This is a genomic window from Flavobacterium sp. (assembly GCF_027484945.1).
In the GTDB taxonomy this organism is placed as follows: Bacteria; Bacteroidota; Bacteroidia; order Flavobacteriales; family Flavobacteriaceae; genus Flavobacterium.
The window spans coordinates 1-57,204 of sequence record NZ_JAIXRZ010000020.1; the positions used below are offsets into that span (position 1 = coordinate 1).

Below are 57,204 nucleotides of genomic sequence, written 5' to 3' on the forward strand. Positions count from 1 at the left end.
AAGGCCGTACGTGATGCTGGAATGGTTCCTTGCGTAATCTACGGAGGAGAACAACCAGTACACTTTCAAGCAGAAAGCAAAGCTTTCAAAAGTTTAGTTTACACTCCAGATGCGCACACAGTTGCGATTGATTTAGGAGGTAAAGTATATAATGCTATTTTACAAGATATCCAATTCCACCCGGTATCTGATGCTATTCTACACATCGATTTCTACGAATTAAATGCCGATAAAGAAATCGTTATGGAAGTTCCTGTTAAAATCACGGGTACTTCACCTGGTGTACTTTTGGGTGGTGTATTAAACCTAAACTTACGTCGTTTAAAAGTAAAAGCATTACCAAAAAATCTTCCTGATTATGTTTATGCAGATATTTCTGAATTGCAAATGGGGAACAAGTTGTATGTTACTAAATTAGGTAGCGACAATTACAAATTAATGCACCCAGACAATACGGTTGTATGTCAAGTGAAGATTTCACGTGCTGCTATGAAAGCCGCTCAAGAAGCAGCAAAAGCAGAAAAGGCAGCAGCAAAAGGAAAGAAAAAATAATCTTTTCAAAATATACAATGAAAGCATCGGACATCTCCGATGCTTTTTTTTTGAACCTACGAAAAATTTTAAAGTATTTTTGCAACTATGAATTGGTTGAAGAATTTTTTCCGAACACCTTCAAAACTAGAAAATACAGATCCTATGAAAAAGTTTCTGATTGTTGGCCTTGGCAATATCGGGGCAGAATATAGCAATACCCGGCATAACATTGGATTTAAAATTGTCGATTTTTTTGCCAAAAAAGAAGGTATTCCCTTTCAAACTGCAAAGTTAGGCGATCTGGCAGTTTGTAAAATTAAAGGGCGTAGCGTTTTTCTGCTCAAACCAAACACCTACATGAACTTAAGTGGCAAAGCCGTAAAGTATTGGCTGGAAAAAGAAAATATTCCAAAAGAAAATCTATTGATTATTACTGATGATTTAAACCTGTCTTTTGGCACGCTTCGAATCAAAGCAAAAGGGAGTGACGGTGGGCATAATGGTTTGAAAAATATTCAATTATTACTCAACACTACCGAATATGCTCGTTTTCGATTTGGAATTAGTGACCAATTCAAAAAAGGGCAGCAAGTAGACTATGTTTTGGGAGAATGGGATGAGGAAGAAAAAACTAAATTACCCGAACGCTATGAAATTAGTGCTGCGGTTATACATTCATTTATCCTTGCCGGATTACCTAACACTATGAACGATTTTAACGGCAAATAAGAATTATAAATTGGCTCCAATAAAAAAAGCTCCCAAATTTGGGAGCTTTTTAGGTTATAGCGTGAAAAATTATTTAATCACAATTTTTCTTACTTCTTTTTTAGAACCGTCTTTTACAGTCACCAAATATACTCCGGCTTCAACCGTACCTAAATTTAACGTTTCGTCAAACATTCCATTATTCGTATACGCTCTATTGTATACTTCTCTTCCGCGGATATCATGAACTAAAACATTAATATCGTTTGATGCAGGGTTAAATTTAACGTTGAAAACACCATTATTTGGATTAGGATAAACCATAAAACCATCCAAGGTATAGGTTTCATTATTTAATTGTACAACAGACGTACAAACTTCAATTGCCCAATTGTTTATTGTTCCTGTGTCGTCATTATAGAAATCCGCTGCCGCTAAAGTCCATGTACCGTTTGCAGGTAAATTATTGAACGCTGATAACGGACTAGAAGGTGCAAAAGTACCTGTCATATTAGCCACACAAGAAAATGCTGGTGAACCATCACTAACCGTGATATTAAAATTATCGTTTCCTGCACAAGCTCTGTTCCATACATTTACAAATGTAGTGGTGTTAGGATGCGCCAATTGTAAAACTAAATCTTGAGGATAGGTATGGGTTACATTCATCGTTACATTAACATCGGAAATATTTCCTGTTGCTGGAACTGAAATAGTACTTGTAACCGCAGCACCTTGGGTATTAGCACCCAAGCCATCTGGAATAACTACAGGAGTAGTATTTGTATAGGTATTACATGTTGTAGTAACCGTATATCCAACCGAAAAATTATTGCTGTTCACATTAAAGAAAATATTATTACTTGCTTTAACCATCAAACGACAATTTACCGCTGGTGTTAATGGCATCACTACATCAACCGAACCATCGTTAGGCGTTGCAGCAAGCAATGTACTCCAGGTAACTCCATTATCTGTAGTTAGTAAAATATCTACATTAGCGCCTCCCGTAATCGTATTTGTACTGTTAACAGCCCAAGTAACGGTTTGTGTAGACCCTAAATTATAAGAGATCCCAGATGTATTTTGAGAAGTTACGGTTAATGGTCCTTTCGTTGCATCAACAGTAATTGTTGCATTAGCAGTACCTGTTTGTCCTACTTCAGAATTTGCAACATAAGGAGCATTATCACGAACGGTTAAACGGAAATTTAATGCGCGTGAAACTGAACTTAAAGCTTCAACATTAATTCCAGCATTTCCAGCAGTAGTCTGTCCTCCTGCAAAAACAGTAGCCATAGTTGGACAATAACGAATTGGAGAAGTGGATGGCGTATAGGAAATCCAGTTTGGACCTCCTGCTTTAGCTACTGCAGCTACACTATTTGCAGCTGTAAATGTACCCGCTGTGTCAACATTTACTTGTTCCCAACTATACGTTAACGTGTCTCCATCTGCATCATTACCTGTACCTATCAACATAAAAGGTGTACTTCTAGGAATCGTAAAATTTCCACCCGCTGTAGCAGTAGGCGTAGCATTCACTCCAGCTAACGGAGTAGAAACAGGACATGTTTTCGTGTTCAAATTATTTTGAATTTGTGAAATCGATAACACGTGATACGAATCAATCGAATTATTAGCCGCGTTGAATCCAGTAATCCCAGCATAACCCATAATAGTTAATCCTGAACCTACCTCAACATTATAACCTGAACCTTCATTGGCGTGCGTAAACGTGTGGTTTGCACCTAATTGGTGACCTACTTCGTGAACCACATAATCGATATCAAATGTATCTCCTTCTGGAACACCGTCACTTGGAGAGGTATATGCACTTCCTTTATTTTTATCGGTTGTACTTGCCGTATCATTGGTACAAACACATCCGATACATCCTGCATTACCACCACCACCAGAAGCACCAAATAAGTGACCAATATCATAAGCAGCATTATTAGCCGCTAATGCAGTTCCAGCACCTGTTAATCGCGTACTTAAAGTATTTTGAAGCTCTGTATTCCATGCACCAGCAGATCCAGCTGCCGCTGCAGAATAAGGATCGGTAGCCGCATTGTAGAAAATTACATTTGTTGATTCAGCCACAATGTTTAAGTGTAACCCTAAATCTTTTTCATAACATCCATTAGCACGGGTCATTGTTTCATTAAATGCAGCCAAAACTAAGTTTACTTGTGCTGCACTTGTCGCACCAAAATAATTAGAATATTCTGCTGTACACGATTGAGCTAAACGCATTGTTTTCAACACGCCATTACTTGCCATTGCAGCATTTCCTGAATTACGGTTGGAAGGAGAAGTCATTCCTCCAAACTCATCATTCACATCACATTTCCAAGATGGAGCGGGACCATTATTATTTTTACTATACACTACATAGATTAAGCCATCCGCAGAAAAAGGCTCCATAAATTCACTAGAAGCACCTGCTCTAAAGACTACAGTCTTAATACCACGTGAACTAATGCTTAATTTCATATAAGATGATGGATCTGTCTTACTCTTACCAGAAAATGCACGAATTTCTGGAAATTGCGCTTGCAAGTCTGCTTCAAAATTAGACGCTTCATTAACAACAAATTCTTCCAATTTACCTTGTGCATTAGGTAACGTGATCACACAAGTAGCGCCTGGCTGATCTACTACAGAAAACAATTGTGTTTTAATTTGGTTGAAGTTTAAAGTATACAAATCATACTGTGTAGGAAATGTACTTCTAAACGTTCCTTTGGCTCTTTCAATATCTGCACGCTTTTCAGTCAAAGCCCAATATCTATTGGATTGTGCATTTGCGGTGGCCAAACTCAAGAAAATTACAGAAAATAGTAAACTTTTTTTCATTTTAGTTAGATTGGTTATAATAGCTAACAAATATAGGTATTTTTTTGAAGAATCAGCAATAAACGAGTGTAATCATACCAAATTTTGTTTTAAAACATAAAAATGCCCTACCTTTGCAGCCACATATTTTGCATTGAAAACCTATTTCAACATATCGGAATTCTCGAGTATTAAAGGAACTGTTGTTACGTTAGGCACCTTTGACGGTGTTCATTTAGGGCATCAGAAAATACTTTCTAAAGTTACCGAAGCTTCAAAATCACTAGACCTAGAAAGCTTGGTACTCACGTTTCATCCACATCCAAGAACGGTGCTACAAGACGGAACAGACCTCAAACTTCTGAATACTATTGAAGAAAAAATTGAATTATTAGAAAGTTGTGCTATTGAGCACTTAATTATTCATCCGTTTGACAAAGCGTTTTCTCGTCTAACTGCCGAAGAATTTGTAAGCAACGTCTTAGTGAAGCAATTCAATATAAAAAAAATCATCATTGGTTATGATCACCGGTTTGGACGAAACCGCACCGCTACTATTGTCGATTTAATTGAATTTGGAGAAAAGTTTGGATTTGATGTTGAACAAATTTCTGCAGAAGAAATCAATGAAATTACAATCAGTTCAACCAAAATTAGAAATGCGCTTCAAAATGGAGCGATACAAATTGCCAATCAGTATTTAGGGTATCCCTATTGCATAACCGGAACGGTAAAAAAAGGGCAACAATTGGGGCGAACTATAGGCTTTCCAACAGCCAACATAAACCCTACATCTCTTGATAAATTAATTCCTTGCAACGGGGTCTATATTGCACAAGCTACGCTACAAAATAAAACCTACGAAGGTGTTATGAATATTGGTATGCGTCCAACAGTAGATGGACAATCGCAACATGTTGAAATTCATTTATTTGATTTTAACGCCTCCATTTACGATGAAAAAATTACTATTGAATTATTGGAATACATTCGCCCAGAACAAAAATTTGAACATCTAGACGCACTTAAATCCCAGATAACCGCAGATAAAGAAACGGCTATTCGTTACTTTCAATAGCTGGGGAAGCAGTATTGCAAAACCAACGGAAATCGTTACCTTTGAAACACTTAAAAATCGTTCACACCATGAGTGAAATTAGACATAATTGGACTAAAGAAGAAATTATTGCGCTTTACAACAAACCTTTAATGGACTTATTGTATGAAGCCGCATCAGTTCACCGTATACACCACGATCCTAATGTAGTTCAGGTGTCAACTTTATTGTCAATCAAAACGGGGGGATGCCCTGAAGATTGTGGTTACTGCCCTCAAGCAGCACGTTACCACACCGATATTGAAGGAAATGACTTGATGTCGGTTAATCAAGTAAAAGCACAAGCATTACGCGCCAAATCATCTGGATCATCGCGCGTTTGCATGGGAGCTGCGTGGCGCAATGTTAAGGATGGTCCCGAGTTTGATCAAGTTTTAGAGATGGTTCGTACCATTAATAAATTAGACATGGAAGTATGTTGTACGTTGGGAATGTTAACCGAAAACCAAGCGCAACGACTAGCTGAAGCAGGATTGTATGCTTACAACCACAATCTAGACACCTCTGAAGAGTATTATAAAGAAGTGATTTCAACCCGTGGATTTGAAGACCGTATTCAAACTATTGAAAATGTTCGAAAAACCAATGTTACGGTTTGTAGCGGAGGTATAATTGGAATGGGAGAAAGCGTTGAAGATCGAGCAGGAATGCTAGTTGCTTTAGCCACATTAAATCCTCAACCGGAATCGGTGCCCATTAATGCATTGGTCGCTGTAGAAGGAACCCCTATGGAAAATGAAAAGCCGGTTGAAATTTGGGAAATGATTCGCATGGTAGCGACTACTCGTATTGTGATGCCCGAAACCCAAGTGCGCTTGTCTGCAGGACGAACTGAAATGTCTCGTGAAGGTCAAGCCATGTGTTTCTTTGCTGGCGCAAACTCCATTTTTGCAGGCGACAAATTATTGACTACCCCAAATCCCGATGTTAATGAAGACATGAAAATGTTTGAAATACTCGGATTGCAGCCGCAAAAACCATTTATCAAGGTAATGCAACCCAAAACCGTAGAAGCAGAAGATTCTCAATTCCAACCTCTAGGAGAAAAACCAAAATGGTCACGTCCTGGTCACGCGATTGAACGCAATGTAAAGGCTTCAATTAAAGGAAAATAAACTAAATAAAGTACTTAAAAAGTCCCTAATAATCGGGACTTTTTTAATGATATAATAACTTATAAAAGTACTTTTCGGGTAACAATAATCCCTGAAGCTAATTTAACTTTAACAAATACGGTTTGGCTATTTATTGCTAAAGGGGGAGTCGATAAAACAAGTGAAGTATTATTACCTTGAATAGTACAAATTGTTCGGCCTAACACATCCAAAACTTGTATTTCTGTAATTTCTTCTTGTGCTGACTGCACCATAATTACTTGGTTATTCACCGATGCAATAACGCTTTCTGTTAAAATATAGCCAGCATTCAAAAGACTACCACCTGGAAGTGCAAAGTGTAACACAAAGCGATCATTGTAGGTTCCTTTATTTAAGACTACAGAAAAAGGACTCGCTTTTAAATCATGGAAATTACCTGTGGCTTTATCTTCTAAATAAATCGGTTGGGCTCCAGAAAACAATCCATCGGTTTTATAAATCGCGAAATCAAAAGTGCCGTTTACATTGCAATTAACACCCAGTGGAATGCTATCATTACCAGTAAAAGGAAGTCCTTTTCCTTGGATTGTAAAGGGTTCGTCTTGTAATAATGAATATATACTTAAATCGCCTGTTAATTTAAAAATACAATCGTATAATGAATCACGGCCATCGGTAGCGTTTGAAGCATATCCGACTAAAGTACGGTCTTTTGATCCTGTTGTGGTGTTAACAAAATCCAACCATATTCGATGTTTTTGATTTGTTAACCAATTGGAACGAAAGAAATCGGTATTATCATAGGGCATAAAGGATGCGTCTGCTCGAAGACTATTCGCAAAAGTTACGGTGTTGGGTGTAGTGGCAGTATGCAACATATTTACCATAAACCCTTGCCCTGAGGCAATCTTGCCTGCAAATGTATCGGGCTCTGTTGAACCCAACCCATTGTACTTAATATAATCTGAAGTTGGATTATAATTATAAAGATAGTTGTTGTAAAACGGACTTGTAGAAAACGTAGGGTCTAATCCATGCTTCCAAATCCAAAGTGAACCTTCGATTACCGATTGATTTAACACTAAAAACGATTCTGCATCAATTGCAGAAGGATACGGATTACCAATTAAATTCCAATTGTCATCGTAGCGCGTAGTTAACGCATTATCTGGGTTGGTTAAATCGGCATCATAATCGACCCCATCATAATTGCCTCGACTAATTGAGGCATTTAATTGACCATTATTTGGCTTTCCGGTAAAAGTTGCCGATAAAGCAACAGGCACTGAGGCATTGTTGGAGGCCCTAGCTATGTAACCATTGCCCGAAGTCATCATTCCGGTAGCGGTAATCCAGTTGCCTAGTGTCCCATTAGTATTGGCATACGTTGGATTCCAAAAATAATGATAATCGGTTGGCAAATTGGTAACCAAATAATTCTGGGTGGGTGCACTCCAATAAATATAATCGAAATGCTTGGCCTGTGCAGTTCGTGTTAATCGAAATTTCATTCCGGTATAATCTCCATCATTCGTATCAGTATCATCCACTTGCACCAATTGACCCGAATTATTGACAATAATGTCTCCGTTGTTTGTCAATTTTTTAAAGGCAAAAACATGATCTCCAGTGCCAATAGTCAAAATTTTATTGATTTTTAATTCTAAATTTCCTGATGCGTATAAATTATTGGATACCGCAGTATTAAAATCATTATCTAAAACTATAGAATAAAATTGCTCAAAATTTGAATGGAGATTTGCATTGATTACTTGTGCTGCACTACCCACAAAATGCACGGTCCCATTTCCTTCTTCAAATGCAGCATTGGAAACACTATTAGTCCAATTGCCATACAAATACAGTTGACCATCTATTGTAGACGAATTAGCATCATCCATATCCACAACTCCAGAATTACTAATCGCTAAATTTCCATATACTTTTAAGGTATTCAAGGCATTCCCTTGTAGTTGAACTTTACGACCAGAAACTGTCAAATTGTTGCATTTTGCCAAATCAGAATAGGTGTCTGAATTGGGCGCGGTATAATCCACAACAGCATCATTTATCGCTGTATTATCTACAACCACATCGGTGAGTTCATCGGGAATAGAAAGCAAACTCCAATTATTACAGTCAAACCAATTCGTTCCAGCCGAACCCGTCCACTTATTAAAAGAATCGGATATAGCAATAGAAAATGGGGAGATTGCAGGACAAGTTCCTAAACCTATCGACCAATTCGTCGTATAATTTAAAATAGAATTAATCAAATACGGTTTGCTCCCTATGGTATAAACAGAAGAACTTGTATTATAACTAACCTCGTAAGCTCCTGTAACCGTGTTGGCTTGCATAGAGGCACAAATAAGCTGTGGATGTTTACGGGATTTTCTAAAGTTAATCCCACTAATTGCAGTTAAGTCATCTGATAAATTATACCACAAACCACCATCTTGAACCCCAGAAAGTATGGTTCCAACAAATGTTGATCCCGTTATATTATAGGAAAAATAGCCTTGTAATAAAAACATTGAATCCGGAGAACTACTAGACACATTGACACTCCCATGACTAGGGAGTAAAGCCCCATCTGCAGTTTTACCAACTATAGAAAAATTGGCATAACTTGAACCTAAATTATCAACGGCCGTAATTGTTGATCCGGTTCCAACGCTAGCGGTTGTAATACAAAAAATCGAACCTGCAGGAATTGGAATTGATCCATTATAAGTAAATTCCAAATACGGCACATTCCCGTCGGGAGTAGCAATACAACTATACCATTTGTCTGTTCTTACATTTGCAGCAGGCATTCCTCCCGTTTCATACGTTGCATTAGCCCATAAAAAACGAGTGCCAGGATTAATTTCAACCACACTCAGTAAACGGATAGCATCATCGGCTCCAGTCACCGTATTATCGTAGGCAATTAATAGCAAATCGCCTGTTTTTAAAACTGTAGGCACTATATTTTGTGGTGTACATGCAACTTCGACACCCGAACTCCATTGAGAACCTATTCGAACAAAAATTTCAAAATAATACGTCACACCATTGGTCAATCCAGTGATATTTATAGTATTTCCACTCGAATTATACAGCACTTGATTAAAAGCTGAAAAAACGGGATTTGCGGTGTAGGCACTCCCATCACCAGAAGGAGTAAAAGAAATTCCCGAAGAATTGGTTACTACAAGAAGTACTTGATCAAAACATACAGTATTAGGATTTGCCCATTGAATTAATCCAGAACCGTTACCTGCAGTGCTCGATGCATTAGATACATTGTTTAATCCTATAAGCTGCGTTAATGTTTTTGAAGTAGTAGAATAGACGGAATGGCTAGGACCATTAGAACGATACGTATATAGATCAAAAACATAGGTAATTCCTGGCGTCAAACCCGTGATAGTGGCACTAGTCCCCGTGCCGATATAGACAACCCTAGACAAAGGAGCCAAGCTTCCGTAAGTTGGCGCTAAAGAAAAATCGGTATTGAATGTTTGAGAAGTTGCCACAATAGTTCCAACTGGTTCTGGAGCTAAGCCCCCTGCCCTTGCCACGATAATATAGCCATCAAAAGGGCCACTAGCTGGGGCTGACCAAACTAGTTCTTGGGAAGAATTGGATGTACACCCTTTTGTTAAAGTTGATGGAGGTAAAGGTGCTTGTGGTGCAATAGTTTGTGAGCCACCATTGGTTGTTGTTCCGGTTTTGGCGCCTATTGAAAAAATTAAATTAGCCGTAGTAATTGCATTTAACAACAGCGTGTTTCCAACTACAGCTGTAGCTGAAATATCTGCCGTTATAAAAATATACCCTGTTGTTCCACCAACTATCGACTGTGCTGTAAAAGCAGGAAACGTTTTAACTCCTGCAGTTCCTGGACTCGTTAATGTACTTAATGTAATGTCTGCGACATCCAATAGATTATCAATTGAATAGCGCACTTTTAAATTCAATACATCCGCTGAGAGATAGGTGCCCGCTGTTACTACATTGGCAATTCCTTGCAAACTAGTGGTAACTGTCGAACTAATTTGAAACTTAAATAATACATGATCCAAAGTGGCTTGAGGAACAAATGCTGGAGTTACTTGTGTACCTAAATCGGCTATCGTATTAATTGCATTAACCACAGAAAGTACGGCAGCATTTGAGTTGACCGCCGAACAGGGAGCAGTACCTCCTAGCACACAACGAAATTGATAGCCATTCATGGCAAAAGTTGCATTTGTAACATTCATTGTCGCTGTAGTGACCGTACTATAGGGCGCCGTATTGGTTAAATTTACCCAATTCACCCCATTATCGGTGGAAACTTGCCATTGATAAGACGTAGCGTTGGTTGCCCCAACTGAAAAAGTAGTGTTTTGCGCTGCTGCTATCGATTGATTTACGGGTTGCGATGTAATCGAAACCGGAGGATTTACGACTACTGCATAAGGCCCAACAGCCGATGCAGACCAACACCCTGTACCCGAAGTAGGATCATAGGCACGTACAAAATAATTTCCAGAGGAAGTAACCAGTAGCGGTGAAGCCGCATTATTTGCTGTTGATGTTCCTGTTGCTGTGGATTGCCAATAATGTACTACCGGCGAAGTCGCCGTTCCGGAAAAAGTCAATGATGTTGATGAACAGGCAGGTGTTGTTCCTGAAATTGAACCCGAAGGTGTAGCAGGGGGCAAACATGAGGCTGAAGCAACGCCATCAATGATTACATTATCAATACTAAAAGTACCTCCACCGGCCTCAGCATTCCAACCATAAAAACGAAAGGTAATTGGGCCAGTTATTACGTTATAAGCGGTGCCTAACGTGATTAAATTACCTGAATTTGCTCCTGTTGAAGCATCTACAACTTGAAAAACATTGGTGCCAACCACAGATAAATTGGCGTTTGCGGGTGAAATACTTGCAGGTAAATTGGTGGTATAATCCAGTGATGAGCGAACCGCATACTGCCGTATTCCCGTCCCTGAACGTTGCGAGGTAAATGCAATTGAATTAATATCTATTTGATAACCCGCTTGAGGAGTAATAGTTACTTGATAATATTTTGCGGTGTTAATTGCGCCAGAGAAAACATCAGAACCATTAATAGCTCCGGTATCCCATGCGATATATGAAAAACGAGCGGCTGCATTAGGATTAGCTGATACTCCAACCGATGAAAATGAACCAAAAGTGACACCCGTTGCTGTTGGAACTGCAGTTGGATCAGTTGTTCCGGAAGTTGTAGTAACGTTGGTAAATGGGTAGGTAACATTAAATGCTTGACCCCATAGTTGACTTGATACAAAAATGGATATTATGAAAATTAACTTTCTTAATTTCATGCGATTTTTTCATTTTTTTTCAGCTTTTAAAAATACATCCAAATAACAGAAATTCAATAGCTTTGTAATACTAAATTATTAACAAATCATCACTTAAAACATTGCATGCTGCACTCAAATTCATCACTTTCTTTTAAAGAAATTGTGTCCAAAATGGAATACTATTGTTCCTATCAGGAACGCTGTCATGCCGATGTAGCACAAAAACTTAGGGAATTTTCCCTTTCCAATGATGAAAAGGAGGAATTAATCGTTTCCTTATTGCAAAATAACTACTTGAATGAGGAACGGTTTGCACTATTGTTTTCGGTTAGTAAATTTCACCAAAAAAAGTGGGGTAAATTGCGTATTAAAAATGAATTGAAAGCACGTCAAATTTCTGATTTTCTAATTCAAAAAGCGCTGAAAGAAATTAACTCCGATGAATATGACGCTACTTTTGATCTTTTGGCCGAACATCAATGGGAACAGATTCGGGAACCCAATCCATTAAAAAAGAAAAAGAAATTTTGTGATTATCTATTGCGTAAAGGGTGGGAAACCGATCGAATACTTGAAAAAGTAACCGAATTAGAACGATTATCACAATAAATTTTATAACGAAATCAGCAAGGTTACCGCATTACCACCAAAACCTACAGCATTCACCAATACATTTTTTATTGGTTTATTAAGGGTAAAGGATTCGCTAAAAGGTGTTCCGAAAAATGTTTGTTCCTGCAGCATCAAAACCGCCAATTCAATACTTAACAAACCGGAAGAGCCAAAAGTATGCCCAATTTTCCATTTGTTTGTGGTTAACAGCGGCATCGATTCACCAAATACTTTTTGAACTGCTTTATATTCGGATAAATCGCCTTTAATGGTTCCCGGAGCATGCATAACAATAGCATCCACTTCGGATAATGGCAAATCGCCTAAAGCCATTTTCATGGATTTTTGAAAACAAACCGCATCTTCCGAAATTGAAATTGTATGTTCCAAATTATCGGTAGCAAAACCAACTCCCGTTATGTAAGCAATTGCATTGGGGTTATCGCGCTCTAATGCTACTACACCCGCTCCTTCTCCCAAGACCATTGTATTGCGTATTTTATTTAAATCCATAGCTCTACAAGGAAATCCGTCGGTTTCTCGTGAATAAATTTTTATCGCATTCATTTGAGCCAACGTAAAAGCAGTCAAAGGGGCCTCACTCCCTCCAGCAATAAATTGATCTGCCATTCCCGATTCAAGCCAAGCAACGGCATTCAATACGGCATGAAGGGCAGTTGAACATGTAATCGAGTGCGAAATTTCGGGTCCTGCCGACTTTAAGTCATGGGCTACCCAACTGGACACATTCCCCAATGTGGTAGTTGGAGAGCTTAGTGTTGCGGTTGAACCTGTAGTTATAAATTCGTGATGGTACTGTTCTAATAAATGGGTTGCTCCACGCGAGGATCCAATATTGATTCCGATTGCATCCCCCGCCTGCCATCCTGCTTGCGCAACTACACGGCGACTGACATCCAAAGCCATAATTACGGTAGGATCTAAATTTTTGTATTTGGCATCGGAATGGCGCAATTGATCAAGCCGTTTTTGCTCTTCTTCAGGTAATGGAGCCACCCAATACTCCTTTTCGCCAAAACATTGCCTCTGCATAGTTAGAGCATGTGAAGTATAGGCTTTACGAATAATCTCCCTAGTTGAACCCAAAGGCGATACAGTAGCTATAGCGGTTATGGAGATACGGTGTTTCACATGAAGTTTTTGATATTGCAAAGTTAGTTTATTTCCAACGCGCGCTCAACAATAGCATACACTTTTTCCAACTGTTCGTCGGTAATAATATAGGGTGGTAAAATATATACAATATTTCCAACGGGACGCAATATCACCCCGTTTTTAATGAAAAAGTGATAGAGTCGGTTGCGGAAGTCACCATAATAACTTTCCTGCTCCTCCCGACAAATCTCCAGCGCAAAAATAACCCCTAAAACGCGCGTAGTTTGAACACGTGGATGGTTTTTTATCCTATCGGAAAAAGCCAAATGGCGTTGATGAATATGTTGAATGTTGGCTTGTATCGGTTCTGACTCCAATAATTTAAGACTCGCCAAAGCAGCTGCACAACCCGTTGGATTTGCAGTAAAGGTATGCCCATGAAACAAAGCTTTATTGACATCGGCATCTAAAAACCCATTGAATAGTTGCTGGGTAAATGTGGTAATCGCCATTGGAATAGTTCCCCCCGTTAACGCTTTTGAAAAACACATCATATCGGGTTGTTCCGTTAAATGATCACAAGCAAAGTTTTTTCCGGTCTTTCCAAAACCGGTCATCACTTCATCGGCTATAGTGAATACCCCATATGTACGGCATAACAAAATCATTTTGTCTAAAACTTCGGGAGAATACATCACCATCCCTGCGGCACCTTGACATAAGGGTTCGAAGATAAATGCAGCAAATTCACCGGTCTGTAACTGTTCTTCCAACACCTGTAAGACATGGAGTTCTTGACCTTCAACCGGAACCGGTATTCGGCATACATCAACTAGTGACCCCTGAAAGGCTTCCGTAAAAAAAGTTATCCCGCTCGATGCCATTGCACCAAAAGTATCGCCGTGAAAGGCATCGTTAAAAGCCAAAATACGGCGGCGAACTTCCTTTTTATTATAAAAAAACTGCAAAGCTGCTTTAAGCGCCACTTCGACTGCAGTCGATCCGTTATCAGAATAAAAAACTTTTTTTTGGTTAGAGGGTAATAAAGTCAGCAACTTCTCCGATAAAACTACCGCTGGTTCATTGGTAAACCCACCAAACAATACATGTTCGAGTGTAGTTAATTGCTTGTAAATCGCCTCCGCCATTACCGAATTGGAATGCCCATAAGGATTTACCCACCACGACGCAATGGCATCAATATATTCATTGCCTTCTTCGTCCCACAACAAAGCTCCCTGACCTTTTACAATGGCAGGCAGTAACCCAATCGTTTGGTGTTGTGTATACGGATGCCAATTGTATAACTGGTCTTTTTCAGATAAATTCATATATTTTAGAGAAAAGAATAAAGAGAATAGAGAAAAGACCTAAACGTATGAACTCTTTTTTCTAGCTTCTTATTTTTTTACTTATTATTCTAATTGCAATAACGTATCACGGAATTGCTCGGCGTAATCGCGCACTACATTGGCATCAAAATAGGGTTCATTATTAATTCGTCCTAAAAATGGAACGGCAGTTTTATGTAAAATTATTGATTCTGTTGAAGGATTTTCATCTCCAGAAAAAATAATTCCGGCAATATTTAAATGACGCGCTTGCAATGCTTCTACAGTTAATAAGGTATGGTTAATACTTCCCAAATAATGACGCGACACTACAATTACTTGATAATCTGCACGAATCAAGTCGATTACACAATCGGAGGTATTAATTGGTACAAATACGCCTCCAGCACCTTCAATTACCAAATGATTATCGGTTTGAGGTTCATGAATTTGTGCTAATTCAATTGAAACACCGTCTATTTGTGCTGCATAATGTGGACTCGCAGGGGTATGTAAAGCAAAGGCATTCGGGTGGAATTGGGTTTTGGTATTCGACACCCTGCGTTGTACTTTGTGTGTATCGCTATCTTCCAAATCACCGGCTTGAATTGGCTTCCAATAATCGGCTTCAAGGGCTTCTGTAACAATAGCAGCAGCAACCGTCTTTCCTACATCGGTACCTATTCCTGTAATAAATAATTTCATGGATACAATTTTTTGACAAATTTCGGGAAGTCGGCTGAATTTACCATCCTATTTTAACGAAAGCTTATTATTTAAAGAAATTCTTTGAGACTAGATAATTCGAAGGAATATTCCTATCGAAATAAAAGGCTTGTCAACTGCTCCAAAACTGCAGTTATTGCTTCCAAAGGGGTGTTGGCATGTAAGCAAAAACGAATGCGTTCTTGCCCTTCGGGAATCGTTGGCGAAAGTATGGGTTTAACCTCAAAACCTGTAGCTTGTAATGACTGTGCTAATTGGCGCACATTTTCATTTCCCGGAATAATTACGCAATGAATCGCCGATTTAGAATACACAAAAATAGGCTGGAGTCCGAGTCGCTTTATTTCTTGATTCATGTGTACAATACGCGATTGTAAAGCCGTCACTGTTTTTTTCTCTTGTTGCAAAAATTGATAACCCATATAAATGGTAGCCACCGAGTGAGGTGACAAACCGGTAGTATAAATAAAACTTCGGGCGTAATTAACTAAATACGACTGCAAGTCACGACTCCCCAAAACTGCAGCTCCATGACAACCTAATCCTTTACCAAAGGTCACAATTCGAGCAAAAATGCGTGAATGCAATTGCAAATACTGAGCAACGCCTTCTCCATAGTCGCCCATAACACCTAAGGCGTGGGCCTCATCGACAACTAAATAGGCTTGATTGCGCTCACATAACTTGACCATGGCCTCTAGAGGTGGAGTATCGCCATCCATAGAATAAACGGATTCTAGAACAACGTAAATCTCAAAGTAATTTTCTTTTTGACGTGCTAAATTCCATTTTTCCAAAAGCCGCTGTAAAGCACCGGGGTCATTATGATCGAACTTAAAGGACTTGGCCAAACTCAATTGCAAACCGTCGCGGATAGAAGCGTGGCAGTTTTCATCATACAAAATAACATCGCCTCGTTGGGGAACCGCACTAAAAAACCCAACATTAGCATCATAACCTGAGTTAAAAAGCAACGCGGATTCAGTTTGATGAAATGCTGCGATACATGCTTCGGTTTCAGTATAAAGCGGATAATTTCCTGAAATTAAGCGCGAACCCGTTGCCCCATTTTTTTTTAGGTTACGAGCGATCAATAAGTCGTGAACGGCATCAAAAAGAGAACTATTTTGTGCAAACCCAAGGTAATCATTCGAAGAAAAATCAACCTCTTGACCATAGGAAGGCAAATGGCGTAACGCTTGATTTTCTTGTCGGAAATGTAATTTTTGTTGTAATTTTTGCGGCAACTTCATAATTCAAATATACAGGTTTTATAGAGTAAGCCATTAAACAGTAATTGGGACATAAAAATAACACTTACAAATCTCCTATAAAAAAACCCGACACAGAATTGTATCGGGTTTTATATCGTATAATTGGACGGCATTAATCGGCCAAAACAATAACTTTATTATCTTTCATTTCAATCGTTCCGGAGTTGATGGCGATACTGTAGTTTTGGTCGTTAATTTTGGTAAAACGACTTTTTACAGATTCATCAAAATGAAAAGATGAAGCGGTAATTTTAACGGCACCGTCTTTTAAAATTGAAACTATTGGAGCGTGGTTATTTAAAAGTTGAAATGACCCTTCAACACCAGGAAGCGTTACTGCTGTAACTTCTCCTTTAAACAACGTAGCCTCGGGTGATACTATTTCTAAAATCATAACTTGAGTGATTAGTGATTAGTAATTAGTGAATAGTACAGTACTGTTAACTGCGACTGTGCACTGGTTACTCAATTATGCTTCTGCTAACATTTTTTGACCCGCTTCAATCACATCCTCGATAGTTCCCTTCAAGTTGAAAGCAGCTTCGGGTAAGTGATCCAACTCACCATCAATAATCATGTTAAATCCTTTGATAGTATCTTTGATATCAACCAACACCCCAGGAATACCTGTAAACTGTTCAGCAACGTGGAAAGGTTGCGACAAGAAACGTTGTACACGACGCGCGCGTGACACCGCTAATTTATCTTCTTCAGACAACTCTTCCATACCTAAGATGGCGATAATGTCTTGCAATTGTTTATATTTTTGTAGAATTTCTTTCACGCGTTGTGCACAGTTATAATGCTCATCTCCTAAAATTAACGGAGTTAAAATACGTGAAGTTGAATCTAGAGGGTCAACCGCAGGATAGATCCCTAACTCAGCAATTTTACGAGACAATACTGTGGTTGCATCCAAGTGAGCAAACGTCGTTGCTGGCGCTGGGTCTGTTAAGTCATCGGCAGGTACATAAACCGCTTGTACCGAAGTAATCGAACCTTTCTTAGTAGAAGTAATACGTTCTTGCATTACCCCCATCTCTGTTGCTAAAGTGGGCTGATAACCTACCGCAGAAGGCATACGTCCTAATAACGCAGACACCTCAGAACCCGCTTGAGTAAAACGGAAGATGTTATCTACGAAGAACAATACGTCTTTCCCTTGGTCAGAACCTGCTCCATCACGGAAATATTCAGCAATAGAAAGTCCAGACAACGCTACACGTGCGCGAGCTCCTGGTGGTTCGTTCATCTGACCGAATACGAAGGTTGCTTTTGAATCACGCATCCCAGCTTTATCTACTTTAGACAGATCCCATCCTCCATGTTCCATAGAGTGCATGAAATCGTCTCCATATTTAATAATTCCCGACTCCAACATCTCGCGCAACAAGTCGTTTCCTTCACGGGTACGCTCACCTACTCCTGCAAATACAGAAAGACCACCATGACCTTTTGCAATGTTGTTAATCAATTCTTGAATCAATACGGTTTTACCTACACCTGCACCACCGAACAATCCAATTTTACCTCCTTTTGCGTAAGGTTCAATCAAATCGATTACTTTAATTCCAGTAAACAATACTTCTGTAGCTGTTGAAAGCTCGTCAAACTTAGGAGCTGCTTTGTGAATTGGCATCCCGTTTGCGCCTTCTTTTGGTAAATCACCCAAACCATCGATAGCATCCCCTACTACATTGAAAAGACGTCCGTAGATATCTGAACCAATGGGCATTTGAATTGGAGCTCCTGTTGCTTGTACTGCAGTTCCTCTGCTCAATCCGTCGGTAGAATCCATCGAGATTGTACGTACCGAATCTTCTCCGATATGTGACTGAACTTCAAGGATTAACTTCGTACCGTCTTGTTTTACAATCTCTAATGAGTCGTAAATTCTTGGTAACTCATGCTCTTTAGTATTGAACACCACGTCAACAACCGGACCGATGATCTGTGAAACTTTTCCTACTGCGTTTGACATTACTTATGTATTTATAGAATAGCGAATTAAATTTGAAAAAAAGTCGGTTTTTTTTCGAGTGCAAAGATACATTTTCAAAATATAAAATCAATAGTAAAAAGTGATTTTTTTAAGCCTTTTTTGATTTTTTCAAATCATATTCCACAAACCACCAACAATACACTATAAAAACAAAAAAACCACCGTAAAAACGGTGGTTTAGTATAGCTTGGATTCACTAACTTATAAACTTGCAGGATATAAAATTCGGAAATCACCGAAGTTGTACCCTTTAAAGTTAGATCCATAGGTTGCATTGATTGACTTCAAAAATTCGTTAGTAATCAAACCATATCCTCTTGGGCTTGGATGAATACCATCTAAAGAGAAACCACCACCAGTAACATATATTGAGGTAACTTTAAATCCGTCCTTAGTGATTCCACCGTTGGCAACTTGATTTAAAATTGAATTCGCATCAACTAATGCCAATCCTTTAGCCGATGCAATTGAAGCAATTGAAGCATTAAAAGCAGTTGTTGCTGTTTTTACTTCGGCTGTTTCTGTTGCTGTTAGTGTTGTGTTGTCTTGCATTGGAAATGAAACACCTACGGTATTAAAAGGTGCAGGAGCACTCGCTGTTGTAGAACCAATCACAGCACGAGCAGACAATAAAATATAATCACGTGATGCTGCAGCATTGCTTGCATGGCGAGTTCTTCCGTATAAATTACCTACAAATGTTGCTGTAGTTGGACCTAAAACTGGTGTCAAAGCACTTGTTATAGGACCTGATAAATCAGCTAAAGATTCGTCAGCAATTAACAATGGATTAGCTTCAGTAGTCGATGCATTTCCATCATCAGCAACTAGGGTTTGGAATCTTGCGGGCTGACCTGTAGCTGCACAAATTTGATTAACTGCACCAAACAAGGTGTTTAACTGACCTGCGCTTGCTGCAGGCAATCCTGGAATCGGATTTGTAGGTACGGTAGTAAAGAAAGGTGCAGAAGTTACATCAGGAATATTTCCAACAACCCCTTTGGCCCCATTAGCCGTTAAGCCATTCACTAATGTATTAAATACATTACTAAACACATTAGGATCAGTGATATCATTTCCACCATATGAAGCCGGATTTAAATTACCCAGTTGGTTAACACCCGTACCTCCTGAAGTAGCATACGATAAAACATCATTATTTCCTATCCACAAAGAGAAAAAAGTTGGGTTTTGAGCAACGGCATCAGCCAATACATTTGCAGTTGAGTTACTAGCAAAACGAACATAGTAAGGATTTGCTTGACCGGATAAAACACCGGCAGCACTTCCATAACCATTGGCAACTAAGTGAAAACTTTTTGCACCTGGAATACCCATATTATTAAACGGTCCTGACAAAACATTCGTGATTTCTGTAGAAGGTGTACCCGGAACATTTACCGGACCTGTTCCATTAAAAAACAAACGCGTTCCTTGAATCTGATTACCACCTAATAACAATCCACCTACATTATCATTCATATAAGGGATTTTAAACTCGCCACCACCGACTAACGCAAACTTTTGCGCTAACAGATTCGGATAGGAACCTTTTTGTCCTTCAATAAACAAAGCGTTATCAGAAAAACCAGCAGTAAGCGAATTTCCTAAGGCCACATATTTTGTAAAATCTGCTGTTCCAGCGGTAAGTGGCTTACCGTCAACCGAGTTTGGATCGGCAACAACATCATCATCATTGTTACAGGCTGTGAATGCAAGAGCAACCAAGAATAGCCATTTATAATTCTTTATCATGAGAAAAGATGTTTGAGTTAGAAATTAAGGGTTAAGAGTTAATGAGGCGAAATACTGACTTCCGATCATCCCGGCACCTAATACTTGTTGGTATTCATTTCCTCCAATATTAGTAGCGCCTAATTTAATGATTGCCTTCAATTTTGGTAACGCGTAATTAATTTGTGCATCAATTACGGTTGCCTCATTGATATATCCATCTACAAACGTTGATTCCCAACGGTATCCTGTATTCCATCTTGCACTAAGATTGAAACCTAAGTTTCCAATTAATTTATCATTACTGATACTTGCTTTTACGCGGTGTTTAGGTGTATTGAAGCCGGCTTCAAAACCTGGATCTTTCCCTTGATCAAATTCAAACTGTGCATAATTATAGTTTGCAGATAATTCAAAGTTTTTAGGCAATCTATAGTTCAAACCTGCGCCAAACCCTAATGAACGTACCTCAACATCGGTATTTGTATATAATTGGAATACACGGGTATTTCCTGTTGCTAATGCATCTACAGATTGTGCACCGGTATCGGTTGGTCCACCCAAAATGTTTGGTGAATCTTGAGCTGTACCATACAATGGAGCAACAACATTTAAATTCCCAATAAAGTCATTATAGATATTGTAATACCCCGTTAAGTCGTAAGATAAATTCTTAATCTGACCACGGTAACCTAATTCAAAGGCTTTTACAGTTTCCGGTTTCACTAAATTGGCATTCGCTTTACGCAATAAAGCTGCAGCTGCAATTGGATCGGTACCTGCTAATGCCGCAAATTGCGATGCCGATTCAGCAGTATATGAATTATAATAAGCATTGTTACCATTAATAGTGGTTGATGTACCGCCTACAATTGCTTGACCTGAAGTTGAGGTTACCGGCAACGTTTCTGTAAAACGAATCAAGTTGTCGGGAGCAGATCCTAAAAGAACTGCACTTCCTACATTGAATCCGATGTATTGATCTTGTGTAGTTGGGTTACGGAAACCGGTTTGGAATGAACCTCGGAAGTTATGATTTTTCTGTTCACCCGCAGAATATACCATAGATAAACGTGGAGAAAAGTTTCCATCAAAGTTTTGCGATTTATCAAATCGGACTGAACCGGTAAATTTCAAACGGTCTTCCATGAATTTTTTCTGAACTTGGGTATACAAACCGTGTTCTCTGTATAAAATGTCACTTCCTTTATCGGTATAAATACGTCCTAAAGAGTTTAATTCATACATACGGAAAGAACCCCCTACTTGAATTTCAGCAAACTTAATCAAGTCTTTAAAATTATAGTTTGCATCCGAATGGTACAGTTTGGAGTCGTCAACTAATTTAGAACCTGTCAATACGTCTGAATCGGAAATCACGCGGTTGAAAGCCGCTTTAAACTCAGGAGTTCCTGGGATTAAACGTCCAGTGTCGGCAACATTACGAGCAGCAGCATGAGCTTGAGCAGGCGTAGCACCAGCCAATGTCGATTGAACATAAGCTCCCGCATACTGACCAAACCATGTAGCGTCTGATTTCCATTGACGGTTAACATTTAAACCGGTAAAAAGCATATCATAAGAATTTCCTCCATCTTCAGTGGTGAAATAGCCACGGATGAAAAAGTTTTTACCTTTAAATTCTAACTTATGCTGTTGCATAAAAAACCCATTCAAATAGTATCGGTTAGCTCCTTGATATACTGTATTTCCAAAACCGAATTTACTTTGCCAAATAATTTCGTTGTCATTAGCCCATGGCTTTAAATGCAATGAGAAATCTACTTTTGCATTTTTTACACGATTATCAGTCAAATCTACTTCGTTATAACCTGTACGGCTCACATTGTAATTTGGTAAAATTTGTTGAAAAGCAGTAAATTGTGTCGGAGTAATTACACCCGCATTCAACATTCCTGTGGCAACTCCTCGAAGATTGGTCGAAGCCTCATCCCCGTAAACATTTATACCATTATAATTGTGGAACGAACGATCCAAACCTACGTTATTTACAAGGTCTTTATCTCTGTAATCGGTAGCAAACCAATCGGTTCCTTTCATAAAAGAAAAATTCGCTTTTGCTGCAAAATGTTTTGAAAATGCATGAGCAACACGAACGCCATAATCCGCATAATCTCTAGATCCTGCCGCTTTTTGACTAGTTTGACCATATTTCACATAGGCAGAAATTCCTTGACTTGTAAACGGACTTTTACTGTTCATAAATAAAATACCGTTGAATGCGTTAGCTCCATACAAAGCCGAAGAAGCACCTGGTAGCAACTCAACACTTTGAACATCAATTTCAGAAATACCAATTAAGTTTCCTAAAACAAAGTTCAATAAAGGTGAAGAGTTATCCATTCCGTCAACTAATTGCATAAAACGGGTATTTGCAACGGTTGCAAAACCACGAGTGTTAATCGACTTAAACGACATACTACTAGTGTTCATATGCACCTCCTTCAAGTTTTCCAAACCATCATAATACGATGGAGAAGCCGATTTTTTAATGTCCTTAATCGTCATACGTTCAATCGTAACAGGCGATTCTTTGATTCGCTCTGGCGTACGTGAAGCCGAAACTACGATTTCATCCAGTCGGGTATCTTCACTTTGTAACACCACCTCAACTTTTTGTGAAGCTGAAGTAATCGCTACTTTTTGTGAAGCAAATCCAATACTGGAAATTTCTAATGAAAAGGGTGGAGTTTTAGAAACTTTCAATGTAAACTTTCCGTCAACATCAGAAATTGTTCCTGCAGACTCGCCGGCAACCTTAACGTTGGCACCGGGAACAGGTTGGTTTTTATTGTCTTTAACCGTACCTGAAATTGTTGATTGTGCCATACTCACTGCACAAAACAACAAAGTAACAAAAAGATGATAAATCTTCATTTGATAGTAATTTGTTGGTTTATGAGGGCAAAATACAACTATTTTTCAAAATATTATTTAAAGAACCTTAATTTTTCATTAACAAGGCCATTATACGAATTAAATATTTGTGTCTTTTGAGTAAATTATTCGAATCCCCTTAGCAAAAAAAATGCAAGACTTATGTCCTGCATTTTGTGTTTATTTGACAGTAGCCTATATAAAATGCACTTTGTTGCTCAGTATTATAGGGCTGATTTTATGTTAAATCATCGATTGTTTTTGCTACAAATCTTAAAGTTGAAATAGCACGAAATCCCTATCAAAATAAGACCAATTCCGCCTAATCCTGGCGAATCATCCAACTCGCCGCCAATTAAAGCCAAGGCCCCAACCACAGCAAGGATTATGGGAAATAGAAAATAAACTTTTTTCATTTACTCAAAATTAGTGATTATCTATTTCCAAAGAGAACGAATAAAGCCGTTACTCCACCGTAACTGATTTTGCCAGATTTCGAGGCTGATCCACATTACATCCGCGCATAACCGCAATATGATACGACAGCAATTGCAAAGGAATCGTGGTAATTAATGGAGATAATGCATCGGAAGTTTCGGGTATTTCGATAACGTGATCGGCCAACTCTTTTACTTGAATATCACCCTTGGTTACAATTGCAATGATCTTTCCACTTCGGGATTTAATTTCCTGAATATTACTCACTACCTTATCATAATGCCCTTGTTTGGGTGCAATTACAACGACTGGCATTTTTTCATCAATTAAAGCGATCGGCCCGTGCTTCATTTCTGCCGCTGGATAACCCTCTGCGTGGATATAAGAAATTTCTTTTAACTTCAATGCCCCTTCTAAAGCAACGGGGAAATTGTAACCGCGGCCTAGGTATAAACAATTGCTTGCATCTTTATAAATTGCAGCAATTTCTTTTGAAATGGCATTGGTTTGCAAGGCTTCGGCAACTTTTTCAGGAATCAATTCCAACTCTTGTAAGTACCGGAAGTAATCTGAATTGGATAGTGTTCCTTTTGCTTTAGCTAAACGCAACGCAATCATGGTTAAAACCGTAATTTGTGTGGTAAATGCTTTAGTTGATGCTACTCCAATTTCCGGACCGGCATGGGTATAAGCACCTCCGTTAGTTTCTCTCGAAATAGACGAACCAACCACATTACATACTCCAAATACAAAAGCTCCTTTTTGTTTAGCCAATTTAATAGCGGCCAAGGTATCTGCGGTTTCACCCGATTGTGAAATAGCAATCACCACATCTTTAGAGGTAATAATTGGATTGCGGTAACGAAACTCTGATGCGTATTCCACTTCAACCGGTATGCGTGCAAATTCCTCGATAACATACTCGGCAACCAAACCGGCATGCCAAGAGGTTCCACAAGCAATAATTAAAATTCGATCAGCATACAAGAACTTTTCGATATTGTCTTCAACCCCAGCCATTTGGATCAACCCAGTGGTCGCATGCAAGCGCCCACGGTAGGTGTCTTTTATTACATTTGGCTGTTCGTAGATTTCTTTCAACATAAAATGATCGTAGCCTCCTTTTTCAATTTGCTCCAAATTCATTTGCAATTCTTGAACATAAGGATCAACCAAAGAATCGTCTTTAATTTTTCGGATTTTCAATGGTTTATGCAATCGAACAATTGCCATTTCTTCATCCTCTAAATAAATAGCATTCGATGTGTATTCAATAAATGGAGAAGCATCAGAAGCAATAAAATATTCATTTTCACCCACTCCAATCGCTAATGGACTTCCCAAACGCGCTACAACAATTTCATCGGGTTTATTTTTATCAAATACACAAATCGCATAAGCACCTACTACTTGATTTAGTGCAACTTGAACAGCTTTGCCTAACTTCAATCCGTCTTTTTTCTGAACATCTTCAATCAAATTCACCAATACTTCAGTATCGGTATCTGATTTAAAAGTATAGCCCCGGTTGATTAGTTCTTTTTTTAAAGGTTCGTAGTTTTCTATAATACCGTTATGAATAATTGCTAAGTTCCCCGAATTGGATAAATGCGGGTGTGAATTCACATCATTGGGCACACCATGCGTCGCCCAACGGGTATGACCCATTCCGATAGTTCCGTTGGTAGAAATTTCATTGTTGGCGCGTTCTTCAAGGTCAGAAACCTTACCTTTTGTTTTTGATACTTTCAAATCAACGCCGTCATAAAGCATAACGCCCGCACTGTCATATCCTCTATATTCAAGACGCTTTAATCCCTTAATAACAATGGGATAAGCTGCTCTATGTCCAATATATCCTACGATTCCACACATAATCTATTTTTTTAGTCAGGTTTGGTATAGTAAACTTGTAATTTCATTCGCTTTGAATCCGGCACGTTTGGATTTGACCCAAAAAGAATGGTTCCTAACGGATTCACAATTGCCATAGCAGGCGAAAATTTATATTGTTTGGTTCCAATTGTAAAAGGCGTTTGCAAATAACCCCGATTCACACTATTTATATTTTCGGTAACAACCAAGCCTAGACGAACATTTGTTGAATCTTTAGTGATCAAATTTCGAAAATGATTCGTTATTCGAACCTTATAATAGTCCCCACGGCTATCCGACCCTTTAACTAAAATTCCACCATGAATAAACTTATTGTATTTAGTTTCAACAGCAGTAGAAAGATCATTGTAATAATCAATTACAGGGCGGTTATTGTCTAAATCATACAATAGTATTCGATTGGGTTCAACAGCAGTAGCCATTGCCGTTTTATCAATATAAAACACCAGATTTGCCTCATTAATTAACCATTTTTTACCATCACTTGGGTTGCGCAATTGATCCAATTCATCTGGTATTCCGTTGGGCGTATTTACGAGTGCACCACTAGAATTATATTGAATATTATCGGTCGGGTTAAACAAATCAATGACTCCCATAGATCCCTTACCTCCTTTTAACTGAATGCGCTCATCGCCAACAACCATATTGGGTGTCGTTACCGGATTTATATAATCGGTGTCAAAAAAATTGACCGTGCGTCCTGTCAAATTCAACACGATTTTTTTGCTCACTTTTTTGATTGATGGGTCATTAACACTATTGTCATAAGCCGTTTGATTGGTATAATCCTTGTAAATAATAGTAATTTTCCCACGAGCAGTATTTAACCGTGCTAATACACCTTGATTTTCAGCGCCTACTGCCGCTTCAGCTTTAAAATAAAGTCCTCTAAAATAATTTTTAAATGTATTATTATTTAAAAATACACCCGCAGGAGCATTAAAAATTTTATTTTGAAAAAAGGACTTATTCAAGTTTAAGAAAATTCCAGGCGCTATTGTTTCTTTAACCGTTCCGCTTGGCTTCTTAATTTTTATGGGTTGCGCACTAAATACAAACTGATCGTTTTGACTGTAGTCTGTTGTTGTAGGCGTATTTACATTCGTGTTGTCGTCATTCAATCGAAGTGAACTATTCACAAGCGCCCCTTCAAATTGAGCTTGTTGACTTGAATAATAGCGTTGCGCTTGTTGAAGATTGGTTGCAGGATCAAAATCTTGTATAAAATAACCCGACTCATAAACGCCTAACTTGATTTTTGGTGAAACCACGTCTTTTTTATATTGTGGTAACAATGAATCGATTCGATAAATAGGTTCCCCCGTTCCAGCCTCTACATCGGTTACAGGAGCAAAATAAGGAATATGTAAATATACTGAATCAATAAGGTCGGGAGCAAAAAATTTTGGATTGTTATTTTCTAATTGTAGCTGTGTTACAAGACTTGCTTTTGTTTTCCCAAAAACAGGACTATTATAATAGCCAAGCGAATTGATCGGCAAATCATTGGTTTGTACATCTCCAGTACTTTTATTGAAGGCAACGACATCAAAGGTTGTTTTATTCAAACCAAAGTGTTCATCACCAACAATTTCACCACCAACATTGGAAAAGTCTTTATCACATGACACGAGTGCCATCGCAAAAACAACAAAAAGTGAATACACTAATTTACGTAAATTCATAAATCCAAAATTATAACATTTCTTTGTAGAAAGCAGTATATGCTTGCGCAAACGCTTCTTTAGGGATGAAAGGTAGAAAAGGTTTCCCTGATGATTCTATAATTTTTGTTAAACCTTCATCCAAATTTTCTGAACCAACAATAACCGCATCAGAATGAGCTACCGCCACTTTCATCCAATTTTCATAATTTGGATCAGCCAAAGGGCTAACCGCATCGTGTGGGATACTATCAAACTTTACTTTATCAAGAGCTTTTACGTCGAGCAAACCTTCAAAACCAGTATTGTAGACCGATGTTACAATTTTGGTTTCCGAAAATAATGCTTCATGCTTGTAATAATGCTTCATATACACCGGCAACATGGACGCCAACCACCCATGAACATGAATAATATCGGGAACCCAATTTAATTTTTTTACCGTTTCAATAACTCCTTTTGCAAAGAATATCGCGCGCTCATCATTATCTGGATACAACACCCCTTCTTCATCTGTAAAAGTCGCTTTGCGCTTAAAGTATTCCTCATTATCAATAAAGTAAACTTGAATGCGCTCTTTTGGAATAGACGCTACTTTTATAATTAGAGGCATATCTACATCATTGACAACCATATTCATTCCCGATAAACGAATCACTTCATGCAATTGATGTCTGCGTTCATTAATATTGCCATAGCGCGGCATAAAAATACGTATCTGACCCCCTTGATCATTAATCATTTTGGGCACATCATACGACATTAATGAAACTTCATTTTCAGCCAAATAAGGTACCACTTCAGATGATACATATAATATCCTCTTGTCTTCCATAGGGTTGATAATTATTGGTTTTGGTTTTACTGTTGTTTAAAAAACATGCAAAACTACAAAATTTTATGGAGATTTTAACTAAACATAGTAAGTTTGTACCCTACACTTTAATTGATTTTAATGTTGGTTTTTGATAAAAAAGCAGCCCTTAGGGCACATTTAGACACATTACACGCGCCAAATCAAACAATAGGATTTGTACCAACGATGGGCGCTTTACACGACGGACACCTCTCATTGTTGCAAAATGCAATTCAAAACAATACGATTACAGTGGTTAGCATCTTTGTCAATCCAACGCAATTCAACAATTCTGAAGATTTACTTAAATACCCCAGAACTTTAGCGTCTGACCTAAAAAAAATTCAATCTTTATCCAACTCGATTCTTGTTTACACTCCCACTGTAGACGATGTTTATGATGGAATCCCTGAATCATCTGCTTTCTCATTTGATGGTTTGGAGCATCAAATGGAAGGTAAATTTCGCCCAGGACATTTTGACGGTGTAGGGACTGTGGTAAAAAAATTATTCGAAATCATTCAACCTCAAACCGCTTACTTTGGCGAGAAAGATTTTCAACAATTACAGATCATTAAAAAACTGGTTGAAAAAGAAAAGTTACCGATCACCATCGTTGGCTGTCCCATTTACCGAGAAACGAATGGACTCGCGATGAGTTCGCGAAATGAACGCTTAGACCCAATTACACGAGAAAAAGCAGGTTTTATCTACGCGTCACTTCAAAAAATCAAAACCCTTTTTCATAGCCACAGCATCCCCGAACTGAAAGCAATTATTGAAGCTGATTTTCAGAAGCAATCGTTGTTCCAACTTGAATATTTTGAGATTGCAGAAGAAACAACTTTAGAAAGTGCTGAATCAAAAAAAGCAGATCACACCTACCGCGCTTTTATTGCTGTTATCGTAAACAATGTCCGACTTATTGACACAATTTCATTAAATTAATTATACCTTTGCACCATGCAAATTCAAGTAGTTAAATCTAAAATACACCGTGTAAAAGTTACGGGAGCCGATTTGAATTACATCGGCAGCATCACTATTGACGAAGCTTTAATGGACGCTTCCAATTTAATTGAAGGCGAAAAAGTAGCGATTGTCAATATTAACAATGGCGAACGTTTTGAAACCTATGTGATTAAAGGAAGTCGTAATTCTGGTGAAATCACACTAAATGGACCTGCAGCCCGTAAAGTACACGCTGGCGACATCATCATTATTATTTCCTATGCTTTAATGCCTTTTGAAGAGGCTAAATCATTTAAACCTTGGTTGGTTTTCCCCGATGAAAATACCAATTTATTGAAATAATTGCGTTTGAAAAAATCGGTTAAAAATTTACTGCTCTTATTTATACCGTTGCTTATTGGGTGTGGTATTATTTTTTACCAATTTTCTTCACTAACTGAAAATGAACTCAACAACATTGAAAAAAGTTTATTACACGCCAACTATTTTTATATTTTTCTTTCGTTACTTGTTGCTTTATTAAGTCATTGGTCTCGTGCCTTTCGCTGTAAATTTGCCCTTGAACATTTGGGCTATACCACAAAAATAAGCACCAATTTTCTTGCGGTTTGTGTTTCCTATTTAGTAAATTTAACGATCCCCCGCTCTGGTGAATTTACCCGTGCAGCATTACTTAAAAAATACGAAAACGTACCCTTTGACAAAGCCTTTGGAACCATTGTAGCTGAACGAATAGTCGATCTTGCGCTGTTTTTACTCTTTGTGATATTGGGAGTTTTGTTACAATTTGATAAATTACATCAATTTTTAATCGATCAACAGGTATCGCTAAAAACCATTGCTTTTGCAAGCATCGGGATAGTACTTTGTGGAATCTTATTTCTTTTAATTTGGATTTATGCCGAATGGTCGATTATTCGAAAATTAAAACATAAATTGTCCGGCTTAACCGAAGGGATACTGAGTGTATGGCATATGGAGAAAAAATGGCGCTATATTTTTCATTCCATGCTCATTTGGTTATGTTATCTAGTCATGTTTTACATTCCTATTTTTGCTTTACCCGAGACTGAAAAAATTGGATTTGACATTGTGATTATGGGCTTTATTTTTGGGAGTTTGGCCATCGGTTTTACCAATGGAGGTATTGGTGCCTTCCCTTTTTCGATTGCATTGATTTTTGGACAATACGGAATCCCTGAAGAAACAAGCGTAGCATTTGGATGGTTGGCGTGGACTTCACAAACCTTGCTAACCCTTTTTCTTGGGTTGATTGGCTATCTACTTTTGCCGCTACAAAGTAGAAAATAATTGGTATATTGGTGGTCGTTAAATACAAAAAAAACAACCCGATTACGAATATGAAAAAAACACTTCTGATTTTAGCACTTGCCCTAAGTCTAAACGGATTGAGTCAAACTACTAAAGATAGTATATTCTCGAGCAAACTAAATACCTACCGCCATTTATCAGTCGCTTTACCCCCTTCGTATGAGCAAGATAAAAAACGTACCTATCCTTTACTTTTAGTGCTTGACGGCGACTACTTGTTTGACCCGTTTTTGGGCACGTTAAAATACGGTTACTATTGGGATGATTTGCCTGAGGTTATTCTTGTGGGACTAAACCACAGCAACGATAGAGAACGGGATGAAGAATGCCAAGCCGATGAAACCACCGGCTTACCTACAGGTATGGGCGAATCATTTTTCGAATTTTTAGGAGGCGAATTACTCCCTTATCTTCAGAAAAATTTTCGAATCTCCCCTTTCAAAATTGTAGCGGGTCATGATGTAACCGCTGGATTTATGAATTTTTACCTCTACAAAGACAATCCGCTTTTTAAGGCCTATATTTCCTTGAGTCCGGTTATGACAAAGGATATGGAAACGCATATTGCTGAGCGTTTGGCTACTTTTACTAACAATATGTTTTACTATGTTGCTTCAGCAGATGGCGATGTTAAAACCATTAAAAATAAAGTGGCCCAATTAGACACCAATATAAAAGCGGCTAATAGTGCTACCCTCAGTTACCGTTATGATGATTTTAAAGGATGTTCGCATTATTCGCTTGTACCTTATGCGATTCCGAGTGCTTTATATCACTTTTTTTCCGCCTATCAACCCATATCAATGAATGAATTTCAAGAAAAAATTGTCACTCTCCCTTCGGGATATGTTGATTATTTAAAAAACCGGTATGAACTAGCCGATAAAGCTTTGGGTATGAAAATGAAAATACGCGTGAATGATTTCAAAGCTATTGAAGCGGCTATCATTAAAAACAAAGCGTTCAATGAACTGGAACAATTGGCGCAACTGTCGCGTACTACCTATCCAAAGGCGATGTTGAGCGACTATCATATGGCGCGATTCTATGAAAACAATGGCGATTTAAGAATGGCATTAAAACATTATCAAAACGCTTACCAACTTCAGGAAATTGGCGACCTTACGAAAGAAATGATATTGGGTAAAATGGATGAACTCGGACCTCAAGTAAAGAAAAAATAAGTCTCCACCAAGTACAGCAATGGCTAAATTAAAAACTTCTTTTTTTTGTCAAAATTGTGGCAATCAATATGCCAAATGGCAAGGGCAATGCAATGCCTGTAAAGAATGGAATACAATTGTTGAAGAAATTATTCAGAAAGAGGAAAAAGTGGCTTGGAAATCGAGCGTTGAAGTTAAAAAAGCCACTAAACCCTTAAAAATTAAAGAAATTGATTCAACTCAAGAAATTCGATTAAATACTGGCGATGGTGAGCTCAATCGGGTGTTGGGTGGTGGAATTGTTCCCGGTTCTGTGGTATTATTAGGGGGTGAGCCCGGCATTGGAAAAAGTACACTTTTACTTCAATTATCCTTAATGCTTCCCTATAAAACGCTTTATGTTTCAGGCGAGGAAAGTCAGAAACAGATAAAAATGCGCGCCGAACGCATCAATCCTAATAACGAGAGTTGTTTTATTTTAACCGAAACCAAAACACAAAATATCTTTCGGCAAATTCAGGAAGTCGAACCAGAAATTTTAATCATCGATTCGATTCAAACCCTTCATACCGACTTCATTGAATCTACAGCTGGAAGTATCTCTCAAATACGAGAATGTACGGCAGAACTCATCAAATTTGCCAAAGAAACCAATATTCCCGTTATTTTAATCGGACATATTACGAAAGATGGCAATATAGCAGGGCCAAAAATTCTTGAACACATGGTGGACACTGTACTTCAATTTGAAGGTGACCGTAATCATGTGTACCGTATTCTTCGCGCCTTAAAAAACCGTTTTGGCTCTACCGCCGAATTAGGAATATATGAAATGCAAGGCACAGGCCTTCGGGAAGTTTCAAATCCTTCAGAAATTTTAATTTCACATCGCGAAGAAGAACTCTCCGGAACAGCAATTGCAGCAACTTTGGAAGGAATGCGCCCATTAATGATTGAAATCCAAGCTTTAGTTTCTACCGCAGTTTATGGCACACCCCAGCGCAGTACAACGGGCTATAATGCCAAACGCTTAAATATGATTTTAGCAGTTTTAGAAAAACGGGCTGGGTTTCGTTTAGGTACTAAAGATGTTTTTCTCAATGTTACTGGGGGAATATCTGTTGATGATCCCGCAATTGATTTGGCAGTTGTAGGGGCTATTTTATCCTCTAATGAAGACATTGCCGTAGGAAAAGAAGTGTGTTTTGCAGGCGAAGTCGGTTTATCAGGAGAAATTCGTCCAGTAAACCGCATTGAACAACGTATTCAAGAAGCCGAAAAATTAGGTTTTACAACAATATTTGTGTCCAAATACAACAAAATTACGGCCTCAAATACACGAATTCGAATCGTAATGGTTTCCAAAATTGAAGAAGTGGTTAGCGAATTATTTGGATGAGACGAATCGCAATTTCCCCGAAAAAGATTAAAATTTTCGTGATTAGTTTACTATCCTTTTTAGTTATTGGGAGTATACTTCTTTTTATTTTTCGTAATGTACTACTGGATCAAGTAATTGAAAAGGCAGTCATTAAAATGCAACGGGATTACCAATGTAATTTAGTAATTAAGGAAGCCCAATTTGAAGGTTTAGATCATATTTATATGAAAGCCATAAGCCTTAAACCAATGCAAGGGGATACAATTGTAACTATTGGGGAACTTAAAACAGGATTTAATTTTTGGAAAATACTAACGGGCACCCTCCAAGTAACGGATTTAAGTATTAACCGCGGTTATATTCAATGGGTGAAAACTGCTGAGGGCAGTAATTTTGATGCATTTTTAAAGTCTAAAAAAGAAGCTGGTGGCACAAAAAAAGCAACGGATTATGCCGATTTTGTTAACCGTTTAACCACTCGTTTTTTAAATTTAATTCCAACTCAAATGCAGGTCGAAGGATTTGCTTTAAAAGTAAACGATAAAGGACATCAAACACAACTTGATTTTACCCAATTGACGCTAAATAATAACCAATTAGAATCCCAAATTAAAGTAGCTGAAAACAACAAAACCCAATGGTGGCGTCTCGCCGGGTTTGCCGATCCTCGAAACCGGAAAACCGATTTGCTATTTAAAAACCTGCATCATGATACGGTGCAACTCCCGTTTATCCAACATCAATTTCATTTAAAAACGGCATTCAAATCGGCGCGCTTTCAATTGAAAAATTTAGGAATGGAGCAAGGTGAATTTCATGCAAACGGAATGGCTTCAATCCACAAATTAATTATAAACCATCCAAAGATTGCCTCCAAAGACGTAGCAATTCAACAAGCTCAGGTCGATTTTCATTGGATTTTAGGCGAACGTCAAATTCAATTGGATTCCAATTCACAAATAACACTCGGAAAACTTAAATGCAGGCCCTATTTATTGTATGCCCAAGAAAAAGGCAAAACGATTGCCCTGCAATTGAAAATCCCAAAAACAAAAGCACAAGATTTTATTACTGCTTTACCTAAAGGATTGTTTTCCCATTTTGAAGGGATGCAAGCCTCGGGAAATTTCAGCTACCAATTAGATTTTAAATTTAACGAACAACAGCCAAACGATCTGGTTTTTGAAAGTAAGTTGCAACCAGAAAATTTAAAAATTACCCATTATGGAGCAGCAGATTTACGAAAAATAAATAGCGGATTTATCTACCGTGCAATAGAAAACGGAATTGCACAACGGCCAATAATTGTTGGTCCTGAAAATTTAATGTACACGCCGCTTTCTGCAATTTCTCCTTACCTGCAAAAATGTGTTTTAACAAGCGAAGATCCATCGTTTATGCATCACAGCGGATTTATATCGGAAGCTTTTAAACAATCCATTGCAAAAAATATTCGAACCAAAAAGTTTGCACGGGGCGCCAGTACGATTAGCATGCAGTTGGTAAAAAATGTTTTTCTAACTCGGGAGAAAACCCTTTCCCGAAAATTGGAAGAAATTTTACTGGTTTATATTTTAGAAAAACAACGTATCGCTACAAAAGAGCGAATGTTGGAAGTGTATTTCAATATCATCGAATGGGGTCCAAATGTATATGGTATTGGAGAAGCAGCCCAGTATTATTTTCAAAAAAAACCAGAGGCGCTTACTTTTAAAGAAAGTTTGTATTTGGCAACCATTATTCCCAAACCCAAAGGTTTTATGTACCGATTTGATTCGGATCGGAAAGAGAAAAAATTTGCTTTGCAACAACAAAATTTTTTAACCCAGCTCATGCTTCGAAGAAAATGGATAACCCCAGAGGACACTTTAGGTTACAGTCAACCCCTACAACTCACTGGCGAAGCTTTAAGTCGACTAAAAACAAAGGTCGCTGACACGATTCAAAGCGAGCCATTACTTGACGAATTTATCGAGTTTTAATTATACGAAATACAGTTATTTCACGTTTTGTTAAAAATAAAAAATCATGAAAATTTCATTGTTAATTGCGCTTACTTTAGTTGTTTTTGGGCAATCTTGCGAAAACGATCAGGACCTAAGTGAATTCTATGATTTTCCAGAAACTCATCAATGGCAAAAATCAGATCCAAAAACATTTACTTTTACAATAGAAAATGCAGGCACTTTTAACGGTGTGCTTATGGGAAGTTTTGTGTATGGCTCACAGTTTTCAAAACTACCGCTTGCGCTGACCGTATCAAATGAAGAGAAAACTGAAAAACAACCCCTTACATTTTTAATAAAAAATGCCAAAGGCGAAGAATGCGGCGACTGTACTGGCGATGTATGCGATGTAAAACAAACCGTATTTACTGCTAAACATTTTGACCCCGGAACCTACACGTTTACCTTGGAAAATACTTTTGAATATCCCTATTTTCCGAATATTATTGCGCTTGGAATGGAACTTGAACGTGTAAAATAAAGTTGTAAATCCTCCTACGTTTGATGAAAAAAATCGTTCTGCTACTTATTGGATTTTTGTTTTTGAGCGTTGTACAAATTAAAAATCCGATTGAAAAATTCATGAAACCGGTAACCAATCCGGAAGAAGTCTCGCGGAATTTGGCAACAATCAATGGTTGGAATTCAACTACCAAACCTATAATTAAAAACAAAATTACCCCAACTAGTGACTGGGAGTTGCTGTATTGCTATAAATCAGGTTGGCATGAAAACACGCCCAATCAACGGTTTGATATTTCAGAATTATATACCGGAATACCGGGTAATCGCATTTCGGGTGCTACGTTATTAAATTGGGTAAAAGCACACCATCAAGATGATATTATCTACAGTGACAATCCATACCGTTTTAATTTGCTATCGATAGAACGGAACGACCCCTATAATGGAAAATGGGTGGTCTATAGTTTGCACGAAAACCGTATTAATCTTTGTTACATACATAGTTATCCCAACGGCAATCAATCGAGTTGGTTACATAAAACGGAGTACATTTTTCAATTAAAATAATTTAAATAATAGGATCATGCAAGAACAACTTTTGCGTAAGCTAAAATTCAAAGCAATACCAAAAATTTGGATATTTATTCTTCCCTTGAGCTTAATGGGGCAAAAACCATTGTTTACGACCGCTAAAACAAACGGGGCAACCGTTTATTTTAATGGAGCCCAACTTCAACAGGGGGCACAACTTAATTTACCCGTAGGGTGTAGTGAAATAGTGATTAAAAATGTTGCCGATTTTATTAACGAAAATACCTTACAGATCAAAGCACCTAAGTCGGTTACGGTTATGTCGGCACAGTTTACCAAAAATTACATCTCCGAATTTGAAATTGACGAAAGTAATCCAACGATTAAAAAAGTGCGGGACAGTATCGAACTCGTTCAAAAAGAAATCAAAAAAATTCAAATTCTAAGACATACCAACCAACAAACAATTGGCTTATTGGATAGCAACAAACAAGTAGTTGGGGCTAATTCGGGTTTGAATGCTGCCGAATTGATTAAAATAGTAGACTATTACAAAAGCAAACGTATTGAACTCGACAACCAAATTGAGGCTTATAACGAGAAAGAAATAAAGCTTAATGAAACATTGGCTAATTTGAGTGCGCGCTTACAATTGAAAACCGCCAAAGAAGAAAAAATGTCAAAAGGAAAATTAGTGCTGCAAATACAGAATGAAGTTGCAGGTAATGTAGCCCTCAATTTCTCCTACATTACCAATGCTGCGGGTTGGAAACCAATGTATGATTTACGCGCCAACAGCATAAAAGATCCTATTCAATTGATGTACAAAGCCCAAGTTTGGCAAACCACAGGCATCGATTGGAAAAAAATCAAATTAAGTTTGTCTAGTGGTAGTCCGAATCAAAACAACGAAGCTCCTTTGCAAAGTGCCTGGTTTTTAAGATTTCGCGAATATCGTGAAGGCGATTTGGATAAGGGTTATGCTGCGCCTATTGCTTTAAATGCTGCACCCCTCAACACATATGAAAATAAATATAAATATGCAGACACGGTAGCGCAAAAGGAAGATACGGTTGTTTCGGGCATTGATGACTATATTCAAATCACTGAATCCCAACTCAATGTAACCTTTGATATTGATCTGTTATATGATGTCTTGTCTAATGGAAAAATGCACAGTGTATCGTTAAAAGAACTACAAATTCCCGCTACGTACAAATTTTACTGTGCGCCACGATTAGAAAAAGAAGCATACCTATTGGCTAAAATTGACAACTACGGTCAATATAATTTACTGCCAGGAGAAGCCAATATAGTCTTCGAAGATATGAATGTTGGGAAAACCTTTATTAATCCAGAGCAAACCGGTGATACCTTGAGTTTGAGTATGGGAAGGGATAAAAAGATTTCGATCAAGCGGGAGAAAGTTGTAGATCAATCGGGCACCAAGTTTTTGTCTGCATACAAAGAGCAAACCTTTACCTATGATATTACGATTCGCAATAATAAAAAAGAAGCTATTCAATTAACACTAAAAGACCAATATCCACTAAGTTCTGACAAAGAAATTAGTATCGAACTTTTGGAAGACGGTAAGGCATCGGTAAATCCTGAAACTGGATTTATGACTTGGGATTTGAAATTGGACCCCAATGAGTCCAAAACCATTCGAATTAGTTACAAGGTGCGTTATCCGAAAGATAAAAGTATCGATAATTTATAAATTCTTTGAAAAACGCTTCGATAAATTCATGATAATCCCGAGTTTCCTCGGGATTTATTATTTGTATTGCAAGGGTAATGACTTTTTTGTAATTTGGACCAAATTAAAACACGTATGAAAAAGCTTTACACACTTCTTGTATTGGGCAGTTGTTATTTATCTATGGCCCAAACCATTGCACTACAAACTGTAGTAACCGGTTTGAGTAGTGCCGTTGAAATTACCCACTGCGGTGATAATCGATTATTTATTGTTCAAAAAGGAGGATTGATTCGAATTGTTCAAAACAATACTATTGTAACTACCCCTTTTCTAAATGTTTCATCACTTACGGTTAATAGTGGCGAACAAGGTTTATTAGGCTTAGCCTTTCACCCCAACTATGCTACTAACGGTCAATTTTTCATCAATTATACGAACCTCTCGGGAGATACTGTAATTGCCCGATATACTGTGAGCAGTTCCGATCCCAATGTGGCCAATCCAACCGGAACAATATTAATGACTATAGATCAACCGTATTCCAATCATAACGGAGGGTCATTAAAATTTGGACCTGATGGTTTCCTTTACATTGGTATGGGAGATGGCGGTAGTGCTGGAGATCCACAAAATTATGCACAAAACATGACTGTTAATGCAACAACCCCTTCGCGAATTTATTTGGGTAAAATGTTGCGTCTAGATGTGAATACCACTGTGGGTTCGTTAAACTATGGCTACCCACCAACCAATCCATTTGTAAACCAAAGTGGCAAACAAGAAATCTGGGCATTGGGATTACGAAACCCCTGGAAATTTTCATTTAACCGCTTAAATGGTGATCTATGGATAGCCGATGTAGGACAAAATCAAGTAGAAGAAATTAACCGTATTCAAGCACCTTTATCGAATGCTGGATTGAATTTCGGTTGGAAATGTTTTGAAGGATCTGTGGTTTACTCGACTTGTTCCAATACAACCGGAATGATAGCTCCTTTTGCAGAGTATACCCATGCCGCTACTGGAGGCTGCTCAATTACTGGAGGTTACGTATATACGGGTTCTGTTTATCCGAATATGCTTAATAAATATTTCTTTGCTGATTATTGCCAAAACCGTATGGGGATTTTAAACATTACTACGGGCGCTATTACCTATACTCCTTTTTTTAACGGAAATAACAGCTTCACATCATTTGGAGAGGATGTAAACGGCGAATTGTATATTACAGGCGGTAATTCGCTACTTCGCATCACGGATTCATCTATGGGCACTTCCCAATTCAATCAAATTGGCTTAACGTTTGCACCCAATCCTAGCAAAGGAAAAATAAATATTCAAAACCCACAGCTTTTATCAATAAGTCGTGTAGAATTACATGATATCACGGGCAAAAAAATGGCTGAGTTTCAACCGGAAATTTCTAACATAATTGAACTTAATACTGAGGGGATTCGTCCAGGAATTTATTTTCTACAAATTGAAAATAACGGCAATCGTTATACCGAGAAAATTATTTTTGAATAATTAAAAATGCCCTTCCAGTTGGAAGGGCATTTTTTTTGTATTTAAAGGGCTACTTCTCACCCATTTTTCGTTCCAATTCAGCCTGAAACTCTTCCATAACGGGCTTGACCGTACTTTCGGGTAAATCGGCAATGCGGATATACATTAATCCATCGACCGCATTATTAAATAACGGATCTACATTAAACGCAATTACACGTGCATTTTGTTTGATGTATTTTTTTATTAAAACGGGGAGTCGTAAGTTTCCTGGTTCTATTTCATCAATAATTTTATCAAACTTATTCAAATCGGCTTCGGCTTCATTAAAAACAAAATCCTTGTCGGCATCTTTCAATTTCACCTTGTACGCTCTTTTGGGATGAACATATTGTGCCACATAAGGATCATAATAATGCGACTTCATAAATTCAATCATCAACGATTTGGAGAACTCGGTAAATTGATTGCTGATACTTACCCCACCAATTAAATATTTATGTTCCGGATGACGCAATGTTGTGTGAACAATACCTTTCCATAATAAAAATAAAGGCATTGGCTTTTGTTGGTATTCTTTAATAATGAAAGCGCGTCCCATTTCAATAGACTGCGTCATCATAGTATTCAATTCAGGTTCGAATCGGAATAAATCGTTCAAATAAAAACCTTCAATTCCGTATTGGGAAAAAATTGCTTTGCCTAAGCCCATTCGATAAGCTCCTGCAATTTGTTGCGTTTCTTCATCCCAAAGGAACATATGCTGGTAGTACATGTCAAATTTATCCAAATCCAACGATTCGTTAGTGCCTTCGCCCACTTCACGGAAGGTTATCTCACGTAAGCGACCAATCTCATGGAGGATATTGGGTATCTTATCGGCTGAAACCAAAAACACTTCATAGTTTTTACTTTGCAACAAACGCGAATCCTCTTTACGTAACGCTACGATTTCTTCTAGAATTTTATCATGATTGGCCGGATGCGCAATTTGCTTGACATTCTTAGAAGGCTTTGTGCTCTGCAACGCTTGAAACTTACTTGCTTCATCAAACGAATTGGCCAACATGTAGGTTTTTCGTCGTAAAAATTCACTGTACTCTTCAATACGCTCGTGCTCATTTTGCTCGTTTACCGAAATGGGTTTACCGATACGCACTTTAATCGTACGATCTTTCTGGGTAAGCAACTCAGATGGCAACTTAGCGGTACGCATAGTATCGCTAATTTTAGACAACAAATAAAACAATTTACTGTTTTGCGCGTGAAAATATATGGGAACTACTGGAACTTGGGCTTTTCGAATCACTTTTATTGCCCCTTCTTCCCATGCCTTATCCACCACCAATTTACCGTCTTTGTAGGTCGAAACTTCTCCTGCAGGAAACATCCCCAACGGCTTTCCATCACTTAAATGACGTAATGTTTCTTTAATTCCTACGACACTCGACTTGGCGTTTTTGTGATTTTCAAACGGATTGACCGGCATAATGTAGGGCTTCATCGGTTCGATGCGATGCAACAAAAAATTAGCAATAATCTTGAAGTTCGGTTCGCGTTCCAACATTAACTTCAATAATAAGATCCCATCAATCCCACCTAAAGGATGGTTTGAAATGGTAATGTAAGCCCCGTCTTTGGGTAAGCGCTTTAAGTCTTCTTCAGGGATTTCAAAGCGTATTTGGAATTCGTCCAAAATAGCATTTAAAAACTCCAGCTCATTTAAGTGCTTATTGCGATCATAGATTTTGTTCAGCGTAGAGATTTTGAGGGTTTTCATCAATAACCAGCCTGCAAAAGTACCGAATACACCATACTTGTCTGCTTTAATTGCCTTGGCTACTTCTTTCGCTGCGACTAAACCCATTTACTTCTGCTATTGTGTATCTAATGAAAAAAACAAAGATAGCAATTCTTAGCAATAGCGATTTTATATTTTCTCCTTTTTCCCCAAAAAAAGGTTAAACATTTATTATAATTTTTCGATATAACTCCTGCATTTCATACTAAATCTGTATTTTTGAACAAATGTCATTGGAAGCCTATTGCTCCCTGAATTTTATCATACCCATGAAAATTATTTCTTACAACGTAAACGGAATTCGTGCGGCTATTACCAAAGGATTTCTCGACTGGCTGCAGCAAGCCAATCCCGATGTAATCTGCCTTCAAGAAATTAAAGCTACAGAAGATCAAATTCCGACCGATGCCATCACTGCTGCCGGATATCCTTACCAATACTATTAAAAAAAAAAAAAAAAAGGATATAGTGGTGTAGCGATTTTATCTAAAATTCAACCCGACAATGTCGTTTTTGGAACAGGTATAGACCATATGGATTTTGAAGGGCGAAATTTGCGTGCCGACTTTGGAGCGATTTCAGTAATGAGTTTGTATTTGCCCTCCGGAACCAATAGTGATCGATTGGACCATAAGTTTAAATATATGGACGACTTTCAAGTGTATATCAATGAACTCAAAAAAAGTATTCCGAATCTAATTATTTGTGGGGATTATAACATTTGCCACGAAGCAATTGATATTCACGATCCAATACGAAATGCAACTGTCTCTGGCTTTTTACCCGAAGAACGGGCTTGGCTAGCGGGCTTCATTAAATCGGGTTTTATTGATAGTTTTCGGCATTTTAATAAAGAACCCCACCACTACAGTTGGTGGAGTTATCGCGCCAATGCCCGTAACAACAATAAAGGGTGGCGAATCGATTATAACCTCGTGAGTGAATCCCTTAGAGCGCAATTGCAGCGCGCGGTTATATTGCCCGAGGCAAAACACTCTGACCATTGCCCAATTGTTGTCGAAATAAACGAAATTGTATAACCTCCCCCAATATAACTAAACGATTATGATCAAAAAAGCAACCTTAGGATTAGCATTATTAACGCTGTCAACTTCCTGCGTATCTAAAAAGATTTATACCGAATTGGAAAACAAATACGCCGATTTGAAAAAAGAAAACCGTCAATTATCCGACGAAAATGAAAACTTACAAAAAGCAAAAGGCCAACTTGAAATGGATGGCGCGAAGCTAAAAACCGATTACGACAAATTAAAATCGGATCGTGATAAACTTCAGGCTGAACTTGTCGCTTCTGAAAAAAATTTAAAAAACCTTCAAGCTGCCTATTCGGCTTTGGAAAAAGACAGTAATGACGCATTAAGTAGTAATATTAGCAAGAATCGCGAACTCTTGGCACAATTAGAAGCCAAAGAAAAAACAATCGCAGCCGAGCAAGAGCGTTTGAATAAATTGCGCGGAGAATTGGAAGCTAGCTCCAAACGTCTTAATGAATTGGAAGCCTATATTGCAGCGAAAGATGCGAATATGAAAAAACTAAAAGAGAATTTATCCAAAGCCTTAAATGCATTTGAAGGCAAAGGATTAACCATTGAACAAAAAAACGGAAAAGTCTATGTGTCTATGGAAAACAAATTGTTGTTCCAAACCGGAAGTTGGGCTGTTGGTGTTGAAGGTAAAAAAGCAGTGGTGGAATTGGGTAAAGTTTTAGCTCAAAATCCGGATATTTCTATATTAATTGAAGGTCATACGGACGATGATAAAATTTTAGGAACAATTGGTGGTGGTGTCGAAAACAACTGGGATTTATCGACCAAGCGCGCTACAGCTATCGTGAATATTTTGTCAGAAAATAAAGACATCAACCGTCAAAGTTTAACTGCTGCGGGCCGCGGAGAATATGCACCTCTTATGGCTAACACTACAGCAGAAGGGAAAGCGAAAAACCGACGTATTGAAATTATCTTAACCCCAAAATTGGACGAGATTACCAAAATGTTGGATGAATTGTAAATGACAGCAATGACCTACTCCTATTTGCCTCATACCGATTTGCGCGTAAGCCGCATTTGTTTGGGCACTATGACTTTTGGCAATCAAAATACTGAAGCTGAAGCCCATGATCAATTGGATTATGCAGTGGAACGTGGAATTAATTTTATCGATACTGCCGAAATGTACCCTATTGGCGGAAATGCCCAAATTTTTGGTAGTACCGAACGATTCATTGGATCTTGGTTAAAAAAAATTGGAAGTACCAAACGGGAGAAGCTAGTCATCGCTACAAAAATTGCCGGACCGAATCGCGGAATGGAATATATTCGGCAACCGTTGGATTTTTCGAAAAAAAGCATACACGAAGCGGTAGATTTAAGTTTGAAAAATCTGCAAACCGATACAATTGACTTATACCAAACCCATTGGCCTGAGCGCGTAATGAATATGTTTGGTAAACGCGGATTAACCGAATTTGACCCCCATTGGCAAGATACTATTTTGGAAGTGCTACAGGTTTTTGACGGATTAATTAAAGTGGGGAAAATCAAGCATATTGGCGTTTCCAATGAAAATCCATTTGGCGTGATGCGTTTTTTGCAAGAAAGTGAGCGTCATGGTTTGCCACGTATTGTAACGATTCAAAATCCGTATTCACTTTTAAACCGCTTGTTTGAAGTCGGTTTGAGCGAATTATGCTATCGTGAAGGTGTGGGCTTATTGGCCTATTCGCCTTTGGCTTTCGGATTTTTATCAGGCAAATACCTCAACGGATATCCCGAAAATTCTCGGATGAAGTTATTCCCCAATTTTACCCGGTATACCAATCAAAATTGTTTTACTGCAACGCGCATGTATAAAGAATTAGCGGAAGCCAATGGATTGACCTTAGTACAAATGGCAGAGGCGTTTGTGCACCGACAATCGTTTGTAACCTCAACAATCGTTGGAGCTACAAGTTTAGCGCAATTAAAAGAAAATCTCGATGCCTTTGCTACGGAACTCACCGATGAAGTTATCGCAGGCATTCAAAAAATACAAGAGTTACATCCGAACCCGGCACCTTAATAAAACAAAAACCTGACGATGATGTCAGGTTTTTTTGTTAATCTTCTTCCGCTATTCGGGTTTTAAAAGTCTCCCAGCTTTTGGGACTTAACATTTGCTTATTTTCAAGTTTTTTACCTTTCAAATAACTCAAAATATATCGGGCGCGGTCCTCGGATTCAGGATGAGTAGAGATCCAACCAAACCCTTCGGGCATATCGCTCTTTTGCGCCAATTGATACATAAAATCAGCCATGGGTTTAGGATTAATCTTGGCTTTCAATAGATAATCAACCGCTGTTAAATCGGCTTCTTTTTCTAGAGCACGATCGTAGGCCGTTGAGGAAAGTGTTTTCAAAATCTCTCGGATTAATGTACCATTACCCCCTGTAGCCGACAATAAAACGGAAAGTCCGATTTCCTTCGACAACTTTTGCATCACATGGTTTTTACGGATGTGCGCAATTTCATGTCCTAATACCGCTTGCAAAGCTTCTTGTTTTTTGCAGTCTTTAATTAACCCTGTGAAAACCACCAAATGATTGTTTGGCATGGCAAAAGCGTTGACTTGACTATTTTCAACCAAATGAAGTCGGATTGAATCTTTAGGAATATCATTGGCTTCTAGAATGGGAGTAATTAATGAATCCAAGGTTTTTTGAAGGGTATCATTGTAGATAATAACTTCACTTTCTTCGACTTGTTTCCAAAGTACATCTCCGAGTTTATTCGCCGTATTTAATTTCGTTTGACGAATATTAAATGCCTTGATAAAGTCGATTTGAGATAACCCAAAAAAAAGTCCGAAAAACACGGCAATAAGGAGTATTCCTTGAATGATAATTTTATTGATTGGTTGCATCGGGTTTACAGATTAAATTTGTTAATGGACCAAAAAACCACAGCTCGACATGCTTCCCTTTTCGGGTATTTATTGCCAAATAAATAGTAGAAATAAACTCTGTAATATTAAACAGAATCACCGTAAATAAATAGGCAAAATAGGACCCTGAAATGGGGTAATTATAGAAAATGATATCGATAGTCCACCAAAAGCCAAAACTGTTCATACACAAAAGTCCGGCTTGGGAAAACAAGGCTTGTGTGCAGTGCCAACGAACAAAATACGTTCCTTTGCGGTTGGCCATAAAAAAGAAAAACGTTGCAATTAAATTGATAATTGGTAACGGCAACCCGGCAACGAGCGCAACCAAAGACATCAAATAACTATTCGATGCTTTTTCAGCCTCGTGTTCTGAGGGTTTGTAAGGAAAATTGAGGTTGTAAATCATAGTTTTTTAAATATATTCCAAATCCAATTAGCAAGAATCAAGCCAATGAAAAGAAATGCAATGGGTCGTTTTCGAATAAGGGTCTCTCCATTTTGATACCATTGAAAAAATCCCGATTTTCGGGTGATTGCATCATATCCTACCCAAACGGGAACGATAAAAAGCACCAATGCCATGAGGTAACTCAGTGGGTTAGTAACCAAAGCTTTGTGAAATTCAGCTTGGACTAAATGTTTCATCGCCCGGGTAGTCCCACATGACGGACAAGGGTAACCGGTAGCATTTTTGAAAAGACACCAACTAATACCGGTTTCCGGATTCCTGTAAAAACTATATAAAAAATAAAACAAACCCGAAATGGTGCCAATCATTACAATGGTGTACAACCGATTTCGGGTCATTTTTTATGCTCTTAGTATAAAGCGTTATGGAATTTTTCCATATTTTTTTCACGAGTTACTCCCATGATTAAGAACCAGTCCACAATGTTCCAAATTCCTAACCCACCACAAGTTAACAGTTTTGCAATACCCAATCCTGTATCGCCAATATAAAAACGGTCAATACCTAATCCTCCTGCAAATAATGAGATGATTAAACTCGTGGTTGGGTCTTTAAATTGGGTCATTTGAATCATCGCCCATTTTGACTCGTCTAAATTTAATAAGCGCTCGCGAATTGCGGGTAATTGATGCGCTTCAAAAAATTTTGAGTTCGCCATCATGAACATGTCTACTTTTTGTGAATCCATAATTTTGGTTTTAGATTGATTATTGATATTGGTTATCGGCTGAAAATTAAGAAATTTATTTGAATCCACTATCTATTGGCTCCCAAAGTTCAATTTTATTTCCTTCGGGGTCCATGATCCATCCAAATCTACCATATTCAAAGGTTTCAATTTCGCCTACAATGGTTACGCCTTCTTGCTTGAGTTTTTGAAGTATGCGTTCCAAATTATCTACCCGGTAATTGATCATATAGGGTTTTTCACTCGGGTCAAAATAATGCGTCCCTGCTTCAAATGGCGACCACTGTGTCATCGCATCACGGCCATTGGAATCTTTCCACCAAAACGACCATCCGTAATCATCGACTGGTAATCCCAAGTGCGTTGCATACCATGATTTTAATAACTTTGGATTTTCCGATTTAAAGAAAAAGCCACCCAAACCTGTTACATGTGGCTGCGCTGTGGATTCGACTTCTATTTGGCCATAAAATATCCGTATTTTATCCACTATCGTTTGGGCCAATTTTGCATGACTTTCAAAAGTCCAGCCCGCAATATGGGGTGTCAACAGTACTTGTTCAGATTGCAACAAATACTCCAACGCTTCGGGACGGTCATCTTCTGTAAACAAACTTTCAAACGAAAGCTTTTCATATTCTAAAACATCCAACCCTGCACCAAGAATCTTACCCGATTTCAGGGCCGCCACTAAATCTTCGGTAACTACATTTTTACCCCGCGAGGTATTGATAAACCAAAAGGGTTTGGCAAATTGATTAATAAATTCCGTGCCGATCATTTTATCGGTTTGGGATGTCCATGGCACATGCAAACTCAATACATCCGCGCGAGCTTGGAGCGTTGGCAAATCGACTTGTTGGGCATTTTCATCACCTACATTTGCTAGCAAATCATAACACAAAACCGTAACGTTAAAACCTTGTAATTTTTTGGCAAACGATTTACCCATGTTTCCATAACCAATAATTCCTACCGTTTTACCTTCCAATTCATAGCCACGATTACCTTCTCGAATCCATTGGCCTTGACGAACCATTCGATCAGCCGGGTTTAACCGGTTCATCAATGACAATAGCATGCCTACCGCATGTTCACCTACCGCATTGCGATTGCCTTCAGGTGCAGCAATTAAATGAATTCCTTTTGCAATTGCATAGTCAACATCGATACTTTCTAAACCCGCACCTACCCGTGCAATAAATTGCAATTGTGTAGCAGCATCCAAAAAAGCAGCATCAATTGGGAAACGACTGCGAATAACAATTACCTGATAATGGGCGATCTTGGATTCAACAGTTGCTTTATCTGAACTGTAATCGGCTTCATTGGTAAATCCGGCAAGATGCAATTGTTCCCAAAGGAGCGGATGATTGGAATCCAAATGTAAAATACGAATTTCGGCTGGGTTCAAAACAAGGGTATTTGATTTAAAGCAAAGATAGGAAAGCCCAAATAGAAAATGGACTTAGAATCCTAAAATCAAACGCGCAATGGAAAAGTAAATCATAATCCCAAAAATATCATTACTTGTCGTAATAAATGGCCCGGTTGCCAATGCAGGATCTATGCCTATTTTGTCCAACAACAACGGAATAAACGTTCCTATTAATGAGGCAATTACAATTACTGAAATTAACGCAATGGCAATAATTTCTCCAATTTTAGTTGCATAACCCAACAAGAAGTGACTTCCTAAAAATAAGATAATCGCAAGAATCACTCCATTCAATAACGAAAGTGAAATCTCTTTGAGTAAACGATTCCACAACGAACCACTGATCGAATTATTGGCTAACCCTTGAACGATAATCGCAGAAGATTGCACACCCACATTTCCGGCCATTGCGGCAATTAGCGGTGTAAAAAAGAACAGTTGACCGTGTTCTTTCATGGCGGGTTCAAACAAGCCCAAAGTATGTACCGAAATAAAACCGCCAAACAACGCCAAGACCAACCAAGGTAAACGCGCACGAGTTAATTCTAAGATGCTGTCATCTGCTTCAACATCTTGAGAGATCCCTGCGGCCAATTGGTAGTCTTTATCGGCTTCTTCTTTAATAACATCTACGATATCATCAATGGTAATACGTCCTACTAAACGGCCCATTTCATCGACTACGGGAATGGCTTCCAAATCGTATTTTTGCATAATTCGCGCAACTTCTGTGTTGGCTGTATGAACACGCACGTAATCTACTTTTTTGATATAAACCTCGCTAATTGGCGTCTTAGTAGAAGTGGTTAATAAATCTTTTAATGATAAGCGGCCTTTCAATCGATTATCATCGTCTACTACATAAATCGAATGAACGCGGGTAACGTGTTCGGCCTGTATGCGCATTTCCTTCACGCAGGTAAGGACATTCCAATTTTCATTGACTTTTACCAATTCTTTCCCCATCAAACCACCAGCGGTATCTTCATCATAGCGCAATAGTTCAACAATATCCTTCGCATGCTCAACATCTTCCAACTCTGAGATTACCTCTTCTTTTTTACTTTGCGGGAGTTCGGCAATAATATCGGCGGCATCATCGGTATCGAGCTCGTCGATTTCTTCGGCAATCTCTTTAGCCGACATGCGTTTTAAGAGTTTAACCCGAAGTTCCTCGTCTATTTCCATCAGCACATCGGCTGTTTTTTCAGAGTCAAGGATGCTAAAAATATAGGAAGCTTGATTATCGTCGAGTTCTTCCATAATCTCGGCGATATCGGCATAATGCAGTTCACTAAGGAGGTCGTGCAATTCACGCTCCTTATTCTGCCGAATCAAATTGTCGATTTGATCCAGTAATTCTTTACTAATTTTAAACTGCATAGGCCTCAATTTTTCGAGTTAATTCGATAAAGTCCTCGGTGGATAGTTGTTCCGGTCGAAGGTCAAATACCGAATCTTCTCGCAAAGAATCGGACAAATTTAAGGATTTTAAACTGTTTCGTAACGTTTTTCTTCTTTGATTAAAGGCCGTTTTTACCACATTAAAAAGCATTTTCTCACTACAAGCCAATTGATAATTGGGTTTGCGCGTTAGTCGCAATACACCCGATTTTACTTTTGGTGGCGGATTAAATACCGTTTCGTCTACGGTAAACAGGTATTCTGCATCATAAAAGGCTTGCACTAAAACGGAAAGTATCCCGTAGGTTTTGCTGCCCTTTTTTTCGCAAATGCGTTCGGCTACTTCTTTTTGAAACATCCCCGAAAATTCGGGAACACGGTCGCGCATTTCCAACATTTTAAAAACAATTTGCGTAGAAATATTGTAGGGAAAATTACCGGTAATCGCAAATGGTTTCCCTTGAAATTCTTTGTAAAAATCGTATTTTAGAAAATCTTTAGCGAGAATTTTTCCATGTAATTTTGGATAATGGGCTTCCAAATAAGCGACCGATTCTGTATCGATTTCAACTACATAGGTCTCGGTGTCTTTTTCTAAAAGATATTTGGTTAGTACCCCCATGCCGGGACCAATTTCCAATAGGGTATCATATCCCTGAAGCGTCAAGGTATCGCCAATACGACGGGCAATCGATTCGTCGGTTAGGAAATGCTGCCCTAAATGTTTTTTGGCTCTAACTTGGTTCATGAGAAGTAATTATAATTAAAAAATTATCCTTTTTCAGCGTATGTTTTTGTTTTACCGGAAATGATTTCATTCGTCTACACAATGCAAAAAAGCTTGAACAAGCGCTATTCTAAAAGAATTTAAAAATCCTCTTGTCGTAGCGTATTGGTTTCTTCTTTGGTGGTAAAACAAATTTCCATCGGTATTAATTATTTTGAAAATGCTCCGAAATCAATTGTAATTCCGTGCGGAATGCCAACATTTTATCACCAAATAACTTTTGACCTTCTTCCCTTAAACGCCCCGAATCTTCATCATAATAACGTTGTAAGGTTTGCAAACTATCGGTAGTATATTGAATGGCATAAGTGGTACCGCCCATTTCTTCTTCTACCAAAACTTTAACCATCCGCGCCGATGAAAATTTTCCGGTAGCCAATACCTCGTTGATATGTTTTGTTTGCATCCAATTCATCCATTGATCATGAACGCTTTCGTGAATGTTGATGGTTACATTGTATAGTATCATGTGTACGTATTTCAATTCAATCAATGCAAATTGGCAGTTTTAATTTCAATCTACATTTACAATTTAAAATTTATAATTTCTACAAATCTTTATCCCCTCGCAAACGACGGTATTTCTTCTGTGCGTCGACAAAATAAATACTGTCTTCTCGATTGATTATTAGATCTTCATATAGTGGTTTTGCTTTTTCGGTATCGCCTATTTTGGCATATAGCTCTGCGGCAAAATAGGTTGCTTCATCGACATATATACCGTCTTTATGTTGTTCAATAATTTGAAGGTAACTCGCTATTGCTTCTGGAATATTATTTTGGGCTTCCTGCAATTTCCCTATTCGGAGAAGCGTGATGGGTTCAATTTCTTGCCCTTTGTGCTCTTTCAAAATAGCTTGAAAAGCGGCCAAAGCTTCTATTTTTTTATTTTGGTACAACAAGAAATCGGCCCGGGCAAACTTTTTTAAAGCCGTTTGCGTTGAGTCGGCTACGGTATTATCGCTAATCAATAAATACAAATCCATAGCATCATTGGCGATTAACTGCGTAGAAGCCGATTTCAATACATTCAATTGGTGTTCAGCCCATTTAAAATCCCCTTTATAATAACTCGTTTTGGCCACCCGAAGACTGGCTTCCTGACCGACTGGGTTATTTCCACCATCGGTCTCTACTTGTGCATAATAAATTAGGGCTTGGTTAAACTTTTCTTCCAACAAAAGCAGGTCGGCCAAGTCCATTTTTACTTCGGCTATTTCTTCGCGCTTCAAAGGCATTTCAAGGGCATTTTTCAAAATGAGGCGCGCGTTTTCGGTATCTTTTAGTTGAAAAGCTAAAAATTTGGCTTTAAGCTGTAGTAATTGAAGCGTATACGGGCTTACTCCAAATTGCTTGATTCGATTGTCCAGCTCCAAGGCAATTGCCGGATAATCTGCAGGTTGTGCTTTTTTTATTTGCAATTCTATCAAATACGCATGCGCTTTGATTTGCAAATCCAAATCCTTGGTATTGAGTAAAATAAAATTTAAAATTTCAATAGCAGCTTCTTGATCATCTTCATTCATGGCGAGCTGAGCCAAGTTTACGATAGTTGAAAAAGACTCTGGATTGCGTTTGAAAATCGCTTTTTGTTGAATAAAGGCTTTTCCATATTCTTTTTGCTGAACATAAAACCAACTCAAAAAATCGTTCCAAAACACGTCTTGTGTTTTTTGAGTTCTTGCTAATAGGGCTTTCTTCAAAGACGTATTAAACGTTACACTCGCATCTTCATTCATAAAACGCGACAATTGATTTTGAATCATTACCAAACTCTGTGGATTAGCAAACGATTCAATTAAAAATTTTTCAATCATTGCGTCGATGTCCCCTTTTTGCCCGTAAAGCAAAGCCATTTGATAATTAAAATTATAACTAGGCTCGATAGTCAATGCTAACTCATAGGCTTGAATGGCATAATCGGTCAATCCTTTTTTGTCAAAAGCAAAGGCAATTTGAAAAACCTCATTGTGATTTTTTCGAATCTTATCTATCGCTTGATCGTAATATTTTTTGGCTTTATCGGTATTCTTTTGAAGTTGAAAATTATAGCCTAATTCGACCAAAAAATTTGCCTGTTTATATAGCTCCAAACGGTCAACAATTAACTTCTCGGCTTTTTCAAACTTTTGCAGTTGTTGATAGCACTCTATTGTACGTTGAAAATAGTTGAAATTATGGGGTTGTGATTTCAATAAATCCTCAAAACTCACTACTGCTTTTTCAAATTCACCCCGGTCAAAATAATGCTGTGCCAACTGCTCGTTTTGAGCAAAAGCAGCAAAGGTAAACCCGCAAATAATAGAACACAATAATTGCTTCATAGGATAAAAACAATGTACTAAAGTAACACAAAAAGCGCTAGTTTAGTACCTGTTTATGATTTCTTTACGAAAAGTTAGTTGATGATATCAAATCCGGTGTAGGGACGCAATACTTCTGGAATTACAATTCCCTCTGGAGTTTGATAGTTTTCAAGGATACCCGCCATTACGCGAGGCAAAGCCAAGGAACTTCCGTTTAAGGTATGGGCTAATTGGGTTTTCCCATCTTTACCTTTAAAACGCAATTTCAGGCGATTCGCTTGAAAGGTTTCAAAATTTGAAACGGATGAAATTTCCAACCAACGATCTTGAGCTGTTGAAAACACTTCAAAGTCGTACGTTAATGCCGATGCAAAACTCATATCACCTCCACACAATCGTAAAATTCGGTAGGGTAACTTCAATTCGCGCATAATTCCCTGAACGTGTTCAACCATTCCCTCTAAAGCCGCATAGGAATTGTCAGGATGCTCGATGCGAACAATTTCAACTTTATCGAATTGGTGCAAACGGTTCAACCCACGAACATGCGCTCCGTAGGAACCTGCTTCTCGACGGAAACAAGGTGTATATCCCGTACATAAAATTGGCAAATCATTTTCGTTCAATAGTTCATCGCGAAATAAATTGGTAACAGGAACTTCTGCGGTGGGAATTAAATACAAGTCATCCAATCCAACGTGGTACATTTGTCCTTCTTTATCGGGCAACTGTCCGGTTCCAAATCCAGAAGCTTCATTTACTAAATGCGGCACTTGGTATTCTTGGTAGCCCGCTTCAGTATTTTTATCTAAAAAATAGGAAATTAAGGCGCGTTGGAGGCGTGCTCCTTTTCCTTTATAAACCGGGAAACCGGCACCAGTAATTTTTACACCGAGTTCAAAATCGATGATATCGTATTTTTTCACCAACTCCCAATGGGGTAAAGCCCCTTCGTGCAATACGGGGATTTCGCCTTCCTGGAAAACATTCAAATTTTCTTCGGGTGTTTTTCCATTGGGTACATTATCTGCTGGTAGATTGGGAAGTATATACAATTTTTCGTTCAATTGATTGGCATAACCTTCCAATTGTTCTGTTAAGACTTTACTTTCTTCGCGAAGTTGCGTTGTTTTTTGTTTGAGGATTTCTGCTTTAGCTTTTTCTCCATTTTTCATTAACATCCCAATATCTTTAGATAATTTGTTGGATTCGGCCAAAACATTATCTAAGGATGCCTGCGAACTGCGGCGTTTTTCATCCAGTTGTACAATCTCTTCGACGATACCTTTGGCATCCATGTGCTTGCGCTTCAGCGCCGCAATTACCCGCTCTGGGTTTTCTCGAATAACAGCAATCTGTAACATGTGAAAATGGGTGTTTAAATCTAAACGGCAAAGTTAGGGAAATGCTTTTGATAATTGTTTATGAATTGAGGGGCAATTTTGGATTTGGTTTGTTTCAAAACAGTAAGCTTTTTAAAGCTATTTTGGGAATTGATTATCAATAGTATGGGGAAAATTTTCATACATTCGCAAAAATTTTTGATCATAATCATGAAAAATAAATCTACTTTTTTCCTTTTGCTGTTAAGTGTTTTGGGTTGGGGACAAACCAATTTAGATGAATTTAATGAAATGGTTAATGCCGAGCGAAAAGCAGCTGCTGCAACAATGAATGTAGTAGTAAATGCAAATACCTCCAATTATGACGTTACCTATCACAAAATTGAATTGACGGTCAACCCAGCTTCGCCAACGGTTAGTGGTAAAGTTACTACTACGTTTACTGCATTAGAAAACATGAATACCGTTACGTTTGATTTGATGAACGAACTTACGGTAACTGCAGTGAAAATGAATGGGGCAAACCTAGCTTTTGTTCAAAATGCATCAGAAGAATTAGTGATTACCTTACCTTCTACCGTAAATACTGGAAATACCGCTTCAGTAGAAATTACATACAACGGGACACCCCCCCCTAGTGGATTTGATTCGTTTGGAACGGGAACTCATGCTGGTACTCCGGTCATGTGGACCTTATCAGAACCTTTTGGCGCGCGCGATTGGTGGCCCTGTAAACAAGATTTGAATGATAAAATTAATTTGGTTGATATTTATATTACGGCTCCCTCACAATATGTAGCTGCTTCAAATGGATTGGAGCAGTCACAAACCATTAATGGAGCTTTAAAAACTACCCATTTTCGACATAATTATCCGATTCCAGCGTACCTCATTTGCTTTGCAGTAACCAATTATACGGTATATACTCAAACTGCAGGGACGCCTCCCAACACGTTTCCAATTGTGAATTATGTGTATCCCGAAAATTTTAATGCTACCACACAAGCGCAAATGGATGAGACGCTTGCCATTATGGATTTTTTTGAATCTACTTTTGAACCTTATCCATTTTCCAATGAAAAATATGGTCATGCGCAATTTGGTTGGGGCGGCGGCATGGAACATACTACCATTTCCTTTATGAATAATTTCAGTCGTGGTTTAATTGCACACGAGCTCGGACATCATTGGTTTGGCGATAAAGTGACCTGCGGTAGCTGGAAAGATATTTGGTTAAATGAAGGTTTTGCAACCTACATGGCCTCAATGGTAATTGAACAATTTGATGGTGAAACTGCATTCATTGCTGATAAAACCGCAATGATTAGCAATATTACTTTGCAAACAACCGGTGCAGTTTATTTAACCGATACCGAGGCATTAAATGCTAGTCGAATTTTTAGCAGCCGTTTGTCTTACAACAAAGGTGCAATGGTTTTGCATATGTTGCGCTTTAAGTTGGGTGATGCGTTATTTTTTCAAGCATTACGGAATTATTTAGCCGACCCTACATTGGCTTATAACTATGCGGTTACTGCACAGTTAAAAATGCATTTAGAAACTGCAGCCAATGAAGATTTAACCGAATTTTTTAATGATTGGGTCTATAATCAAGGGTATCCAACTTATACTGTTAGTGCGCAAAATTGGGGAGGGGGTCAAGCAAAAATTACCCTAAACCAAACCCAATCGCATCCAAGTGTTACCTTTTTTGAAATGCCTGTACCCATTCGACTAACGGGGTCAGGAGGACAGACCTATGATGTTGTTTTAAACCATACGTTTAGTGGTGAAGAATTTATAATTCCGGTACCTTTTACTGTAACTGGCGTACAATTTGACCCTAAAAAGCACATCATTTCGCGCAATAATACGGCGCAACTAGACCAGGCGCTTTTTACTACTGCAGCAACAATTGCCTTATATCCTAATCCAACTAATCAAAAGGTACATTTGCAAATGCCCGACCAATTGGATTTAGAGACCGTAACCATTTACAATTCGGTAGGACAAATGGTAGGAGAATATACTCATACCGATATGGATATTCGTCATTTAGCTTCTGGGAGTTATCACGTTAAAATTTTGACTTCTGAGGGGGTGTTTTATAAAAAATTAATTAAAAACTAAATTTAGTCATACGCTCGTAAACTAGGTTAGAAATAGCCTACTTTTGTGCTTCATTGAATTAGGAGAAGAATACATGGAATTTGCAATTAAATTAGGTCAGTTTTTACTGAGTTTGTCAATACTTATCGTCTTACACGAATTGGGTCATTTTATACCAGCCAAACTATTTAAAACCCGTGTTGAAAAATTTTATTTATTTTTTGATGTAAAATTTGCTTTGCTTAAAAAGAAAATTGGCGAAACCGAATACGGTATAGGTTGGCTACCATTGGGGGGGTATGTCAAAATTGCTGGGATGATCGACGAGTCGATGGACACCGAGCAGATGCAAGGCGAACCTCAACCATGGGAATTTCGATCCAAACCCGCTTGGCAGCGATTAATTATTATGTTAGGGGGCGTTATTGTTAATTTTATATTAGCCTTTATCATTTATATCGGAATGACGTTTTATTACGGTCAGGAATATATTGCAAACGATGCGATTACAAAAGGATTATGGATAACCAACCCTGTTTTGGAAAAGGCCGGTTTGCGAAATGGTGATAAAATTGTAAGTATCGATAATACGCCTATCAAACGCTATAACGAAATTGCTAACCACCTATTACTTGCGAAAGAAATTGTGGTTAACCGTGAAGGAAAAAATACAACAGTACACCTCCCTATAAATCTGATTGATCAATTAATGAAAACAGAAAAAGGGATGTTGGTCAATCTTCGGATTCCGTTTATAATTTCAGAAGTTACCCCCAATTCCCCTAATAAATCTATTTTTAAAGAAAAGGATATTATCACAGAGTTTAACGGTCAAAAAATTGAATTTGTTGACGAATTGCTTCCGTTATTGCAGCAATCAAAAGGTAAAAAAGTAGCGGGTGTGGTAAAACGAGATAACCAGCTTACTCCCGTACAGATTCAAATTAACAATGCGGGAAAAATGGGAGTTGCCTACGCAAGTCTATTACCCCCGAATGATATGGAAAAAATGGGATTGTATCCAATACAGCATGAAGAATTTAGTTTTTTTGAATCCATCCCCATTGGAATTGATATGGGCTTGAATCAACTCACTAGCTACGGCCGACAATTAAAAGCAATTTTTAACCCAAGTACAGGTGCATACAAAGGCGTTGGTGGATTTGGTGCTATTTTTAAAGTATTCCCATCAAGTTGGAGCTGGCAAGCCTTTTGGGGAATCACTGCATTTTTATCCATTATGTTGGGTGTCATGAATTTATTGCCTATTCCAGCCTTAGATGGCGGTCATGTGATCTTTTTATTATATGAAATGATTTCGGGGCGCAAACCCAGTGATAAATTCTTGGAAAAAGCGCAAATGGTTGGATTCATAATTCTGATTGCATTACTTTTATTTGCTAACGGAAATGACATTTACAAAGCGGTATTTGGCAAGTAATTTTTTTTTCATTTTTTTCTAAAAATGTTTGGATTAATAAAATTCCGTGTTATCTTTGCAACCGCTTAAAAGATAAAACATCTTCCTCCTTAGCTCAGTTGGTTAGAGCATCTGACTGTTAATCAGAGGGTCCTTGGTTCGAGCCCAAGAGGGGGAGCAAAACAAAAGCCTGATATGAAAGTATCAGGCTTTGTTGTTTTAAGAAACTCCAAGATTTATTCTTTTATAAATTTA

44 protein-coding genes, 1 tRNA gene and 2 pseudogenes are annotated in these 57,204 nt (G+C 38.2%); 21 read left to right on the top strand and 26 right to left on the bottom strand.

Translation table 11 applies throughout. The features are described from left to right. The coding region (locus Q0039_RS03005; RefSeq protein WP_297508852.1) for a 50S ribosomal protein L25/general stress protein Ctc at window positions 1–552 on the top strand (552 nt) is incomplete at its 5' end. 144 nt (window positions 553–696) lie between these two features. After that, entirely contained in the window at window positions 697–1,263 is a 567-nt protein-coding gene (pth, locus tag Q0039_RS03010) for an aminoacyl-tRNA hydrolase (RefSeq protein WP_297508855.1), read from the top strand. Window positions 1,264–1,332: 69 nt separating this feature from the next. On the opposite strand, the gene Q0039_RS03015 is transcribed toward pth, so the two are convergent. Then, window positions 1,333–4,104: a reprolysin-like metallopeptidase gene (locus Q0039_RS03015; RefSeq protein WP_297508858.1), complete on the bottom strand. Its 2,772-nt coding sequence runs from the start codon at window positions 4,102–4,104 to the stop codon at window positions 1,333–1,335. 133 nt (window positions 4,105–4,237) lie between these two features. Between Q0039_RS03015 and Q0039_RS03020 the strand changes: the two genes are divergently transcribed. Further along, the gene (locus tag Q0039_RS03020; protein ID WP_297508860.1) at window positions 4,238–5,161 is read left to right on the top strand and encodes a bifunctional riboflavin kinase/FAD synthetase; all 924 of its coding nucleotides are present in this window, start codon (window positions 4,238–4,240) and stop codon (window positions 5,159–5,161) included. A 68-nt stretch (window positions 5,162–5,229) separates the two neighbouring features. Then, window positions 5,230–6,315, top strand: coding sequence for a biotin synthase BioB (gene bioB / locus Q0039_RS03025; RefSeq protein ID WP_297508864.1), 1,086 nt, complete (start codon window positions 5,230–5,232; stop codon window positions 6,313–6,315). 59 nt (window positions 6,316–6,374) lie between these two features. Here bioB and Q0039_RS03030 read toward each other — a convergent pair whose 3' ends face one another. Then, on the bottom strand, window positions 6,375–11,645 hold the full coding sequence (locus Q0039_RS03030) for a hypothetical protein (protein ID WP_297508867.1): 5,271 nt from the start codon (window positions 11,643–11,645) through the stop codon (window positions 6,375–6,377). Window positions 11,646–11,750: 105 nt separating this feature from the next. Between Q0039_RS03030 and Q0039_RS03035 the strand changes: the two genes are divergently transcribed. Next, complete coding sequence (locus Q0039_RS03035) at window positions 11,751–12,236, top strand: regulatory protein RecX (RefSeq protein WP_297508869.1); 486 nt, start codon at window positions 11,751–11,753, stop codon at window positions 12,234–12,236. A gap of 3 nt (window positions 12,237–12,239) precedes the next feature. Here Q0039_RS03035 and Q0039_RS03040 read toward each other — a convergent pair whose 3' ends face one another. The 12 genes from Q0039_RS03040 to Q0039_RS03095 all read right to left on the bottom strand — a co-directional run bounded on the left by Q0039_RS03040 (window position 12,240) and on the right by Q0039_RS03095 (window position 28,156). Then, on the bottom strand, window positions 12,240–13,412 hold the full coding sequence (locus Q0039_RS03040) for a beta-ketoacyl synthase N-terminal-like domain-containing protein (RefSeq protein WP_297508872.1): 1,173 nt from the start codon (window positions 13,410–13,412) through the stop codon (window positions 12,240–12,242). A 2-nt stretch (window positions 13,413–13,414) separates the two neighbouring features. Then, window positions 13,415–14,686 (bottom strand): adenosylmethionine--8-amino-7-oxononanoate transaminase, encoded by a 1,272-nt coding sequence (gene bioA / locus Q0039_RS03045; RefSeq protein WP_297508874.1) that lies wholly within the window; start codon window positions 14,684–14,686, stop codon window positions 13,415–13,417. Window positions 14,687–14,770: 84 nt separating this feature from the next. Further along, a complete protein-coding gene (bioD, locus tag Q0039_RS03050) occupies window positions 14,771–15,391 on the bottom strand; it encodes a dethiobiotin synthase (RefSeq protein WP_297508878.1) in 621 nt (206 codons plus the stop codon). Window positions 15,392–15,504: 113 nt separating this feature from the next. Continuing rightward, window positions 15,505–16,665, bottom strand: a complete 1,161-nt coding sequence (locus tag Q0039_RS03055) for an 8-amino-7-oxononanoate synthase (RefSeq protein ID WP_297508881.1) — start codon at window positions 16,663–16,665, stop codon at window positions 15,505–15,507. Between the two features lie 133 nt (window positions 16,666–16,798). Next, window positions 16,799–17,080, bottom strand: a complete 282-nt coding sequence (locus Q0039_RS03060; protein ID WP_297508884.1) for a F0F1 ATP synthase subunit epsilon — start codon at window positions 17,078–17,080, stop codon at window positions 16,799–16,801. Window positions 17,081–17,155: 75 nt separating this feature from the next. Further along, window positions 17,156–18,667, bottom strand: coding sequence for a F0F1 ATP synthase subunit beta (atpD, locus tag Q0039_RS03065; RefSeq protein ID WP_297508888.1), 1,512 nt, complete (start codon window positions 18,665–18,667; stop codon window positions 17,156–17,158). Between the two features lie 222 nt (window positions 18,668–18,889). Continuing rightward, window positions 18,890–20,443, bottom strand: a complete 1,554-nt coding sequence (locus Q0039_RS03070; protein WP_297508891.1) for a G-D-S-L family lipolytic protein — start codon at window positions 20,441–20,443, stop codon at window positions 18,890–18,892. Between the two features lie 24 nt (window positions 20,444–20,467). Beyond that, window positions 20,468–23,320 carry a TonB-dependent receptor gene (locus Q0039_RS03075; protein WP_297508894.1) on the bottom strand — a complete coding sequence of 951 codons (2,853 nt, stop codon included), beginning with the start codon at window positions 23,318–23,320 and terminating at the stop codon, window positions 20,468–20,470. A 248-nt stretch (window positions 23,321–23,568) separates the two neighbouring features. Further along, a complete protein-coding gene (locus tag Q0039_RS03080) occupies window positions 23,569–23,736 on the bottom strand; it encodes a hypothetical protein (RefSeq protein ID WP_297508897.1) in 168 nt (55 codons plus the stop codon). Window positions 23,737–23,785: 49 nt separating this feature from the next. Next, window positions 23,786–25,633, bottom strand: coding sequence for a glutamine--fructose-6-phosphate transaminase (isomerizing) (gene glmS, locus Q0039_RS03085; protein ID WP_297508900.1), 1,848 nt, complete (start codon window positions 25,631–25,633; stop codon window positions 23,786–23,788). An 11-nt stretch (window positions 25,634–25,644) separates the two neighbouring features. Then, a complete protein-coding gene (locus Q0039_RS03090) occupies window positions 25,645–27,342 on the bottom strand; it encodes a DUF4270 domain-containing protein (protein WP_297508903.1) in 1,698 nt (565 codons plus the stop codon). A 10-nt stretch (window positions 27,343–27,352) separates the two neighbouring features. Beyond that, entirely contained in the window at window positions 27,353–28,156 is an 804-nt protein-coding gene (locus Q0039_RS03095) for a glycogen/starch synthase (protein ID WP_297508906.1), read from the bottom strand. Window positions 28,157–28,276: 120 nt separating this feature from the next. On the opposite strand from Q0039_RS03095, the gene panC reads away from it, so the two are divergent. The 10 genes from panC (at window position 28,277) to Q0039_RS03145 (ending at window position 39,259) form a co-directional block, all read left to right on the top strand. Continuing rightward, window positions 28,277–29,125 (top strand): pantoate--beta-alanine ligase, encoded by an 849-nt coding sequence (panC, locus tag Q0039_RS03100; protein WP_297508909.1) that lies wholly within the window; start codon window positions 28,277–28,279, stop codon window positions 29,123–29,125. 15 nt (window positions 29,126–29,140) lie between these two features. Further along, on the top strand, window positions 29,141–29,491 hold the full coding sequence (gene panD, locus Q0039_RS03105; RefSeq protein WP_297508912.1) for an aspartate 1-decarboxylase: 351 nt from the start codon (window positions 29,141–29,143) through the stop codon (window positions 29,489–29,491). Window positions 29,492–29,497: 6 nt separating this feature from the next. Then, the gene (locus Q0039_RS03110) at window positions 29,498–30,460 is read left to right on the top strand and encodes a lysylphosphatidylglycerol synthase transmembrane domain-containing protein (protein ID WP_297508915.1); all 963 of its coding nucleotides are present in this window, start codon (window positions 29,498–29,500) and stop codon (window positions 30,458–30,460) included. Between the two features lie 50 nt (window positions 30,461–30,510). Continuing rightward, the gene (locus Q0039_RS03115) at window positions 30,511–31,665 is read left to right on the top strand and encodes an alpha/beta hydrolase-fold protein (RefSeq protein WP_297508918.1); all 1,155 of its coding nucleotides are present in this window, start codon (window positions 30,511–30,513) and stop codon (window positions 31,663–31,665) included. A gap of 19 nt (window positions 31,666–31,684) precedes the next feature. Continuing rightward, complete coding sequence (gene radA / locus Q0039_RS03120; RefSeq protein ID WP_297508921.1) at window positions 31,685–33,043, top strand: DNA repair protein RadA; 1,359 nt, start codon at window positions 31,685–31,687, stop codon at window positions 33,041–33,043. 38 nt (window positions 33,044–33,081) lie between these two features. Beyond that, window positions 33,082–35,007, top strand: coding sequence for a biosynthetic peptidoglycan transglycosylase (locus Q0039_RS03125; protein ID WP_297508924.1), 1,926 nt, complete (start codon window positions 33,082–33,084; stop codon window positions 35,005–35,007). Window positions 35,008–35,053: 46 nt separating this feature from the next. After that, window positions 35,054–35,512 carry a hypothetical protein gene (locus tag Q0039_RS03130; protein ID WP_297508927.1) on the top strand — a complete coding sequence of 153 codons (459 nt, stop codon included), beginning with the start codon at window positions 35,054–35,056 and terminating at the stop codon, window positions 35,510–35,512. Between the two features lie 23 nt (window positions 35,513–35,535). Beyond that, window positions 35,536–36,063, top strand: coding sequence for a hypothetical protein (locus tag Q0039_RS03135; RefSeq protein WP_297508930.1), 528 nt, complete (start codon window positions 35,536–35,538; stop codon window positions 36,061–36,063). A 16-nt stretch (window positions 36,064–36,079) separates the two neighbouring features. Then, window positions 36,080–37,750: a DUF4139 domain-containing protein gene (locus Q0039_RS03140; protein ID WP_297508932.1), complete on the top strand. Its 1,671-nt coding sequence runs from the start codon at window positions 36,080–36,082 to the stop codon at window positions 37,748–37,750. Between the two features lie 114 nt (window positions 37,751–37,864). Next, window positions 37,865–39,259 carry a PQQ-dependent sugar dehydrogenase gene (locus Q0039_RS03145; protein WP_297508936.1) on the top strand — a complete coding sequence of 465 codons (1,395 nt, stop codon included), beginning with the start codon at window positions 37,865–37,867 and terminating at the stop codon, window positions 39,257–39,259. Window positions 39,260–39,308: 49 nt separating this feature from the next. Here the strand turns inward: Q0039_RS03145 and Q0039_RS03150 are convergent, their stop codons facing one another. Next, the gene (locus tag Q0039_RS03150) at window positions 39,309–41,105 is read right to left on the bottom strand and encodes a lysophospholipid acyltransferase family protein (protein WP_297508938.1); all 1,797 of its coding nucleotides are present in this window, start codon (window positions 41,103–41,105) and stop codon (window positions 39,309–39,311) included. A gap of 203 nt (window positions 41,106–41,308) precedes the next feature. On the opposite strand from Q0039_RS03150, the pseudogene Q0039_RS03155 reads away from it, so the two are divergent. The 3 genes and pseudogenes from Q0039_RS03155 to Q0039_RS03165 all read left to right on the top strand — a co-directional run bounded on the left by Q0039_RS03155 (window position 41,309) and on the right by Q0039_RS03165 (window position 44,120). Further along, window positions 41,309–42,079 (top strand): annotated as a pseudogene (locus Q0039_RS03155) (exodeoxyribonuclease III). Between the two features lie 25 nt (window positions 42,080–42,104). After that, a complete protein-coding gene (locus Q0039_RS03160) occupies window positions 42,105–43,070 on the top strand; it encodes an OmpA family protein (RefSeq protein WP_297508941.1) in 966 nt (321 codons plus the stop codon). Between the two features lie 9 nt (window positions 43,071–43,079). After that, window positions 43,080–44,120: an aldo/keto reductase gene (locus Q0039_RS03165; RefSeq protein ID WP_297508944.1), complete on the top strand. Its 1,041-nt coding sequence runs from the start codon at window positions 43,080–43,082 to the stop codon at window positions 44,118–44,120. Window positions 44,121–44,157: 37 nt separating this feature from the next. On the opposite strand, the gene Q0039_RS03170 is transcribed toward Q0039_RS03165, so the two are convergent. From Q0039_RS03170 to serS, 11 genes and pseudogenes are all read right to left on the bottom strand, one after another. After that, window positions 44,158–44,961: a M48 family metallopeptidase gene (locus Q0039_RS03170; RefSeq protein WP_297508948.1), complete on the bottom strand. Its 804-nt coding sequence runs from the start codon at window positions 44,959–44,961 to the stop codon at window positions 44,158–44,160. Continuing rightward, window positions 44,945–45,391: a hypothetical protein gene (locus tag Q0039_RS03175; protein WP_297508951.1), complete on the bottom strand. Its 447-nt coding sequence runs from the start codon at window positions 45,389–45,391 to the stop codon at window positions 44,945–44,947. The genes Q0039_RS03170 and Q0039_RS03175 overlap by 17 nt, the downstream gene beginning before the upstream one ends. Further along, complete coding sequence (locus Q0039_RS03180) at window positions 45,388–45,792, bottom strand: DUF2752 domain-containing protein (protein WP_297508954.1); 405 nt, start codon at window positions 45,790–45,792, stop codon at window positions 45,388–45,390. The genes Q0039_RS03175 and Q0039_RS03180 overlap by 4 nt, the downstream gene beginning before the upstream one ends. Before the next feature lie 11 nt (window positions 45,793–45,803). Beyond that, window positions 45,804–46,142 (bottom strand): TM2 domain-containing protein, encoded by a 339-nt coding sequence (locus Q0039_RS03185; RefSeq protein ID WP_297508957.1) that lies wholly within the window; start codon window positions 46,140–46,142, stop codon window positions 45,804–45,806. Between the two features lie 55 nt (window positions 46,143–46,197). Beyond that, the gene (locus tag Q0039_RS10270; protein WP_366520866.1) at window positions 46,198–46,632 is read right to left on the bottom strand and encodes a VOC family protein; all 435 of its coding nucleotides are present in this window, start codon (window positions 46,630–46,632) and stop codon (window positions 46,198–46,200) included. Next, window positions 46,618–47,556, bottom strand: a pseudogene (locus Q0039_RS03190) (2-hydroxyacid dehydrogenase); the annotation flags it as partial. The pseudogene Q0039_RS03190 and the gene Q0039_RS10270, both read right to left, overlap by 15 nt. A gap of 54 nt (window positions 47,557–47,610) precedes the next feature. After that, entirely contained in the window at window positions 47,611–48,963 is a 1,353-nt protein-coding gene (mgtE, locus tag Q0039_RS03195) for a magnesium transporter (protein WP_297508960.1), read from the bottom strand. Next, the gene (gene rsmA, locus Q0039_RS03200; protein WP_297508963.1) at window positions 48,953–49,732 is read right to left on the bottom strand and encodes a 16S rRNA (adenine(1518)-N(6)/adenine(1519)-N(6))-dimethyltransferase RsmA; all 780 of its coding nucleotides are present in this window, start codon (window positions 49,730–49,732) and stop codon (window positions 48,953–48,955) included. The genes mgtE and rsmA overlap by 11 nt, the downstream gene beginning before the upstream one ends. Window positions 49,733–49,916: 184 nt before the next feature. After that, window positions 49,917–50,240, bottom strand: coding sequence for a DUF4286 family protein (locus Q0039_RS03205; protein WP_297508966.1), 324 nt, complete (start codon window positions 50,238–50,240; stop codon window positions 49,917–49,919). 79 nt (window positions 50,241–50,319) lie between these two features. Beyond that, window positions 50,320–52,095: a tetratricopeptide repeat protein gene (locus Q0039_RS03210; RefSeq protein WP_297508969.1), complete on the bottom strand. Its 1,776-nt coding sequence runs from the start codon at window positions 52,093–52,095 to the stop codon at window positions 50,320–50,322. A 74-nt stretch (window positions 52,096–52,169) separates the two neighbouring features. Continuing rightward, complete coding sequence (gene serS / locus Q0039_RS03215; protein ID WP_297508972.1) at window positions 52,170–53,441, bottom strand: serine--tRNA ligase; 1,272 nt, start codon at window positions 53,439–53,441, stop codon at window positions 52,170–52,172. Window positions 53,442–53,630: 189 nt separating this feature from the next. On the opposite strand from serS, the gene Q0039_RS03220 reads away from it, so the two are divergent. The 3 genes from Q0039_RS03220 to Q0039_RS03230 all read left to right on the top strand — a co-directional run bounded on the left by Q0039_RS03220 (window position 53,631) and on the right by Q0039_RS03230 (window position 57,127). Then, window positions 53,631–55,550, top strand: a complete 1,920-nt coding sequence (locus tag Q0039_RS03220) for a M1 family aminopeptidase (RefSeq protein WP_297508975.1) — start codon at window positions 53,631–53,633, stop codon at window positions 55,548–55,550. A gap of 73 nt (window positions 55,551–55,623) precedes the next feature. Then, window positions 55,624–56,970 (top strand): RIP metalloprotease RseP, encoded by a 1,347-nt coding sequence (gene rseP, locus Q0039_RS03225; RefSeq protein WP_297508978.1) that lies wholly within the window; start codon window positions 55,624–55,626, stop codon window positions 56,968–56,970. Window positions 56,971–57,053: 83 nt separating this feature from the next. Further along, window positions 57,054–57,127 (top strand) — tRNA-Asn (locus tag Q0039_RS03230). The last annotated feature ends 77 nt before the right edge of the window (window positions 57,128–57,204 follow it).

Bases quoted from the DNA above. Each gene is read 5' to 3' on its own strand.
- Q0039_RS03140 (WP_297508932.1), top strand. From the start codon at position 36,080: ATGCAAGAACAACTTTTGCGTAAGCTAAAATTCAAAGCAATACCAAAA.
- panD (WP_297508912.1), top strand. From the start codon at position 29,141: ATGCAAATTCAAGTAGTTAAATCTAAAATACACCGTGTAAAAGTTACG.
- rsmA (WP_297508963.1), bottom strand. From the start codon at position 49,732: ATGAACCAAGTTAGAGCCAAAAAACATTTAGGGCAGCATTTCCTAACC.
- Q0039_RS03220 (WP_297508975.1), top strand. From the start codon at position 53,631: ATGAAAAATAAATCTACTTTTTTCCTTTTGCTGTTAAGTGTTTTGGGT.
- rseP (WP_297508978.1), top strand. From the start codon at position 55,624: ATGGAATTTGCAATTAAATTAGGTCAGTTTTTACTGAGTTTGTCAATA.
- Q0039_RS03080 (WP_297508897.1), bottom strand. From the start codon at position 23,736: ATGAAAAAAGTTTATTTTCTATTTCCCATAATCCTTGCTGTGGTTGGG.
- Q0039_RS03160 (WP_297508941.1), top strand. From the start codon at position 42,105: ATGATCAAAAAAGCAACCTTAGGATTAGCATTATTAACGCTGTCAACT.
- Q0039_RS03015 (WP_297508858.1), bottom strand. From the start codon at position 4,104: ATGAAAAAAAGTTTACTATTTTCTGTAATTTTCTTGAGTTTGGCCACC.
- Q0039_RS03055 (WP_297508881.1), bottom strand. From the start codon at position 16,665: ATGAAGTTGCCGCAAAAATTACAACAAAAATTACATTTCCGACAAGAA.
- radA (WP_297508921.1), top strand. From the start codon at position 31,685: ATGGCTAAATTAAAAACTTCTTTTTTTTGTCAAAATTGTGGCAATCAA.
- panC (WP_297508909.1), top strand. From the start codon at position 28,277: ATGTTGGTTTTTGATAAAAAAGCAGCCCTTAGGGCACATTTAGACACA.
- Q0039_RS03035 (WP_297508869.1), top strand. From the start codon at position 11,751: ATGCTGCACTCAAATTCATCACTTTCTTTTAAAGAAATTGTGTCCAAA.
- serS (WP_297508972.1), bottom strand. From the start codon at position 53,441: ATGTTACAGATTGCTGTTATTCGAGAAAACCCAGAGCGGGTAATTGCG.
- Q0039_RS03130 (WP_297508927.1), top strand. From the start codon at position 35,054: ATGAAAATTTCATTGTTAATTGCGCTTACTTTAGTTGTTTTTGGGCAA.
- Q0039_RS03185 (WP_297508957.1), bottom strand. From the start codon at position 46,142: ATGGATTCACAAAAAGTAGACATGTTCATGATGGCGAACTCAAAATTT.
- glmS (WP_297508900.1), bottom strand. From the start codon at position 25,633: ATGTGTGGAATCGTAGGATATATTGGACATAGAGCAGCTTATCCCATT.
- Q0039_RS03170 (WP_297508948.1), bottom strand. From the start codon at position 44,961: ATGCAACCAATCAATAAAATTATCATTCAAGGAATACTCCTTATTGCC.
- bioA (WP_297508874.1), bottom strand. From the start codon at position 14,686: ATGAATTTATCTGAAAAAGACCAGTTATACAATTGGCATCCGTATACA.
- Q0039_RS03210 (WP_297508969.1), bottom strand. From the start codon at position 52,095: ATGAAGCAATTATTGTGTTCTATTATTTGCGGGTTTACCTTTGCTGCT.
- Q0039_RS03075 (WP_297508894.1), bottom strand. From the start codon at position 23,320: ATGAAGATTTATCATCTTTTTGTTACTTTGTTGTTTTGTGCAGTGAGT.
- Q0039_RS03070 (WP_297508891.1), bottom strand. From the start codon at position 20,443: ATGATAAAGAATTATAAATGGCTATTCTTGGTTGCTCTTGCATTCACA.
- Q0039_RS03115 (WP_297508918.1), top strand. From the start codon at position 30,511: ATGAAAAAAACACTTCTGATTTTAGCACTTGCCCTAAGTCTAAACGGA.
- bioD (WP_297508878.1), bottom strand. From the start codon at position 15,391: ATGAAATTATTTATTACAGGAATAGGTACCGATGTAGGAAAGACGGTT.
- Q0039_RS03175 (WP_297508951.1), bottom strand. From the start codon at position 45,391: ATGATTTACAACCTCAATTTTCCTTACAAACCCTCAGAACACGAGGCT.
- Q0039_RS03090 (WP_297508903.1), bottom strand. From the start codon at position 27,342: ATGAATTTACGTAAATTAGTGTATTCACTTTTTGTTGTTTTTGCGATG.
- Q0039_RS03030 (WP_297508867.1), bottom strand. From the start codon at position 11,645: ATGAAATTAAGAAAGTTAATTTTCATAATATCCATTTTTGTATCAAGT.
- Q0039_RS03150 (WP_297508938.1), bottom strand. From the start codon at position 41,105: ATGGGTTTAGTCGCAGCGAAAGAAGTAGCCAAGGCAATTAAAGCAGAC.
- mgtE (WP_297508960.1), bottom strand. From the start codon at position 48,963: ATGCAGTTTAAAATTAGTAAAGAATTACTGGATCAAATCGACAATTTG.
- Q0039_RS03060 (WP_297508884.1), bottom strand. From the start codon at position 17,080: ATGATTTTAGAAATAGTATCACCCGAGGCTACGTTGTTTAAAGGAGAA.
- Q0039_RS03180 (WP_297508954.1), bottom strand. From the start codon at position 45,792: ATGACCCGAAATCGGTTGTACACCATTGTAATGATTGGCACCATTTCG.
- atpD (WP_297508888.1), bottom strand. From the start codon at position 18,667: ATGTCAAACGCAGTAGGAAAAGTTTCACAGATCATCGGTCCGGTTGTT.
- Q0039_RS03205 (WP_297508966.1), bottom strand. From the start codon at position 50,240: ATGATACTATACAATGTAACCATCAACATTCACGAAAGCGTTCATGAT.
- Q0039_RS03145 (WP_297508936.1), top strand. From the start codon at position 37,865: ATGAAAAAGCTTTACACACTTCTTGTATTGGGCAGTTGTTATTTATCT.
- Q0039_RS03095 (WP_297508906.1), bottom strand. From the start codon at position 28,156: ATGGAAGACAAGAGGATATTATATGTATCATCTGAAGTGGTACCTTAT.
- Q0039_RS03165 (WP_297508944.1), top strand. From the start codon at position 43,080: ATGACCTACTCCTATTTGCCTCATACCGATTTGCGCGTAAGCCGCATT.
- pth (WP_297508855.1), top strand. From the start codon at position 697: ATGAAAAAGTTTCTGATTGTTGGCCTTGGCAATATCGGGGCAGAATAT.
- Q0039_RS03135 (WP_297508930.1), top strand. From the start codon at position 35,536: ATGAAAAAAATCGTTCTGCTACTTATTGGATTTTTGTTTTTGAGCGTT.
- bioB (WP_297508864.1), top strand. From the start codon at position 5,230: ATGAGTGAAATTAGACATAATTGGACTAAAGAAGAAATTATTGCGCTT.